At 70.8% G+C, this 55,914-nt stretch carries 52 protein-coding genes, 2 tRNA genes, 1 rRNA gene and 1 other RNA gene (1 of these 56 only partly in view); 19 read left to right on the top strand and 37 right to left on the bottom strand.

Annotation, left to right across the window (positions count from 1 at the left end):
- Together AB0C38_RS38005 and AB0C38_RS38000 are read right to left on the bottom strand one after the other, a co-directional pair.
- Nucleotides 1-158 carry the 5' portion of a hypothetical protein gene (locus tag AB0C38_RS38005; RefSeq protein ID WP_360682619.1) on the bottom strand. Its footprint begins 64 nt before the window's first position, so the window shows 158 of its 222 coding nt (coding positions 1-158); the start codon lies at nt 156-158; the stop codon falls past the left edge of the window.
- 8 nt (nt 159-166) lie between these two features.
- Entirely contained in the window at nt 167-1,294 is a 1,128-nt protein-coding gene (locus AB0C38_RS38000; RefSeq protein ID WP_360682618.1) for an inorganic phosphate transporter, read from the bottom strand.
- A 201-nt stretch (nt 1,295-1,495) separates the two neighbouring features.
- Between AB0C38_RS38000 and AB0C38_RS37995 the strand changes: the two genes are divergently transcribed.
- Entirely contained in the window at nt 1,496-2,914 is a 1,419-nt protein-coding gene (locus tag AB0C38_RS37995) for an acyltransferase (RefSeq protein WP_360682617.1), read from the top strand.
- A gap of 81 nt (nt 2,915-2,995) precedes the next feature.
- Nucleotides 2,996-3,862, top strand: coding sequence for a lipase (locus AB0C38_RS37990; RefSeq protein ID WP_360682616.1), 867 nt, complete (start codon nt 2,996-2,998; stop codon nt 3,860-3,862).
- On the opposite strand, the gene AB0C38_RS37985 is transcribed toward AB0C38_RS37990, so the two are convergent.
- The 6 genes from AB0C38_RS37985 to hutH form a co-directional block, all read right to left on the bottom strand.
- Nucleotides 3,846-5,003, bottom strand: a complete 1,158-nt coding sequence (locus AB0C38_RS37985) for an NAD(P)/FAD-dependent oxidoreductase (protein WP_360682615.1) — start codon at nt 5,001-5,003, stop codon at nt 3,846-3,848. The genes AB0C38_RS37990 and AB0C38_RS37985 overlap by 17 nt on opposite strands.
- 107 nt (nt 5,004-5,110) lie before the next feature.
- Nucleotides 5,111-6,256 carry an imidazolonepropionase gene (gene hutI, locus AB0C38_RS37980; RefSeq protein ID WP_360682614.1) on the bottom strand — a complete coding sequence of 382 codons (1,146 nt, stop codon included), beginning with the start codon at nt 6,254-6,256 and terminating at the stop codon, nt 5,111-5,113.
- Complete coding sequence (locus AB0C38_RS37975) at nt 6,244-7,527, bottom strand: formimidoylglutamate deiminase (protein WP_360682613.1); 1,284 nt, start codon at nt 7,525-7,527, stop codon at nt 6,244-6,246. Before AB0C38_RS37975 ends, hutI begins: the two co-directional genes overlap by 13 nt.
- Complete coding sequence (locus AB0C38_RS37970) at nt 7,524-8,720, bottom strand: allantoate amidohydrolase (protein ID WP_360682612.1); 1,197 nt, start codon at nt 8,718-8,720, stop codon at nt 7,524-7,526. The genes AB0C38_RS37975 and AB0C38_RS37970 overlap by 4 nt, the downstream gene beginning before the upstream one ends.
- Nucleotides 8,717-10,369, bottom strand: a complete 1,653-nt coding sequence (hutU, locus tag AB0C38_RS37965) for a urocanate hydratase (RefSeq protein ID WP_360682611.1) — start codon at nt 10,367-10,369, stop codon at nt 8,717-8,719. Before hutU ends, AB0C38_RS37970 begins: the two co-directional genes overlap by 4 nt.
- 2 nt (nt 10,370-10,371) lie before the next feature.
- Nucleotides 10,372-11,898 carry a histidine ammonia-lyase gene (gene hutH, locus AB0C38_RS37960; RefSeq protein ID WP_360682610.1) on the bottom strand — a complete coding sequence of 509 codons (1,527 nt, stop codon included), beginning with the start codon at nt 11,896-11,898 and terminating at the stop codon, nt 10,372-10,374.
- Nucleotides 11,899-12,090: 192 nt separating this feature from the next.
- Between hutH and AB0C38_RS37955 the strand changes: the two genes are divergently transcribed.
- The 3 genes from AB0C38_RS37955 (at nt 12,091) to AB0C38_RS37945 (ending at nt 15,569) form a co-directional block, all read left to right on the top strand.
- A complete protein-coding gene (locus tag AB0C38_RS37955; RefSeq protein ID WP_360682609.1) occupies nt 12,091-12,873 on the top strand; it encodes an IclR family transcriptional regulator in 783 nt (260 codons plus the stop codon).
- 100 nt (nt 12,874-12,973) lie between these two features.
- Nucleotides 12,974-14,191, top strand: a complete 1,218-nt coding sequence (locus tag AB0C38_RS37950) for an MFS transporter (protein WP_360682608.1) — start codon at nt 12,974-12,976, stop codon at nt 14,189-14,191.
- Between the two features lie 79 nt (nt 14,192-14,270).
- A complete protein-coding gene (locus AB0C38_RS37945; RefSeq protein WP_360682607.1) occupies nt 14,271-15,569 on the top strand; it encodes a GGDEF domain-containing protein in 1,299 nt (432 codons plus the stop codon).
- On the opposite strand, the gene AB0C38_RS37940 is transcribed toward AB0C38_RS37945, so the two are convergent.
- Both AB0C38_RS37940 and ssrA read right to left on the bottom strand, forming a co-directional pair.
- Nucleotides 15,570-15,779, bottom strand: a complete 210-nt coding sequence (locus AB0C38_RS37940) for a hypothetical protein (protein WP_360682606.1) — start codon at nt 15,777-15,779, stop codon at nt 15,570-15,572.
- A gap of 1,074 nt (nt 15,780-16,853) precedes the next feature.
- Nucleotides 16,854-17,223: a transfer-messenger RNA gene (gene ssrA / locus AB0C38_RS37935) on the bottom strand.
- 159 nt (nt 17,224-17,382) lie between these two features.
- Between ssrA and AB0C38_RS37930 the strand changes: the two genes are divergently transcribed.
- The 3 genes from AB0C38_RS37930 to AB0C38_RS37920 are packed head-to-tail and all read left to right on the top strand — an operon-like array spanning nt 17,383 to nt 19,865.
- The gene (locus tag AB0C38_RS37930) at nt 17,383-18,057 is read left to right on the top strand and encodes a sensor domain-containing protein (RefSeq protein WP_360682605.1); all 675 of its coding nucleotides are present in this window, start codon (nt 17,383-17,385) and stop codon (nt 18,055-18,057) included.
- A complete protein-coding gene (locus tag AB0C38_RS37925; RefSeq protein ID WP_360682604.1) occupies nt 18,054-19,184 on the top strand; it encodes a sensor histidine kinase in 1,131 nt (376 codons plus the stop codon). The genes AB0C38_RS37930 and AB0C38_RS37925 overlap by 4 nt, the downstream gene beginning before the upstream one ends.
- A gap of 39 nt (nt 19,185-19,223) precedes the next feature.
- A complete protein-coding gene (locus AB0C38_RS37920; RefSeq protein ID WP_360682603.1) occupies nt 19,224-19,865 on the top strand; it encodes a response regulator transcription factor in 642 nt (213 codons plus the stop codon).
- On the opposite strand, the gene AB0C38_RS37915 is transcribed toward AB0C38_RS37920, so the two are convergent.
- Nucleotides 19,850-20,281: a heme-binding protein gene (locus tag AB0C38_RS37915; RefSeq protein WP_360682602.1), complete on the bottom strand. Its 432-nt coding sequence runs from the start codon at nt 20,279-20,281 to the stop codon at nt 19,850-19,852. The two genes, AB0C38_RS37920 and AB0C38_RS37915, sit on opposite strands and share 16 nt — an antisense overlap.
- Before the next feature lie 129 nt (nt 20,282-20,410).
- Here AB0C38_RS37915 and AB0C38_RS37910 point away from each other — a divergent pair, with 129 nt between their 5' ends.
- Nucleotides 20,411-20,635, top strand: a complete 225-nt coding sequence (locus AB0C38_RS37910; protein ID WP_360682601.1) for a hypothetical protein — start codon at nt 20,411-20,413, stop codon at nt 20,633-20,635.
- 93 nt (nt 20,636-20,728) lie between these two features.
- Nucleotides 20,729-22,042: an acyltransferase gene (locus tag AB0C38_RS37905; protein WP_360682600.1), complete on the top strand. Its 1,314-nt coding sequence runs from the start codon at nt 20,729-20,731 to the stop codon at nt 22,040-22,042.
- 75 nt (nt 22,043-22,117) lie between these two features.
- Here AB0C38_RS37905 and AB0C38_RS37900 read toward each other — a convergent pair whose 3' ends face one another.
- The 8 genes from AB0C38_RS37900 to AB0C38_RS37865 form a co-directional block, all read right to left on the bottom strand.
- Nucleotides 22,118-23,014 carry an amidohydrolase family protein gene (locus AB0C38_RS37900; protein WP_360682599.1) on the bottom strand — a complete coding sequence of 299 codons (897 nt, stop codon included), beginning with the start codon at nt 23,012-23,014 and terminating at the stop codon, nt 22,118-22,120.
- On the bottom strand, nt 23,011-23,493 hold the full coding sequence (gene smpB / locus AB0C38_RS37895; RefSeq protein WP_013223156.1) for an SsrA-binding protein SmpB: 483 nt from the start codon (nt 23,491-23,493) through the stop codon (nt 23,011-23,013). Before smpB ends, AB0C38_RS37900 begins: the two co-directional genes overlap by 4 nt.
- Nucleotides 23,494-23,539: 46 nt before the next feature.
- Nucleotides 23,540-24,433 (bottom strand): permease-like cell division protein FtsX, encoded by an 894-nt coding sequence (gene ftsX / locus AB0C38_RS37890; protein WP_360682598.1) that lies wholly within the window; start codon nt 24,431-24,433, stop codon nt 23,540-23,542.
- Nucleotides 24,434-24,482: 49 nt separating this feature from the next.
- Nucleotides 24,483-25,172 carry a cell division ATP-binding protein FtsE gene (ftsE, locus tag AB0C38_RS37885; protein ID WP_360682597.1) on the bottom strand — a complete coding sequence of 230 codons (690 nt, stop codon included), beginning with the start codon at nt 25,170-25,172 and terminating at the stop codon, nt 24,483-24,485.
- Between the two features lie 181 nt (nt 25,173-25,353).
- Nucleotides 25,354-26,457: a peptide chain release factor 2 gene (gene prfB / locus AB0C38_RS37880; protein ID WP_360682596.1), complete on the bottom strand. Its 1,104-nt coding sequence runs from the start codon at nt 26,455-26,457 to the stop codon at nt 25,354-25,356.
- A 63-nt stretch (nt 26,458-26,520) separates the two neighbouring features.
- Nucleotides 26,521-27,021, bottom strand: a complete 501-nt coding sequence (locus AB0C38_RS37875; protein ID WP_360682595.1) for a helix-turn-helix transcriptional regulator — start codon at nt 27,019-27,021, stop codon at nt 26,521-26,523.
- Nucleotides 27,022-27,400: 379 nt separating this feature from the next.
- A tRNA-Met gene (locus AB0C38_RS37870) sits at nt 27,401-27,477 on the bottom strand.
- A gap of 77 nt (nt 27,478-27,554) precedes the next feature.
- Nucleotides 27,555-28,139, bottom strand: coding sequence for a TetR/AcrR family transcriptional regulator C-terminal domain-containing protein (locus AB0C38_RS37865; protein WP_360682594.1), 585 nt, complete (start codon nt 28,137-28,139; stop codon nt 27,555-27,557).
- A 94-nt stretch (nt 28,140-28,233) separates the two neighbouring features.
- Here AB0C38_RS37865 and AB0C38_RS37860 point away from each other — a divergent pair, with 94 nt between their 5' ends.
- On the top strand, nt 28,234-29,652 hold the full coding sequence (locus tag AB0C38_RS37860; RefSeq protein ID WP_360682593.1) for an FAD-dependent monooxygenase: 1,419 nt from the start codon (nt 28,234-28,236) through the stop codon (nt 29,650-29,652).
- A gap of 128 nt (nt 29,653-29,780) precedes the next feature.
- Here the strand turns inward: AB0C38_RS37860 and AB0C38_RS37855 are convergent.
- Both AB0C38_RS37855 and AB0C38_RS37850 read right to left on the bottom strand, forming a co-directional pair.
- A tRNA-Met gene (locus AB0C38_RS37855) sits at nt 29,781-29,854 on the bottom strand.
- Between the two features lie 67 nt (nt 29,855-29,921).
- Nucleotides 29,922-32,945, bottom strand: a complete 3,024-nt coding sequence (locus AB0C38_RS37850; protein WP_360682592.1) for a UPF0182 family protein — start codon at nt 32,943-32,945, stop codon at nt 29,922-29,924.
- 132 nt (nt 32,946-33,077) lie between these two features.
- On the opposite strand from AB0C38_RS37850, the gene AB0C38_RS37845 reads away from it, so the two are divergent.
- Nucleotides 33,078-33,620: a PPA1309 family protein gene (locus tag AB0C38_RS37845; protein WP_360682591.1), complete on the top strand. Its 543-nt coding sequence runs from the start codon at nt 33,078-33,080 to the stop codon at nt 33,618-33,620.
- Here AB0C38_RS37845 and AB0C38_RS37840 read toward each other — a convergent pair.
- Nucleotides 33,617-34,723, bottom strand: a complete 1,107-nt coding sequence (locus AB0C38_RS37840) for a S16 family serine protease (protein ID WP_360682590.1) — start codon at nt 34,721-34,723, stop codon at nt 33,617-33,619. The genes AB0C38_RS37845 and AB0C38_RS37840 overlap by 4 nt on opposite strands.
- 91 nt (nt 34,724-34,814) lie before the next feature.
- Between AB0C38_RS37840 and AB0C38_RS37835 the strand changes: the two genes are divergently transcribed.
- On the top strand, nt 34,815-36,206 hold the full coding sequence (locus tag AB0C38_RS37835) for a zinc-dependent metalloprotease (RefSeq protein ID WP_360682589.1): 1,392 nt from the start codon (nt 34,815-34,817) through the stop codon (nt 36,204-36,206).
- Between the two features lie 253 nt (nt 36,207-36,459).
- On the opposite strand, the gene AB0C38_RS37830 is transcribed toward AB0C38_RS37835, so the two are convergent.
- On the bottom strand, nt 36,460-36,969 hold the full coding sequence (locus tag AB0C38_RS37830; RefSeq protein ID WP_360682588.1) for a M48 family metallopeptidase: 510 nt from the start codon (nt 36,967-36,969) through the stop codon (nt 36,460-36,462).
- Between the two features lie 230 nt (nt 36,970-37,199).
- On the opposite strand from AB0C38_RS37830, the gene AB0C38_RS37825 reads away from it, so the two are divergent.
- The 3 genes from AB0C38_RS37825 (at nt 37,200) to AB0C38_RS37815 (ending at nt 40,694) form a co-directional block, all read left to right on the top strand.
- Entirely contained in the window at nt 37,200-38,246 is a 1,047-nt protein-coding gene (locus AB0C38_RS37825; RefSeq protein ID WP_360682587.1) for a ThiF family adenylyltransferase, read from the top strand.
- A 60-nt stretch (nt 38,247-38,306) separates the two neighbouring features.
- A complete protein-coding gene (locus AB0C38_RS37820; RefSeq protein ID WP_360682586.1) occupies nt 38,307-39,647 on the top strand; it encodes an AarF/ABC1/UbiB kinase family protein in 1,341 nt (446 codons plus the stop codon).
- A 162-nt stretch (nt 39,648-39,809) separates the two neighbouring features.
- Entirely contained in the window at nt 39,810-40,694 is an 885-nt protein-coding gene (locus tag AB0C38_RS37815) for a hypothetical protein (protein ID WP_360682677.1), read from the top strand.
- Between the two features lie 90 nt (nt 40,695-40,784).
- On the opposite strand, the gene AB0C38_RS37810 is transcribed toward AB0C38_RS37815, so the two are convergent.
- From AB0C38_RS37810 to AB0C38_RS37785, 6 genes are all read right to left on the bottom strand, one after another.
- A complete protein-coding gene (locus AB0C38_RS37810; protein WP_360682585.1) occupies nt 40,785-40,970 on the bottom strand; it encodes a hypothetical protein in 186 nt (61 codons plus the stop codon).
- The gene (locus AB0C38_RS37805) at nt 40,967-41,839 is read right to left on the bottom strand and encodes a methyltransferase domain-containing protein (RefSeq protein ID WP_360682584.1); all 873 of its coding nucleotides are present in this window, start codon (nt 41,837-41,839) and stop codon (nt 40,967-40,969) included. Before AB0C38_RS37805 ends, AB0C38_RS37810 begins: the two co-directional genes overlap by 4 nt.
- A 303-nt stretch (nt 41,840-42,142) precedes the next feature.
- Entirely contained in the window at nt 42,143-42,400 is a 258-nt protein-coding gene (locus AB0C38_RS37800) for a hypothetical protein (protein ID WP_360682583.1), read from the bottom strand.
- The gene (locus AB0C38_RS37795; protein ID WP_360682582.1) at nt 42,397-42,753 is read right to left on the bottom strand and encodes a WhiB family transcriptional regulator; all 357 of its coding nucleotides are present in this window, start codon (nt 42,751-42,753) and stop codon (nt 42,397-42,399) included. The genes AB0C38_RS37800 and AB0C38_RS37795 overlap by 4 nt, the downstream gene beginning before the upstream one ends.
- Nucleotides 42,754-42,903: 150 nt before the next feature.
- On the bottom strand, nt 42,904-43,161 hold the full coding sequence (locus AB0C38_RS37790) for a hypothetical protein (protein WP_360682581.1): 258 nt from the start codon (nt 43,159-43,161) through the stop codon (nt 42,904-42,906).
- A gap of 364 nt (nt 43,162-43,525) precedes the next feature.
- Nucleotides 43,526-45,607: an ATP-dependent DNA helicase UvrD2 gene (locus AB0C38_RS37785; RefSeq protein ID WP_360682580.1), complete on the bottom strand. Its 2,082-nt coding sequence runs from the start codon at nt 45,605-45,607 to the stop codon at nt 43,526-43,528.
- A 65-nt stretch (nt 45,608-45,672) separates the two neighbouring features.
- Here AB0C38_RS37785 and AB0C38_RS37780 point away from each other — a divergent pair, with 65 nt between their 5' ends.
- Nucleotides 45,673-46,401 (top strand): DUF4191 domain-containing protein, encoded by a 729-nt coding sequence (locus tag AB0C38_RS37780; RefSeq protein WP_360682579.1) that lies wholly within the window; start codon nt 45,673-45,675, stop codon nt 46,399-46,401.
- 49 nt (nt 46,402-46,450) lie between these two features.
- Here AB0C38_RS37780 and AB0C38_RS37775 read toward each other — a convergent pair whose 3' ends face one another.
- Nucleotides 46,451-46,840: an RDD family protein gene (locus tag AB0C38_RS37775; protein ID WP_360682676.1), complete on the bottom strand. Its 390-nt coding sequence runs from the start codon at nt 46,838-46,840 to the stop codon at nt 46,451-46,453.
- Between the two features lie 270 nt (nt 46,841-47,110).
- On the opposite strand from AB0C38_RS37775, the gene glnA reads away from it, so the two are divergent.
- Nucleotides 47,111-48,535: a type I glutamate--ammonia ligase gene (glnA, locus tag AB0C38_RS37770; RefSeq protein ID WP_360682578.1), complete on the top strand. Its 1,425-nt coding sequence runs from the start codon at nt 47,111-47,113 to the stop codon at nt 48,533-48,535.
- Nucleotides 48,536-48,604: 69 nt separating this feature from the next.
- On the opposite strand, the gene AB0C38_RS37765 is transcribed toward glnA, so the two are convergent.
- From AB0C38_RS37765 to AB0C38_RS37740, 6 genes are all read right to left on the bottom strand, one after another.
- Nucleotides 48,605-49,093, bottom strand: coding sequence for a GNAT family N-acetyltransferase (locus tag AB0C38_RS37765; RefSeq protein WP_360682577.1), 489 nt, complete (start codon nt 49,091-49,093; stop codon nt 48,605-48,607).
- Nucleotides 49,094-49,096: 3 nt separating this feature from the next.
- On the bottom strand, nt 49,097-49,525 hold the full coding sequence (locus AB0C38_RS37760) for an acyl-CoA thioesterase (protein ID WP_360682576.1): 429 nt from the start codon (nt 49,523-49,525) through the stop codon (nt 49,097-49,099).
- Between the two features lie 14 nt (nt 49,526-49,539).
- On the bottom strand, nt 49,540-52,515 hold the full coding sequence (locus AB0C38_RS37755; protein WP_360682575.1) for a bifunctional [glutamine synthetase] adenylyltransferase/[glutamine synthetase]-adenylyl-L-tyrosine phosphorylase: 2,976 nt from the start codon (nt 52,513-52,515) through the stop codon (nt 49,540-49,542).
- A gap of 29 nt (nt 52,516-52,544) precedes the next feature.
- Nucleotides 52,545-53,678 (bottom strand): inorganic phosphate transporter, encoded by a 1,134-nt coding sequence (locus AB0C38_RS37750; RefSeq protein ID WP_360682574.1) that lies wholly within the window; start codon nt 53,676-53,678, stop codon nt 52,545-52,547.
- Between the two features lie 94 nt (nt 53,679-53,772).
- Complete coding sequence (locus AB0C38_RS37745) at nt 53,773-54,522, bottom strand: type 1 glutamine amidotransferase (protein ID WP_360682573.1); 750 nt, start codon at nt 54,520-54,522, stop codon at nt 53,773-53,775.
- Between the two features lie 19 nt (nt 54,523-54,541).
- Nucleotides 54,542-54,973 (bottom strand): rhodanese-like domain-containing protein, encoded by a 432-nt coding sequence (locus AB0C38_RS37740; RefSeq protein ID WP_360682572.1) that lies wholly within the window; start codon nt 54,971-54,973, stop codon nt 54,542-54,544.
- Nucleotides 54,974-55,084: 111 nt separating this feature from the next.
- Between AB0C38_RS37740 and AB0C38_RS37735 the strand changes: the two genes are divergently transcribed.
- The gene (locus tag AB0C38_RS37735) at nt 55,085-55,537 is read left to right on the top strand and encodes an Lrp/AsnC family transcriptional regulator (protein WP_360682571.1); all 453 of its coding nucleotides are present in this window, start codon (nt 55,085-55,087) and stop codon (nt 55,535-55,537) included.
- Between the two features lie 283 nt (nt 55,538-55,820).
- Here AB0C38_RS37735 and rrf read toward each other — a convergent pair.
- Nucleotides 55,821-55,914, bottom strand: a 5S ribosomal RNA gene (gene rrf, locus AB0C38_RS37730); the annotation flags it as partial.

The raw sequence follows: 55,914 nt of genomic DNA, 5'->3' as shown, positions 1-55,914 counted from the left end.
GCGCCGGCCAGCGGTCCGGTGCCTGAAGCGCCCGACTCGCGGGCCGAGTCGCGCTGGGAGAGCCCGACCACTCCGAAGGAGAACAGGCTGGTCAGCACGACGACCGAGCCGAGGGCGATGACGAAGACGATGCCGAGGGCACCCCAGTCGATGTTCACGGCGCTCCTCAGACGTTGGCGGGCTGCTGCACAGCCGGCTCGGGCTCGGTGACGGAGTCGGCGTTGATCGGGTTCCGGCGCGACGCGAGGTAGATGCCCACCGCGATGACGACCCCGGCGAGGCCGATCAGCACGGTGCCCCAGGTGCCGAGCGTCGACACCTCGGCGGCGACCGCGCCGACGATCGCGGCGGCGGGCAGCGTCAGCGCCCAGGCGACGACCATCTTGCCCGCGACGCCCCAGCGGACCTCGGCGAGCTTGCGGCCCAGGCCGGAACCGATGATGCCGCCCGAGCAGACGTGCGTGGTCGACAGCGCGAACCCGAGGTGCGCCGAGGTGAGGATGACCGCCGCGGCGCTCGTCTCGGCCGCGAAGCCCTGCGGCGTCTGGATTTCGGTGAGCTTCTTGCCCATCGTCTGGATGATCCGCCAGCCGCCGAGGTAGGTGCCGAGCGCGATCGCGGTGCCGGCGGTCAGGATCACCCAGAGCGGCGGGCCCGAGTTCGGCGCGAGCGAGCCGGACGCGATCAGCGTCAGCGTGATGACCCCCATGGTCTTCTGCGCGTCGTTCGTGCCGTGCGCGAGCGACACCAGCGAGGCCGAGGCGATCTGGCCGGCCTTGAAGGTGCGGCCCACCGTGTCCTGCTTCGCGCGGGCGGTGATCCGGTAGACGAGGAAGGTACCCAGCGTCGCGACGATCCCGGCGACGATCGGCGAGGCGAGCGCCGGGATGAGGACCTTCTCGACGACCTTGCCGAAGTGGACGGCGTCCGAGCCCGAGGCGATCCAGGTGGCGCCGATCAGCCCGCCGAACAGCGCGTGCGAGGAGCTCGACGGCAGCCCGATCAGCCAGGTCACCAGGTTCCACACGATCGCCCCGACCAGGCCGGCGAAGATGATCACCGGCGTCACCTTGGTGTCGTCGACGATGCCGCCGGAGATCGTCTTCGCGACCTCCACCGAGAGGAACGCGCCGACGAGGTTCAGCACGGCGGACACGGCGACCGCGACCCGCGGTTTCAGGGCGCCGGTGGCGATCGAGGTGGCCATCGCGTTGGCCGTGTCGTGGAAGCCGTTGGTGAAGTCGAAGGCCAGGGCCGCGACGATCACCACCAGCACGATGAGCGAGAAGTCCATGGCGGCCCTCTTCCGATGCCGGAGGCGGTTCCTTAGCAACGCTACTGATCAACAAGACGCGCTCCGATCCCTGTCGTGTGACGGCTCCCTGAACTCTGGATGAACCAGGGTGGGGACAGCCCCACCACGGACCGGGTGGTCCAGCCCAGTGCCTTCGCCCGCTTCGCCTGCGACGGTCGATGCCGGACGAAAGGGGCAGCGATGAACAAGCTCGGGTGGGCGGTCGTCGCGACGGTGGCGTCGGCGGCGTTGTTCTTCTTCGGCACGGGCCTGGACCCGGTGCCCGAACTCGCTTGGCTCGCACCGCTGCCGATCCTGCTGCTGGCGCCCCGCGTCCCCGGCGCGGCCGCGCTCGGCTGCGCGTTCGTCGCCTACCTCGCGGGCAGCACCGGCACCTGGAGCTACTTCTGGCACTCGCTGGCGGTCCCGCGCCCCGCGGCGATCGGGATCCTCGGCGGCAGCGCGCTGCTGTTCGCGTTGTCCACCGGGCTGTTCCGGCTGCTGGTCCGGCGCGACCACGGTTTTCTGGCCGCGCTCGCCGCTCCCGCGTTGTGGACCGCCGCGCTCTACGGCGTTTCCCTGCTCAACCCGACCGGGCTCATGGGCACCCTGATGACGACCCAGGCCGACCGGCCGTCCGTGCTGCGGCTCGCCGCGGTCGCCGGCGGCTGGGGCGTGGAGTTCCTGGTGTTGTTCGTGCCGACCGCCGTCGCCGCGGCGTTCGCCCCGGGGGTCCGCGGCGTCCCGCGACTGACCGGGCTGGTCGTCGTCGCCGCCGCAGTGGGCGGCCTCGCGTTCTGGAGCGTTCCGCCGGCCACCGGGCCGTCGACGCGGATCGCCCTGGTCGCGCCGGGGCAGAGCCAGTGGGCGGTCGACGTCGCGACCCCGGACGGCCAGGCGCTCGTCCGGTCCTATGTGGACCAGATCGGCCGGCTGCCGGACGGCGTCCAGGCCGTCGTACTCCCCGAAGCCGCCTTCGCGGTGGACCAGGCCAGCCGTCCCCGGCTCGTCGAGGCCTTCGCGGAGGTGGCTCGTACGCGGAACCTCGACGTCGTCACCGGTGTCCTCGACACGACTCCGGAAGGCCGGTTCAACGCCGCTCTCGCCATTCCGCCGTCCGGCGCGCCGGTCGAATTCCACAAGTGGCACAACGGGGATTCGAAGAACATCGCGTCCGGCACCGAGCTCGCCCACCTCGCCGGGATCGGGCTCATGGTGTGCATGGACGTCAACTTCGCCGACCCGAGCGGGGAGTACGGCGAAGCCGGCACGGGCCTGATGCTCATCCCGGCGTCCGACGAGGACGTCGACGGCTGGGTGCACAGCCGCACGGCGCTGATCCGCGGCGTCGAGAACGGCTTCTCGGTGGCGTGGAGCGCGACCCGCGGCACCCCGATGCTCGCGGACGCCCGAGGCCACGTGCTGGCCGACGCCCACACCGGCGGCCGCCCGTTCACGGTGGTGGTCGCCGACGTCCCGATCGGGCCGGGCAAGACCCTTTACGCGCGCTTCGGCGACTGGTTCGCGTGGCTCTGCGGCCTGGTGGTGGTGGCTGGGATCGTCGCGGGTGCTCGCAAGCCGTCGTTGTCACCCATCACAATGAACAGCGGTCAACTCTGAGCGTTTTCCCAGGTCGCCTCCGGCCTTCTGTGACCCATCATGATCTGCGTCACGTACTGACGGGTAACTGGAGGCAACGGAATGCGGGTCACCAACGGCGGTGTCAAGCGGATCCTGACCGTGCTCGCCGCGGCGCTCACCTTCGGCGCGGTCGCGCCGGCGGTCGCGCAAGCGGCGCCGAGCAGCGGCTGGAACGACTGGGGCTGCCGTCCGACGGCCGCGCACCCGGAACCCGTCGTGCTCGTGCACGGCCTCGGTGCGAACGACACCGTCAACTGGTTCTTCCACGCGCCGAAGATCGCCGCCCAGGGCTACTGCGTCTTCTCGCTGACCTACGGCACCGGCCTCCTCGGCCCGGGCGTCGGCGGGCTCGCGTCGATGCGCGACAGCGCCGCGCAGCTCGGCCGGTTCGTCGACCGGGTGCGGTCCACGACCGGCGCGGCGAAGGCCGACATCGTCGGCCACTCCGAGGGCAGCACGATGCCCGCGTACTACCTGAAGTACGGCGGCGGCGCGGCGAAGGTCGCCCACTTCGTCGGCTTCGGCGCCAACTACCGCGGCACCACGCTCGGCGGCCTCGACAAGCTGGCGAAGGCGCTGCTGACGTCGGTGCCCGGGCTGGGCCTGGTCCTGAAGACGGCGTGCGGCTCCTGTAAGGAGTACCTGGCGCCGTCGGCGTTCCTGGACGACCTCGCCCGCGGCGGCGTGCACGTCGCCGGCCCGGCGTACACGAGCATCGTGAGCAAGTACGACGAGGTCGTCACGCCCTACACGAGCGGCATCCTGAACGAGCCGGGCGCGACGGACATCGTGCTGCAGGACTTCTGCGCGTCGGACGCTTCGGGCCACCTGAGCCAGGCGATCGACCCGAACGTCACCGGCCTGATCCTGCACGCGCTGGATTCGTCCTACACGCCGAAGTGCACGCCGTTCACGCTCCCGCTGTGAGCGGGTTCTGCCCGAGGTACCGGCGCCCGTTCTCGGCGGACTCCCGCACGGCGGCGAACCCGTACTCCACCATCGCGGACTCGTAAGCCGCCACGGCTTCGAGCAGCGGAGCCCCGGCCAGCGCGGACGCCAGCGCCGCACCGTCGCGCAACGCGGTGTTGGCGCCGGCGCCGCCGGCCGGGCTCATCGCGTGGATCGCGTCGCCGACGAGCGTCACCCGCGACGGTTCCCACGGCGCGATCGGCAAGCTCGTGCGGATCGGCTGCGGGAACGTCGCCGCGACGTCCCAGTGCTCGACGAACGCGCGGACCCGCGGGTGCCAGCCATCGACTAGGCCCAGGGCCAGTTTCTGCAGGTCACCCGGGGACAACGCGGCCAGTTCGTCGTCGGTCCGGCCGAGGACCTCACGTCGCGCGCCGACCGCGCAGGTCATGTAGGGGTCGTGGTCGCGCAGTTCGATGCCCGGCACCAGCCGGGCCACCGCGCTCGCGACCGGTTCCGGGTAGTCGACCGGTGCGAACCCGGCCATCGTCCGCTCCGGAGAGACGGCCATCGAGAAGATCGCGAACATCTCCGGGTCGAACAGCCGCCGGGTGTCCGGGGTGAGCGGGATCCGGCCGTAGAGGTGCACGAGCCCGGCGTCGACGACCTCGGCGTGCGGCAGGTACTGCCGCCGCACCGGGGAGTTGACGCCGTCCGCGCCGACCAGCAGGCTGCCGCGCGCGGAAGTCCCGTCGGCGAAATGCGCCGTCACGCCGTCATCATCGGTTTCGTGGTGCGTGAATCGCTTGCCGTAGCGAACTTCCTGGCCGTACAGCAGGATCTGCCGCAGGGTGAAGCGGTTGATGTTGAGGTGGGTGCCCTCGTCTTCCAAGCGCGTAAGCAGCCGCAGCCGCTCGTCGTAGACGTTGGTGTGCGGCAGCGCCCGGCCCGCGGTGGCACGGAAGAGTTCGTGCAGTTCGGGCCGCAGGACCTCGCGCAACGCCGTGTCGCCGGCGCCGTCGATGTGCAGGCGGTAACCCTGCTTCCGGAACTCCGGCGCGGGGTCGCGTTCATAGACCCGGCAAGGGATTCCGGCTTGCCGCAGGCCTTGGGCGAGACACAGGCCACCCAGACCGGCGCCCACGATGATCACAGACACAGCTGTCCCTTCGTCACGGATGAGGAAGGGACGCACAGGTGAGCTGTTCGGCGCTGCCCGGACTAACCCATACCGGACTGTGTCTTCGCGCGTCCTCGTGTCCGACGTTAGCGCACGCGATCCCCGGCGCGCCACACCATTTTCGTGAGTGGTACCCCCGGGCGGTACGCCAGGTGCGTCACCGACGGTGCGTCGAGCACGTGGACGTCCGCCCGGGCGCCGGGGCGCAGCACACCCACGTCGTCGCGGCGCAACGCCTTCGCGCCGCCCGCCGTGGCCGACCAGACCGCTTCCTCGATCGTCATGCGCATCTGCAGCACCGCCGTCGCGACGCAGAACGCCATCGACGTCGTGTACGAGCTGCCCGGGTTGGCGTTGCTGGCCAGCGCGACCGTCGCGCCCGCGTCGAGCAGCCGCCGCGCCGGGGCGAGGGACTGGCGGGTCGACAAATCGCACGCAGGCAGCAAAGTCGCGACCGTGTCCGAAGCGGCCAACGCCTCGACGTCGGCGTCCGAAAGGTACGTGCAGTGGTCGACGCTCGCCGCGCCGAGTTCCACCGCCAGCCGCACGCCCGGGCCTTCGCCGAGCTGGTTGCCGTGCACGCGCAGGCCGAGCCCACGCTCGGCGGCGGCCTTCAGGACCCGCGACGACTGCGCCTCGTCGAACGCGCCGGTCTCGCAGAAGACGTCCGCCCAGCGCACGCTTCCCGCGACGGCGTCGAGCATTTCTCCGCACACCAGGTCCACATAGGACTCGGCGTCGGCGCCCGGCGGCACCAGGTGTGCACCGAGGAACGTGACCTCGTCGGCCACCTCCCCGGCGATCCTGGCACTTCGCGCTTCGTCGGCGACCGTGAGCCCGTAGCCCGTCTTGGTCTCCAGACACGTCGTCCCCTGCCGAGCCGCTTCATCGACGTGGCGACGCAGGTTCGCCGCCAGCTGCTCGTCGGACGCCTCCCGCGTCGCGCCGACCGTGATCGCGATTCCGCCTGCCGTGTAAGGCTTCCCAGCCATCCGGGCCTCGAACTCGGCGGTGCGGTCGCCGGCGAAGACGAGGTGCGTGTGACTGTCGACCCAGCCGGGCAGCACCGCGCGGCCTTCGACGTCGACCCGCTCGTCGGCGTCCGGCGCGCTCGCCGCCGGACCCACCCACGCCACCTCGGTGCCGTCGAGCACCAGGGCCGCGTCGGCCAGGCGGCCCAGCTCGGGATCGTTCGTCGTCAGCTCGCCGATCCCCGTGATCAGGACTGCCACAATGCCTCGATCTCCTTCGCCAGCAAGGTTTCCGGACGTTCGATGAGCTGGTGGGCACCGTCGCGCACGACCTCGCGGCCCGCGACGACGACGTGCCGGACATCGGCACTGGACGCTGCGAACAGGACCCCGGACGGCTCGATCCCGGCCGTCCGCACCGAGTCCAGGCCGACCGTGACGAAGTCCGCGCCCCGGCCCACGGAGAGCGAGCCGACCTCGGGCCAGCCGACGGCGGCGTGGTCGGTCCCCGCGGCCAGGAGCTCCTCGGCGGTGAACCGGCCGCGTTCCTCGCTGGCCAGGCGGTCGTCCAGCTCCAGCGCGCGCGTCTCCTCGAAGGCGTCGATGACGGCGTTGGAGTCACTGCCGATGCTCAACCGGCAACCCGCGTCCCGCAGCGCGCGAGCCGGGCCGATGCCGTCGCCGAGGTCGCGTTCGGTGGTCGGGCAGAAGCACGCCCGCGCGACGCTCAGCCGCTCGATGTCCGACGCGGTCAGATGGGTGGCGTGCACGGCGACCAGCCGGTCGGTCAGCACCCCGCGTTCGTGCAGCAGCTCGGTGGGCGTGCGGCCGTAGGCGGCCAGGCACTGTTCGTTCTCGGCCCGCTGCTCGGACAGGTGCACGTGCACCACCCGCGCACTGTCCACAAGCGACAGCTGGTCCGCCGGGACCGCGCGCACGGAGTGGATCGCGGCGCCGACCCGGAACAGGCCGGCTTCCTTCACCTCCGCCACCCGCGCCGCCCAAGCCGAAGCCGAGCCGTCGGAAAACCGGCGCTGGACCTCGTCCGGCTCGACGCCGATGCCGCCCGCCAGATAGCAGGTGTCCAGGAGGGTCAGGCGGATCCCGGCGTCCGCCGCGGCCTGGCGCAGGGCCTCCCCCATCGCGTTCGGGTCGGTGTACGGCTTCCCGCCGGGCGCGTGGTGCAGGTAATGGAACTCCCCGACGCTCGTGTACCCGCCCAGGACCATCTCGGCGTAAACCCCGCGCGCCAGCCGGTAGTACGACTCGGGATCGAGCCGCGACGCGAGGGCGTACATCCGCTCGCGCCACGTCCAGAACGTGCCGCGCTCGTGGTGCGTCCGCCCGCGCAGCGCCCGGTGGAACGCGTGCGAGTGGCCGTTCGCGAACCCGGGCACCGTCAGTCCACTCAGGACGCTTCCGGTCCGCGGCGAGTCCGGCACGACAGCGGTGATCTGCCCGTCCGACACGTCGATCCGCACTCCGCGGGCGATGCCGCCGGGCAGCCACGCCTGCTCGCACCAGTAAGTCATCGCGCCAGCTGCTCCAGCGCCGCCGCCAACGCGACCACGCCGGCCTCGACGTCCGCGGCCTCGGCGAACTCCTCCGGCGAGTGGCTGATCCCGGTCGGGTTGCGCACGTAGAGCATCGCCGCCGGGACGAACCCGGCGAGGATCGCCGCGTCGTGGCCGGCGCCGGTCGGCAGCTCCGGCGGGGCGCCGAGCCAGCCGCCCAAGTCCCGGCGCAACGCGTCGTCGAACATGACGTCGCCGGAGTACGACTCGCGCGTCACCGTCACCTCGCAGCCCTCCTCCTTCGCCGCGTCCGACGCGGCCCGGCTGATCTCGGCGACCAGACCCGGCGTGGCCTGACCGGGCACCCGTGCGTCGAGCCAGAGGTCCACTGTGGACGCGATGACGTTGGTCCCGCCCGGGGTCGGCACGAGCCGGCCGACGGTCGCCCGCGCGTCCGGCACACCCGAAGCCAGCCGCCGGACAGCGGTGACGGTCGCGGCGGCCGGCAGCATCGGGTCCGCGCGGTCGGCCAGCAGCGTCGCGCCGGCGTGGTTCCCCTGTCCCGAGAAGGAGAAACGCCACCGCCCGTGCGCGATCACCGTGCTGCCGACGGCCACCGGTGAGCCGAGGTCGATCAGCCCGCGACCTTGCTCGACGTGCAGCTCGAGGAACCGGCCGATCCGGTCGAGCCGCTCGGTGTCCGGCCCGATCCGCGCCGGGTCGAAGCCGGCCTTCGCGGCCGCCTCGGCGAACGTCACGCCGTCGGCGTCCCGCAGGCCGCGCGCCTTGTCCGCGTCGATGGTGCCGGTGAGCAGCCGCGAGCCGAGGCACGGGACGCCGAACCGGCCGCCCTCCTCCTCGGCGAAGACCACCACGGCCAGCGGCTTGCGCGGCCGGAAGCCCTTGGCTCGCAAGGTTTCCACAGCAGCCAATGCGCTGGCGACGCCGAGCGGGCCGTCGAACGCGCCGCCACCCGGCACCGAGTCGAGGTGGCTGCCGGTGACGACGGCGTTGCGTCCCGGCGGCCCCCACCAGGCCCAGATGTTGCCGTTGCGGTCGGTCTCGACGTCCAGCTCGAGCCCCAGCGCGCGCTCGATGAACCACGCGCGCAGGTCCTGCTCCGGCGCGTCGAACGCGTGGCGGGAGTAGCCGCCACGCTTCGGGTCGCGCCCGACGTCGTCGATCTCGGCCAGAAAACCAGAAGCGGTCATGCATCCTCCCGCATCGGCACGCGCACGCCCCGCTGGTCGGCGACGTCGGCCGCGCGATCGTAACCCGCATCGACGTGCCGGATGACGCCCATTCCCGGGTCGTTGGTGAGGACGCGCTCCAGCTTCTGCGCGGCCAGCGGCGTCCCGTCGGCGACGCTGACCTGCCCGGCGTGGATCGAGCGGCCCATGCCGACGCCGCCGCCGTGGTGGATCGACACCCAGCTCGCGCCGGACGACGTGTTGACCAGCGCGTTCAGCAACGGCCAGTCGGCGATCGCGTCCGAGCCGTCGGCCATGCCCTCGGTCTCGCGGTACGGCGAGGCGACGCTGCCGGAGTCGAGGTGGTCGCGACCGATGACGACCGGGGCCTTGAGCTCGCCGCTGGCGACCATCTCGTTGAACCGCAGGCCGGCCAGGTGGCGTTCGCCGTAGCCGAGCCAGCAGATGCGCGCCGGAAGTCCCTGGAACGCCACGCGCTCGCCGGCCAGCTTGATCCAGCGCGCGAGGGATTCGTTCTCCGGGAACAGTTCCAGCATCGCGCGGTCGGTCGCGGCGATGTCCTCGGGGTCGCCCGACAGCGCGGCCCAGCGGAACGGGCCGTTGCCCTCGCAGAACAGCGGACGGATGTAGGCGGGCACGAACCCGGGGAAGTCGAACGCGCGCTCGCAGCCGCCGAGCTTCGCCTCGCCGCGCAGGGAGTTGCCGTAGTCGAAGACCTCGGCGCCCTTGTCGAGGAAGCCGAGCATGGCGTCGACGTGGTCGGCCATCGACTCGCGCGAACGGTCGGTGAACTCGTCGGGCTTCTTGGCCGCGTAGTCGTGCCAGTCGTCGACGCTGATGCCCTTCGGCAGGTACGAAAGCGGGTCGTGCGCGGACGTCTGGTCGGTGACGATGTCGACCTCGACGTCGCGGCGCAGCAGCTCCGGCAGCACCTCGGCGGCGTTGCCGACGACACCGACCGACAGCGGTCGCTTCTCCCGCTTCGCCTTGGTGACGCGGGCGATCGCGTCGTCGAGGTCGTCGGCCACCTCGTCGAGGTAACGCGTCTCGACGCGGCGGTGCGCGCGCTGCGGGTCGCACTCGATGACCAGCGCGACGCCGTCGTTCATGGTCACCGCGAGCGGCTGCGCGCCACCCATGCCGCCGAGGCCGGCGGTCACGGTGAGCGTCCCGCGAAGGGATCCGCCGAACTTCTTCTTCGCGACCGCGGCGAACGTCTCGTACGTGCCCTGGAGGATGCCCTGGGTGCCGATGTAGATCCACGAGCCGGCCGTCATCTGGCCGTACATCGTGAGGCCCTGCTGTTCCAGACGCCGGAACTCCGGCCAGGTGGCCCAGTCGCCGACCAGGTTCGAGTTGGCGATGAGCACGCGCGGCGCCCACTCGTGCGTGCGGAACACGCCGACCGGCTTGCCGGACTGGACGAGCAGCGTCTCGTCGATGTCCAAAGTGGTCAGTTCACGGGTGATCGCGTCGAAGCTGGCCCAGTTTCGGGCGGCCTTGCCGGTGCCGCCGTAGACGACCAGGTCCTCGGGCCGCTCGGCGACGTCGGGGTCGAGGTTGTTGTGGAACATCCGGAGCGCGGCTTCGGTCTGCCACGACTTCGCGGTCAGCTGGGTGCCGCGGGCGGCACGGACTACGCGGGACATTCTCAGACCTCCAGACGGGCGGCGTCGAGGACGGCGCCGGAGCGGACGAGTTCTTCGGCGGCCGCGATCTCGGGCGCCAGGTGCCGGTCGGGGCCGGGGCCCGCGACCTTCGTGCGGAGCAGGTCGCGGACGGCGCCGGTGACCGGCGACGGCTCCAGCGGCGCGCGGAAGTCCAGCGCCCGGGCCGCCGTCAGCAGCTCGATGGCGAGCACGGTCGTCAAGCCGTCGACGGCCTTGCGCAGCTTCCGCGCGGCCGACCAGCCCATCGAGACGTGGTCCTCCTGCATCGCACTGCTCGGGATGGAGTCGACCGACGCGGGGACGGCGAGCCGCTTGAGCTCGCTGACGATCGCGGCCTGCGTGTACTGCGCGATCATGTGGCCGGAGTCGACGCCGGGGTCGTGGGCGAGGAACGGCGGCAGGCCGTGCGAGCGCGCCTTGTCGAGCATCCGGTCGGTGCGGCGCTCGGCGATGCTGGCGACGTCGGCGACCGGGATGGCCAGGAAGTCGAGCACGTACGCGACGGGCGCGCCGTGGAAGTTGCCGTTGGACTCGACGCGGCCGTCGGCGAGGACGACGGGATTGTCCACAGCGGACATCAGTTCGCGGCCGCCGACGAGCTCGGCGTGCGTCAGGCTGTCACGCGCGGCGCCGTGGACCTGCGGGGTGCAGCGCAGCGAGTAGGCGTCCTGGACGCGGTTGCAGTCCGGGCCGCGGTGGCTCTCGACGATCTTCGAGCCCTGCAGCGCTTTCCACATCCTCGCCGCGGAAGTCGCCTGACCGGGGTGCGGGCGCAGGGCCTGGAGGTCCGCGGCGAACGCGCGATCGGTGCCCAGCAGCGCCTCGACGCTCATCGCGGCGGTGAGGTCGGCGATGTCGAAGAGCCGGTGCAGGTCGGCGGCGGCGAGCAGGAGCATGCCGAGCATGCCGTCGGTGCCGTTGGTGAGGGCGAGGCCCTCCTTCTCGGCGAGGACGACCGGCTCGATGCCGGCGTGCTTCAGCGCTTCTTCTGCTGGTTTGGTGACGCCGTTGTGGACGACTTCGCCTTCGCCCATCATGGCGAGCGCGACGGCGGCCAGAGGCGCGAGGTCGCCGGAGCAGCCGAGCGAGCCGTACTCGTGGACGATCGGGGTGATACCCGCGTTGAGCAGGGCCGCAAGCGTTTGCGCGGTGCCCGGGCGGACACCGGTGTAGCCGCTGGCGAGCGTCCGGAGCCGCAGCAGCATGAGCCCGCGGACGACCTCCGTCTCGACGGCCGGCCCGGCCCCGGCGGCGTGCGAGCGGATCAGGCTGCGCTGCAGCGCGGTCCGGCTCTCGACGGGGATGTGACGGGTGGCGAGCGCGCCGAAGCCGGTCGAGACGCCGTAGGTGGGCGTGACCGCGTGGGCGAGGTTCTCGATGTGCTGGCGGGTGGCGGCGAGGTTCTTCTCGGCCGCGTCCGTGAGCCCGACCGGCGCGTGGCCGCGGACGACGTCGACGACCTGGGCGGCGGTCAGGGGTTCCGGGCCCAGGAGCACTTTTTCCGGCATGGGCCCATTGGACAGGGTCTTTCCCGCTGGTGGGACGTCCCACAGAGTGGTTCCGTCTGGAATCCCAGACACGCGGGTTAGCCTGGCCCCGAGCGCCCCAATGTGGCCTTCGGTGCGTCAGACGCACCCAAGGCGGCCTTCGGTGCGTTGAACGCAACCAAGGCCGCCTTGGGGCGCTTGAGGAGGTGAGCGGTGGGTGACAGCAGCGAGGTTCCGGCGCTGCGCCGCGGGCTGGCGGTGCTGCGCCTGCTGGCGACGCGCCCGGGCCCGGTGACCGCGTCGGCGATCGCGCGGGAGGCCGGGCTCCCCCGCTCGACGACCTATCACCTGCTCAGCGAGCTCGAGGCGGCCGGGTTCGTCGTGCACCTGCCCGCGGAACGCCGGTACGGCCTGGGCATCGCGGCCTTCGAGCTGGGTTCGGCGTACCTGCGCCACGACCCCCTCGAGCGCCTGGCCGGGCCGTTGCTGCGCAAGCTCGTCGACCGCGCCGGCCACACCGCGCACCTGGGCGTGCTGCACGGCAACGAGTCGCTGTACCTGATCAAGGAACGCCCGGCCCGGCCGGAGACGCTGGTGACCGAGGTCGGCGTCCGGCTGCCGGCCCAGCTGACGGCGTCCGGCCGGGCGATCCTGCGGCACCTGCCGGCACCGCACGTCCGGGCGCTGTTCCCGTCGGCGTCGGCGTTCGTGCTCCGCACCGGCCGCGGTCCGCGCGCCCTCGCCGAGCTGCGCCGGACGTTGACGGCGGAGCGCCGGCTCGGCTGGTCGGTCGAGGACGGCCACGTGACCGAGGGGTTCGCGTCGGTGGCGGCCCCGGTCTTCGACCACGGCGCCCGCCCGCTGGCCGCGATCAGCGTGACCTTGCGCCACCACTGCACGGCCGACCCGTGCGCGGAGACCTGGCCGGAGCTGGCGGCCGAGGTAGCGGCCACGGCGGCCGAGCTGACCACCCGGATCGGCGGCCACCCGGGCTGACCCGCTGGTGCGATCGGGGCAACTGTCACCGAACGGCTCGATTCCACTCCGCTGGGTTATTACCGTGGCGGCTGAAGAGCGGTCTTGAGGGGCGCCGGCGATGGATGACGCACGGTCGACGAAGGTGGGGTTCGGCGCGGTCCTGGCCGTCGCCGAGTTCCGCGCGATGTGGGTCGCCGAGCTGCTGTCCATCTGCGGCGACCAGCTCGCCCGGGTCGCGCTCGCGGTGCTCGTCTACCAGCGCACCAACTCGGCCGCCCTGACCGGCCTCACCTACGCCCTGACGTACGTCCCCTCGCTGCTCGGCGGGATCCTCCTGGCCGGCGCGGGCGACCGGTGGCCGCGCCGCGACGTGATGGTCGTGGCCGACGTGGCCCGCGCCGCGCTGGTCGGCGTCATCGCGATCCCCGGCGTCCCGCTGTGGGTGCTGTGCGTGCTGGTCGCGGTGATGACGGCGCTGGGCGGGCCGTTCAAGGCGGCGCAGCAGGCGCTGCTGCCCTCGGTGCTCGAAGGCGAGCGGTACCTGGTCGGGATGGCCCTGCGGAACGTGACGATCCAGGCCGCGCAGCTGGCCGGGTTCGCCGGCGGCGGGCTGCTGATCGCCGCGCTCGCGCCGTCCGCGGCCCTGGCTCTGGACGCGGTGACCTTCGTGCTCTCGGCGATCTTCCTGGTCACGGGCGTCCGACGACGTGCGGCGGTCGCGCAGGCGGTCCGGCCGGCCTGGCTGTCGACGACTTCCGCGGGGATCCGGCTGATCTGGCGCGACCCGGCGTTGCGGACGCTGGTGGCGCTGAACTGGCTGGCCGGGTTCTACGTCGTACCGGAGGCGCTCGCTGCGCCGTACGCGGCCGGGATCGGCGCGGGCGCGGCGCTGGTGGGGCTGCTCATGGCCGCGGACCCGGCGGGCAGCGTGCTCGGCGGCGTCGTGTTCGGCAAGTGGGTCCCGGAGCGCGTGCAGGTCCGCGTGCTCGGATGGCTGGGGATCGCGGCCGGGCTGCCGCTGGTGGTGTTCGTCTGCCGGCCGGGGCTGGTGCTGTCGGTGGTGTTGCTGGCGGTGTCCGGGCTGCTGGCCACGGGCTACAACATCCAGGGCACGGTGTCGTTCATGCGGCGGGTGCCGGACGAGCACCGCGCGCAGTGCGCCGGCGTGAACTCGGCGGGGCTGATCACCGTGCAGGGCGTCGGCGCGGCCGCGGCGGGCGCGCTGGCCGACGTGCTGAGCCCGGCGCACACCATCGCCGTGGCCGGGGCGGCGGGTGCCGCGGTGGCCGTGCCGATCGCGAGGGCGTGGCGCCGGGTCGGGCTGGAGGAACCATGACCTCAGTTGTCGCGTCCGCACATGGCGCGCCTCCCTTCGGCTCCTCGGGCCGGACCGGCTCCGTCACCGGCCGGACACCATGAGTATGCAGACCGGTGCCGGGACCCCGCGCGGCGTACCGCGTTTTCGTGACGTGCTCGTGGCACCACGGCGCTGGGCGCTGTGGCGCCAGGGTCCGCGGGTGATCGTCTACTGCCTGCTGAGCGAGGTGGTGGCGGTGGTCCTGACGCTGCGCCCGTTCCCGGTCGCCGTCGACCGCCGGACGCTGCTGATCCTCGTGGTGCTGCTGGTCCTGGGCGTGGTCCAGTCGGAGACGGGCCGCCGGGTGGAGCGCATCCGCCGCCGGGTGTCGGGGACCCCGCACATCAACATGACGTCGGTGTGGACGTTCGCCGGCGTCCTGCTGCTGCCGCCGCCGCTGCTGGCGGTGCTGGTCGGCGGCCTGTACGCGCACCTGGCGGCCCGCAGCTGGTACCGCCTGCAGCGGGTGCCGGTGTCGAGGACGATCAGCAACGCGGCCATCATCCTGCTGTCGTGCTACGCGGCCCAGGCGGTGCTGCGGGTTTCGGGTTCGGAAGACGTCCGCGCGGCTTTCTCCGCCGGCTGGGCCGGAACGTTCGCGATCGCGGCCGCGGGAGCGACGTTCTTCGTGGTCAACGCCCTGCTGGTGCTCCCGGCCCGCCGCGAGATCGGCCGGACGCCGGAGGCGCTGTTCGGCACGTGGTCGGACAACGGCCTGGAGGTGGCGACGCTCTGCCTGGGCGCGCTGAACGCCGTGGCCCTGGCGATGTTGCCGGGCCTGGTGGTGCTGGTGCTCCCGCCGTTGCTGCTGTTGCACCGGACGGTGCTGGTGAAGCAGCTGGAGGTGGCGGCCCACCGCGACGAGAAGACGGGCCTCTACAACACGAGCGGCTGGCACGCGCTGGCGGAGCGAACCCTGGCGGCGGCCGCGCGTCAGGACTCGACGTTCGGCTTGCTGATGCTGGACCTGGACCACTTCAAGCAGGTCAACGACACGTACGGCCACCTCGCGGGTGACGCGGTGTTGCGAGCGGTGGCGGAGGCGATCATCGCGGCGGTCCGCGGCCGCGGAGACGCGGTAGGGCGCTTCGGCGGCGAAGAGTTCATGGTCCTGCTGCCGGGCATCGCCCACTCGGACATCGGAGCGGTGGCGGAGCGCATCCGCCGGGCGATCACCGCCCTGCAGGTCCCGGTGGGGCAGCTGTCGATCACGGGTCTGTCGACCTCGATCGGCATGGCTGTCTACCCGACCGCCGGGACCTCACTGCAGCGCCTGCTGGACGCGGCGGATACGGCGCTGTACCACGCAAAGGCCACGGGTCGGAACAAGGTGGTCCACGTAGCGGACCTGGTGTGATCAGATGGCCCTCTGCCGCCGCGCGACATCAAGCCCGAGCATGGCGAGCAGCTCGGCACATTCCCCGACGTTCGAGGAGTGCCCGGCCACGGTGATGACGGCCCGATCGTTCTGTTCGGCAAGCCGAACGGCCTCCTCGGCCCGGATAACCCCCATCCGGCTGTCTTCATCGTTGGCGGTCGAGCTGCCGTTGGAACGGGCCCAGGTCATCTGGCCACCTACTTCCGACCCCGCGGGTGCAGAGCCATGGTCGGGTGTCCAGCATGACACTCACAAAAATTTCACCCACAAGTGGGCCCCATCACAAGCCCCTAAACACCCGGAGTGGGGTTGTCGGAGAGGCCACCCGCCCGAGTGGGCGAAGGGGAAGGAGTAGCAGGTCGACGCACAGTTGACCCGGGGTTAGACGGGGTTCGGGGGCGAGCGGGGGCAGGGAGGTATCCAGTGCTGGGGCCGGGGGCATGCGGGGGTGGCGCGACGAGGGTGGGCGGCCGGGTCGCGTGCTCAGACGGTCGGCTCGCGTACCCAGAGGGTCGGCTCGCGTACCCAGACAGCCGGCTCGCGTACCCAGACAGCCGGCTCGCGTACCCAGACAGCCGGCTCGCGTACCCAAACGGTCGGGTCGAGTACCCGGCCAGTCGGCTCGCGTGCCCAGACAGTCGACTCGCGGGCCAAACGATCGGCTCGCGGGCCCAAACGGCCAGTTCGCGTGCCCGGACAGTCGGGTCGCGTGCCCGGACAGTCGGGTCGCCTGCCTGGCGGGTTTCGTAGCCTTCCGGCACCCCGAAGCCCTGATTGTGACTACGGCCGGCAGTACCGCGTCAAGGCGGGAAAGCGTGCCTTGACCCGGCACCGCCGGCCGTGTTCTGGCTTCGGATCGGGGTGCGGGGGGGCTGGGTCCTCGTCAGTGCGAGTACGCACGTCCGCTCGCCTGCGGAGGGCGCGCCAAGCGCAGCGGCGCGGACTGCGCAGCGGCGCGGCAGCGGCGCGGACTGTGGCGAGGCGCCAGCCGGAGCCGGGAACGGGGGCAAGGGGCGAAGCCCCAAGGCGGGGTCCCGGGGCGAAGCCCCGGAGAGAGAGGGCGAAGCCCGAAAAGCGGGGTCCCGGGGCGAAGCCCCGGAGAGAGAGGGCGAAGCCCGAAAAGCGGGGTCCCGGGGCGAAGCCCCCGGGGAGGGGGTCCAGGGGGCGAAGCCCGCCTGGCGGGGGTCTGGGGGTTCGACCCCCAGAGAACACGAGCGAAACCGAAGAGAAGGCCCAGCCCCGAAGGGGCGTAGGCCTTCTCGAAGGTGGAGGTGCCGGGAATTGAACCCGGGTCCTCTGGCGTATCAACAGGGCTTCTCCGTGCGCAGTCCGCTACGTCTCTACTTGGCCCCCTCAGTCACGCGAACGAGCTGAGGTGACGAGCCCAGCCACTGTTTGCTTCACGACTGTTCCCCGTGGCCGGGATAGTCGCTGAGCCTCCTAGCTGATGCCGGTACCCGGGCCGGAGGCGAACCCGGGCCGACAGAGACGCACTCGCTCAGGCGGCGAGGGCGTACTCGCGCTGACTGGAGTCGGCGCTTAATTGGTTGCGATGACGCTTATACGGTGGTCTCTCGCCTGCACCGGCACGCTTCCCCTGGATCAACGTCCAAAGTCGAAACCGTTCACCCCCTTGGTGGGAACATAACCTGTACATCATAACGCGTCCCGCTATCTCTTTACTCCAGGTGGGTAGGGCCAGCCCTACCGCGGGGATGCCCGCGCGCACCATGTCGGTCTAGCTCTTGAACCGCGAGGCTGGGAGCCATCGTGGGATGAAGGGAGCCCGGTCATGGGCGACGACAGGCGGGATCCGCCGTTCGGTGGTTCGTTGGTGTTTTTGCTGATGAACCTGCCGATGGGAGTTTTGGCGTTCACGCTGCTGACGTCGTTCGCGGCGGCCGGGGTGGGGACCGCGGTGGTGTGGGTGGGTGTGGGGCTGCTCGCGCTTCTGGTGCTGGCGGTGCGGGGGGCTGCCCGGATGGAGCGTGCGCGGGTCTATGCGCTGCTGGATCGGTACATCGATCTTCCGTACCTGCCCTTGCCGGCCGGGAAGCAGAGCTTGCGGTGGAAGGGGCGGCTGAAGGACCCGTCGACTTGGCGGGACCTGACCTACTTCTTCCTGCTGTTCCCGCTGGGCATTGTCGAGTTCGTGCTGGTGACGACGTTCTGGTCGACGAGCTTGGCGCTGGCCGGGCTGCCGGTCTACTTCCGGTGGCTGCCGGACGGCGCGTACTACTTCCCGTCGTACGACGTGCGGTGGCTGGCCGTGGATTCGACGGTGGAAGCGCTACCGTGGGCAGCACTGGGGGTGCTGTTCATCGCGTTGTCGGTGGCGCTGACCAAGGCGCTGGCGGGGATGCACGCCCGGCTGGCGAACGCGCTGCTGGGGACGACCGTCGCCCAGCGCCGTCGGATGGAGCGCTGGTGGGAAGACGCGGAAGAGAAGAACCTGGTGGCGGGATGACCGAGGCGCAGCGGCTGGAGCACCCGCGGCCGAACCCGGCTCGCACGATCGTGTACATGATCACGAGCTTCTTCTTCCGGATCCTGCAGTTCGTGCTGATCGTGACGGGGATCGCGGTGGGGGTCGGCACGGCGGTGGTGTGGGTCGGGTTCCCGATCCTGCTGGCGACGACGAGTTTCATCCGCTGGTCGGCGGACCGCGAGCGGGCCTGGATGGGAACCATGCTGCGGGTGCCGCTGCCGCCGGTGGAGCGGCGCTCGCAGGAGGGCCTGCCGCTGCTGCGGCGCTGGCTGGTGCGGCTGAGCGACCCGACGACGTGGCGTGACCTGGCGTACCTGATGGCGGCGTTCCCACTGGCTTGTGCGGAGCTCGGGATCGCGATCGCGTCGATCGTGCTGCTGCCGATGGCGATCTGGGTGACGCCGTGGCTGGGCTGGTTGCACGGCGAGCTGGGCATCGCGCTGCTGGGGCCGAACCGCGCGGAGCGGCTGGAGCAGAAGGCCGAGCACCTGCAGGCATCGCGGGCGCGGGGGGTCGACGCGGCCGAGGCGGAGCGGCGGCGCATCGAGCGTGACCTGCACGACGGCGCGCAGCAGCGGCTGGTCGCGGTGGCGATGAGCCTCGGGCGGGCGAAGTCGAAGTTCGACCAGGACCCGGAGATGGTGCGGGAGCTGATCGACGAGGCGCACTCGGACGCGAAGCTCGCCGTGTCGGAGCTGCGTGACCTGGCGCGCGGCATCTACCCGGCCGTGCTCGGTGATCGCGGGCTGGACGCGGCGCTGTCGGCGCAGGCGGCGAAGTCGCCGATCCCGGTGGACGTGACGGTGACCGTGGACCCGCGGCCGCCGGCCGCGGTGGAGACGACGGCCTACTTCATCGTCGGCGAGACGCTGACGAACATCGCGAAGCACTCCGGAGCGTCCGAAGCGGAAGTGAAGGTGTGGCGGACCGACGACCACGTGGTCGTCGAGATCACCGACAACGGCCACGGCGGCGCCGAGGTGCGTCCCGGCGGCGGGCTGGCCGGGCTGGCCGACCGCGCCGCGACGATCGACGGCGTGATCACGGTCGTCAGCCCGGTCGGCGGGCCGACGGTAATCCGGGCTGACCTCCCCTGCCAGTGGTGAATAGGCTGGACCCCGTTCATCCACGAGCTTGGGGGCCGGATGCGGGTAGTGATCGCGGAAGACGCCGTGCTGTTGCGGGCCGGGGTCACCCGCCTGCTCGCCGACGAGGGCATCGAGACGGTCGCGGCCGTAGACAACGGGGACGACCTGCTCGGCGCGGTCCAGGAACATCGTCCTGACCTGGCGATCGTCGACGTCCGGATGCCGCCGACGTTCACCGACGAGGGCCTGCGCGCAGCGCTCGCGGCCCGCAAGGAGATCCCGGGGCTGCCGGTGCTGGTGCTCTCGCAGTACGTCGAGGAGTCGTACGCGGTGGAGCTGCTGTCCGGCGGCGCCGGCGGGGTCGGCTACCTGCTGAAGGAGCGGGTGGCGGACGTCGCGGACTTCCTGGACGCGGTCCGCCGCGTGGCGAACGGCGGCACGGCGATCGACCCGGACGTGATCGCCCAGCTGATGGCCCGCGGCCGCCGCAACCCGCTGGACGCGTTGACCGCCCGCGAGTCCGAGGTGCTGGGGCTGATGGCCCAGGGCCTGTCGAACACGGCGATCGCGAACTCGCTCGTCGTTTCGCACGGCGCGGTGGAGAAGCACATCGGCAACATCTTCTCGAAGCTCGGCCTGGAAGCGAGCGCGGAGGAACACCGCCGGGTCCGCGCGGTGCTGACCTACCTGGGCCGCTGAGCCCGCCACCGCTCCACGGCGGCCTGCACCGCCTGCTCGTCTTCGCGCGCGTGCGCGCCGGAAGCGCCGGCGGCACCGAGGATCACCTCGCCGTCCGTGACGAGGACACCGCCGGCGAACGGGACGTAGTCCCCGCCGTAGAGGTGCTGGATGCCGTCGACGATCGGTCCCGGCAGCTCAAGCCCGCCCGACGGCCGCAGGGTGAGCAGCGCGGTGCGGGCCTTGGCCACGGCGATCCGGCTGGTCATGGGCATCCCGCCGTCGGCTCGGCGCAGCGTGATCACTTCGCCGGCGACGTCGAGCACCGCGACGGCCAGCGGCGGGAACCCGCGCTCGGCTCCGGCCGCCAGCGCGGCCGCCACCAGCTCATCGGCATCCGCCAAGGTGAGGCCCGGAAGGTGGGGAGACTCGATCATGAAAGCGAGCTTACCGACGGACGGTGACCGAAAGATCCGTAAAGTGGACATAGGGTCACCCGTTCCGCGGGCGGCACCCTCCACACCGCTCACCTACCATGAGCGGACCTGCCGGAGAGGAGCACGCAGATGTCCGACGATTCAAGCTGCGTCCGCTTCTTCGGCGGCCCGCTCGACGGCCGCGTCCAGGAGCTCGGGGACGCCGAGCCCGTACCCGGCACCGTCATCCGGCACATCCACCTGCACGGCGGCCCGAAGATCGAAACCCGCTACGAGCTCGGCCTCACCGAGCACGGCTGGGAGTACCGGGTCACCGCGACGCAGCACGAACCCGAACCCGACGGCCTGAGGTAGGGAGAACCCCCGTATCCACCGGGGGTGAACAGGACCCCGAAGACGCCGGTCAGCACCGCTGTTCCCGCAGGTCGAAGCGGCCAGGCTTAGCGCATGCAGACAAGCCGGGACCGCTTCCTCGACGTCGTCCGTGCGGGGGCCATTCTCGCCGTGATCGCCCAGCACTGGGTCATGCCGGTGCTGTCGTATTCCGACGGTCACCTCGCCACGGGCAACGCGCTCGCGACGCCGGGGTGGTGGGTCGTCACCTGGTTGTCGCAGGTCATGCCCCTGGTGTTCTTCGCCGGCGGCGCGGCCAACCTGATCTCGTTCCGCCGGGCGGAGTCCCCGCGGACGTGGCTCGCGGCGCGCCTGAAGCGGCTGATGCTGCCGGTCCTGCCGCTGCTGGCCGTCTGGCTCGTCATGCCGGACTTCCTCCGCGGCCTCGGCATCCCGCCCCAGCCGTTGCAGGTCGCCAGCGCGATCGCCGCGCAGCTGCTGTGGTTCCTCGCGGTCTACGTCCTGGTCGTGCTCCTCACGCCGCTGATGGTCGCCGCGCACCAGCGCTGGGGCTTGAAGGTGCCGCTGGTCATGGGGGCCGCCGGCGTGCTCGTCGACGTCGCGCGCTTCAACGACCTCGGGTACATCGGCTACGCCAACGCGATCTTCGTCTGGGTCGCCGTCCACCAGCTCGGCTTCCACTACGTCGAAGGCCGCCTCGGCACGCTCACCCGCCGCGCCGCCCTCGGCTTGTCGGCCGCCGGTTTCGGGATCACTGCGCTGCTGGTCGCGTTCGGCCCGTACCCGGCGAGCATGATCGGCATGCCGGGCGCGCCGGTGTCGAACATGAGCCCGCCGACCGTGCTGCTGGCCTTCCTCGCCGTCGGCCAGATCGGCCTGCTGCTCGCCTTCCGCCCGCAGCTCAACGCCCTCGCCGAACGTCCCGGCATCGGGCACGCGCTCAGCTGGCTCGGCGCCCGGTTCATGAGCGTCTACCTGTGGCACATGCCGGCGCTGATCGTCGTCGCGGGCGTGACCGTCTACGGCCTCGACTACGAGACGCCGGCCCCGGGCACGGTGTTCTGGCTCGTCATGGCGCCCGCGTGGTTCGCGGTGTGCGGGCTGGTGCTGCTGGGCCTGCTGCGGCTGTTCGCGCACTTCGAGATGCAACGCGACACCGCCGAGATCACCGCGAAGACACCGCAGCTGGTCGTCGCCGGGCTGATGATCTCCGGTGGCCTGCTCGGCCTGGCCGCCCACGGGTTCGCGCCGCTGTCGGACGGCATCGCGCACGGCCCGGTGCCGTGGGTGGTCCTCGCGTCGGCCGGGTTCCTCCTGGCGGGCAAGCGGATCCCGGTCGCCGAGCTCGGCACCCGGCTGCTGGGCCGCGCGGTGGACGTCTCGGAACAGGCCGCGCTGCGTCGTTGAAAAGCTGCGTCGTTGAAAAGCTGCGTCGTTGAAAAGCTGCGTCGTTGAAAAGCTGCGTCGCTGAAAGCTGAAAGCTCAGGCGCCGAGCAGCCGCAGCGGGGTGTCGTGCAGGACGGCCCGCAGGAACGGCTCCCCCAGGCGATCGTCGGCCGCCCAGCCGGCGATCGCCTGCAGCTGCGTCGCGTAGGAGTACGGGATGTTCGGGAAGTCGGTACCCAGCACGACGCGGTCGGCGACGTCCGCCAGCCGCGCGGTCCAGTCCGGGGGCAGCGGCGACATCCGCTCGGCGAACGGCACCCCGACCATCGTGGTGTCCAGGTGCACGCGCGGGTACTTCGCCAGCAGGTCGAACGCCGTCCCGAACTCGGGCATCGCCGCGTGCGCGAGCACCGCCGTCAGCTTCGGGTGCCGCGCCAGGACCTCTTCGAAGACCGACAACCCGGTGAAGTCGCCCCGCAACGGACCGTGTCCACAGTGGACGACGACCGGGACGCCGGCGTCGGCCAGCGAGCCCCACACCGGCTCGAGCAGCTCGTCACGCGGGTCGTACGCGCCCACCTGTACGTGCGCCTTGAACACCCTTGCGCCGGCGCGCAGCGCACCGTCCACAGCGGACCCGGCGCCGGGCTCGGGGTAGAACGTCCCGGTCGGCACCGCTTCCGAAACTTTCGAAGCGAACTCGAGCGCCCACTCCGTCAGCCACTGCGCCATCCCCGGCTTGTGCGGGTAGACGAGCGGCGCGAAGCGCCGGACCCCCAGCGAGCGCAGGGTTTCCAGGCGCTCCTGCTCGGACGTGCGGTAGTGCACCGGCCACTCGGTGCCGTAGTGCGCCGTGGCCCGGTCGAAGTACGCCCAGACCTTGTCCATCACCGGTTTCGGCAGGAAGTGGACGTGCAGGTCGACCAGGCCCGGCAGGCCCAGCGACGCCGTCCAGCGTGCGACGTCGCCGTCGTCGGCCGGGCCGGCCGTCACTCCGTGAACCGGCCCTTCAACGCGCGGCCCATGGCCTTCCTGATGTCCCGGTCCGCGTCGCGCTTGGCGAGCGTCTGCCGCTTGTCGTAGGCCTTCTTGCCCTGGGCCAGCGCGATCTCGACCTTGACCTTGCCGTCCTTGAAGTACATCGACAGCGGGACCAAGGAGAGCCCGCTCTCCTTGGTCTTGCCGATGAGCTTCTCGATCTCGCGCCGGTGCAGCAGCAGCTTCCGGGTGCGGCGGGGCATGTGGTTGGTCCACGTACCCTGCGTGTACTCCGGGATGTGCACGTTGCGCAGCCAGACCTCACCGTCGTCGACGGTCGCGAACGCGTCCGCCAGGGACGCCTTGCCCTCGCGCAGGCTCTTCACCTCGGTACCGACGAGCACGAGACCGCACTCGTAGGTGTCGAGGATGGAGTAATCGTGCCGCGCCTTGCGGTTCGACACGATCACCTTCTGGCCACGTTCCTTGGGCATACGACCACTCTACGTGATTCTCGGGGCCGCGAGCAGCCGGTTAAACCTAGTGCCGGACGTACAGCCGCAGCGTGACGTAACCGGTGAGGGCGGAGATCACCACGGACACCCCGAGCAGGATCGGCGCGACCGGGAACAGCAGTTCCAGCATGGTGATCTTCGGGAACACGTCGCCGGTGAACACCGAGTCGAGGAAGCTCGCCTTGGTCAGCACCAGCATGATGATCCCGAGGACCGCACCGACCACGCCGGCGACCACCGCCTCCAGGAGGAACGGCAGCTGCGTGTACCAGCGCGTCGCGCCGACGAGCCGCATGATGCCGACCTCGGTGCGTCGGGTGAAGGCGGACACCTGGATCGTGTTCGCGATCAGCAGCAGCGCGGCGATGGCCATGATGAGCGCGGCACCGAAGGCCATGTTGCGGACACCGTTGAAGGCGTTGAAGACGCGGTCGAGGAACTTCTTCTGGTCGTCGACCTTCCGCACGCCCGGCTTCGAGCTGTACTCCTGCACGATCGACTCGCTGCGGTCCGGGTCCTTCAGCTTCACGTGCAGCGACGCGGGCAGCGACTCCGGTCCGGTCAGCTGGATGAGCTCCGGCTGGCTTTCGAAGATCTTCTTGAACCGATCGAAGGCCTGGTCGCGGTTCTCGAACACGACCGACTCGACACCGTCGTTGCTCTGCAAGGACGAGCGCAGCGACTGGCAGAGCGACTGGGTGCAGCTCTTGTCCGTCGCACTGATGTCGTCGGTGAGGTAGACCGAAACCTCGACGTCGGCGAGGAAGTTGGACTTCATCTTGTCGATCGTTCGCACGGCCAGTAGGCCGCCGCCGAGCATGGCGAGCGACACGGCCGTGGTCAGCATCATCGCGATGGTCATCGTGATGTTGCGGCGCAGGCCGGTGATGACCTCGCTGAAGACGAAACTGGCGCGCATGTCGGGGTCTGGTCCTTGGGGTCGGGGTGGCTGGGCGGGGTGGGGGCGGTCAGCGACCGATGCCGTAGACGCCGCGGGCGTCGTCGCGGACCACCCGGCCGAGCTGCAGCTCGACGACGCGGCGCCGCATGGAGTCCACGATGCCGTGATCGTGGGTCGCCATCAGGACGGTCGTGCCGGTGCGGTTGATCCGCTCCAGCAGCAGCATGATGTCCTGGCTGGTGTCGGGGTCCAGGTTCCCGGTCGGTTCGTCGGCGAGCAGCACCAGCGGCCGGTTCACGAACGCGCGCGCGATCGCGACACGCTGCTGCTCACCACCGGAGAGCTCGTTGGGCAGCCGGTCCGCCTTGCCGTCGAGGCCGACGAGCTCGAGCACCTCGGGCACGACCTTCTTGATGGTCGGGGCGGGCTTGCCGATGACCTCGAGGGCGAACGCGACGTTCTCGGCGACGGTCTTGTTCGCCAGCAGGCGGAAGTCCTGGAACACACAGCCGATGGTCTGCCGCAGCCGGGGGACGCGGCGGCGGGCCAGCTTGACGACGTCGAAGTTCGACACCATCACGCGGCCCTTGCTCGGCGTCTCTTCGCGCAGCAGCAGCCGGAGGAAGGTCGACTTGCCCGACCCCGAGGGACCGATGAGGAAGACGAACTCACCCTTTTCGATGTTGACGGACACCCGCTCGAGCGCGGGCCGCGTCGAGGTCTTGTAGACCTTGGAAACCTCTTCGAGCCGGATCACGATTCGGCATACTACCCACCGGTCTCGTGAAGCCCCGGTTGCCCGGTCCACCCGAGTGGAGCAAGGGGCGTTTGCGCACTGTGCGTAGTGGGGTCGTACCCCACGCCCCGCGCCGGCGGCTCCTCCACCCGGACCCCCGGAAAGCGGCTGTGAGCGGTCGCGCGGACACCCCCTGCGCCGATCAGGCGGTGGCCGTCTGCTTCCGCCAGCGGATGCCGGCGTCGAGGAAGCCGTCGATCTCGCCGTCGAGCACCGCCGACGGGTTGCCGACCTCGAAGTCGGTCCGCAGGTCCTTGACCATCTGGTACGGGTGCAGCACGTAGGAGCGCATCTGGTTGCCCCAGCTGGAGCCGCCGTCCTTGAGCGCGTCCATCTCGGCGCGCTCTTCTTCCTTCTTGCGCAGCATCAGCCGGGCCTGGAGGACCTTGAGCGCGGCGGCCTTGTTCTGCAGCTGCGACTTCTCGTTCTGGCAGGAGACGACGATGCCGGTCGGCAGGTGGGTGATGCGCACCGCCGAGTCGGTCGTGTTGACGCTCTGTCCACCGGGGCCGGACGAGCGGTAGACGTCGACGCGGATGTCCTTCTCCGCGATGTCGACGTGGTCGACCTCTTCGACCTCGGGCAGCACCTCGACGTGCGCGAACGACGTCTGGCGGCGGCTCTGGTTGTCGAACGGCGAGATCCGGACGAGCCGGTGGGTGCCCTGCTCGACCGAGAGGCTGCCGTAGACGTAGGGGGCGGTCACCTTGAACGTCGCCGACTTGATGCCCGCCTCTTCGGCGTACGAGATGTCGTAGACGTCGGTCGGGTAGCCGTGGCGCTCCGCCCAGCGCAGGTACATGCGGAGCAGCATCTCGGCGAAGTCGGCCGCGTCGACGCCACCGGCCTCGGAACGGATCGTGACGACGGCGTTGCGGTCGTCGTACTCGCCGGAGAGCAGGGTGCGGACCTCGAGGCCGTCGATGGCCTTCCCGAGGTCGCCGAGCTCGGTCTCGGCCTCGGCCATGCTGCCGGAGTCGCCCTCGGCCTCGGAGAGCTCGTAGAGCACGGCCAGGTCGTCGGCCCGCTGGCGCAGCTCGCTGACCCGCCGCAGCTCACCCTGCCGGTGGGACAGCTGGCTCGTCACCTTCTGTGCCGCCTCCGGGTCGTCCCAGAGGTTGGGGCTCGATGCCTGCTGTTCCAGGTCGGCGACCTGGGCGCGCAGCGCGTCGAGGTCCATCACCGACTCGATCTGGGTCAGCTTGCCGGTCAGGTCCCTCAGTGCCGCGTCGAACTCATCACTCACGTTTGTCAAGGTTACGGCAAAACCCACGACCGGTTGCGAGGACCGGTCGTGGGCGCGCGAACCTCAGGCCGCGGGGATGGCGTCGAGCAGCTTCAGCGCGGCCTTGGCCTGAGCCTGGGCGAACTCGCCGACCGCCTTTTCGTACGGGCCGTCGGCCGCCTTGGTGGCCGCCTTCGCCTCGTCGAGCTGCAGGCTGTAGCTCGTCCGGGCCGACTCGAGCAGCACCTGGCGCTGCTTCGCGGTCAGCGACGCCGCGTGCACGAGCCGCAGGATGAGCGGACTGCGCAAGTGGTCGGGACCGGCCTCGGACGTCAGCCAGGCCTTGAAGGCCTTCTTGCCGGCGGCGGTGATCAGATACTGCTGGCTGGAGCGCGGGCCCTGCTTGCCGAGCCGGACGAGACCTTCTTTGGACAGCGCCGGGAGCTCCCGGTACACCTGGCTGCGGGTGACGCTGAAGAAGGCGCCGAATCGCTCACCCGCTCCCGCGACGAGCTGCCCGCCGGTGGCGGGACCGTCGTGGAGCAGACCGAGCAGGGCGGCGGCTGTTGCATTCAATTCGGACACGTTCCCTAGATTCCCACTTATCGGCCGCTGTGTCCACAGTGGTCAGCAGATCTGTCCATTGTGGCTAGTGAGATCCCCTCGTTCGGCCCAATGCGACCAGGTCCACTGTGGACCCCGGACACGCTGTGCAACCACTTGGGGCGGCGCTTTGGTCCAACCAGCCGCACGCGAGCCGCCCCGACGCCGCCAGGCAGGTGAGTTCGGCAGACGGTTCTCCCCGCTTGGCGGACTCCGGACACGGACCGCTACCGCGGGGCGACGGGGTTCACATCACGGGATCCGCAGTGATTCGACAGTTTCGCGGAAAAGTCGGCAGCGAAACTCGTGCGAACATGACAAAAGAGGCACGTTCCCGAATTTCCGAGAACGTGCCTCTTGGTGGTAGCGGGGACAGGATTTGAACCTGCGACCTCTGGGTTATGAGCCCAGCGAGCTACCGAGCTGCTCCACCCCGCGCCGTTGTGGTACTTGAATAGATTACACGGGGTGGTCACCTGGTTTTCACCGGGGGTCCAAAACCAGCTGACCAGGCATTACTCCGCTTCGAGCCACTGACGTGCTCCACTGAGGACCATCTGCAGGCCGTCCTCGAACCGGGCGTCGGCGTCGCCCAGCACGGCCTGGCCGGCCGACTGGGCGTACCGCTCGTCGAACTCGCCCGGCATCGGGCGGACAGCCTGCTCCTCGATCACGAAGCCGACGACGAAGCAGTAGATGGTGAAAATCCCGCGGCTCGCCCGCGCCTCGTCCAGCCCGGCCTCGATGCTCCGGCGCAGCGGGTGCTCGCCGACCAGGCTCATGTCACCGAGGTAGGTCCCGGCGAAGACCTTCCCGCCGTCGCGATAGGACAGCATCATCCGCCGCAGCGCCCGCGCGGAGTGCGCGGCGGCCTCCCACTCCCCCAGCGAATCCGGCGGACGCCGGTCCTCGACCGAATCGGCGTACATCTGCGTCGCCATCTCGTCGAGCAGCTCCTGCTTGTTCTTCAGGTGCCAATACAGCGCCGGCGCCTTGACCCCGAGGTCGGCGGCGATCAGCCGCAGCGTGAGCCCGTTGAGGCCGGCCTCGTTGAGCAGCTTCAACCCCGAGCGCGCGATGTCCTGCCTGGTCAGGGTCATGTTTTCGGTTCTCCTCGCGGTACCGGCTTGACAATTTAACGATGTTAAGGGCATCCTCGAGTCAGGTCAATTTAACGTTGTTAAGGAGCTGGGGATGAACGAGCTGAACGCCGAGGTGGTCGTCGCGGGGGCGGGGCCGACCGGGCTGATGCTGGCGAACGAGCTGGCGCTGGCCGGGGTGGACGTCGTGGTGCTGGAGCGCCTGCCGGTCCGGACCGGGTTGTCGAAGGCCCTGAACCTGCAGCCGCGCACGGCGGAGATCCTGGATCTGCGCGGACTGCTGGGCCGGGCGGAGGAGCGGTCGTTCGCGACTGTCGCGGACGGACACTTCGCGGTGATCCCGGTGAGCTACACCGGCTGGGACACGCGGCACCCCTACCAGGTGGGCATCCCGCAGGCGCAGGTCGAGGCGGCGCTGGAGGAGCGACTGGCCGAACAGGGCGTGAAGGTGCTCCGCGGCCACGAGCTGACCGGCTTCGAGCAGGACGCCACCGGCGTGACGGTCACGGCGGGCGACCTCCGGGTGCGGGCGGCGTACCTGGTGGGCTGCGACGGCGGCCGCAGCGCGGTGCGCAAGGCCCTGAACCTGCCGTTCGAAGGGATCGACGGCCGCGGCCACGGCGTCTCGGCGGACGTCCTGTTCCGGACGACACCGCCGGGCGCGCCGACGGAGTGGCGGTCGATGGGGAACATGGTGACGTCGCTCAGCCCGGGCAAGTTCGTCGGCCTGATCCCGCTGGGCGAGCCGAACCTGTACCGCCTCAGCTACGGCGACCGGCTGCACCGCCCGGAGGACCTCCGCGGCGAGGTGCCAGAGGACGAGGTCCGCGCGGCGGTCCGCGAGCGCTTCGGCCCGGAAGCGGAGATCGAAGAGATCCGCTGGGTGTCGCGGTTCTCGGACGACAGCCGTCTGGTGGCGAAGTACCGGGTGGGCCGGGTGCTCCTGGCGGGCGACGCGGCGCACGTCCACTTCCCCGCCGGCGGCCAGGGTTTGAACCTGGGTGTCCAGGACGCGATGAACCTGGGTTGGAAGCTGGCGGCGGACCTACGCGGCCGGGCCCCGGCAGGTCTCCTGGACACGTACGAAGCGGAGCGCCGCACGGTGGCGAACGGGGTCCTGCAGAACGTGGCGGCCCAGAACGCCCTGATCCCCCTGACCCCGGACCAACTGGCCCTGCGAGCCCTCTTCCGCGACCTGACAGGCCTCCCGGAGGTCCAGCACAAGCTGTCGGGAATGGTGTCCGGCTTGGACATCCGCTACGGGACCGAAGAGGCCCACCCGGCCGCGGGCGCCCGTCTCCCGGACTTCGAGCGGGCGGAAGGATTCGCGAGCGACTTGTTCCACAGTGGAAAGTTCGTCCTGCTGACGAAAACCCCGGCAACGGCACCCCACCCGGAGGTACTCGTAGCGGAGGTACCGGAACTCCCCTGGCCCGACCTCACACAGGTCCTGATCCGCCCGGACGGTTACGTAGCAACAACAAACGGATCAACAGAAGGCTGGCTGACATAAGACCGCAGCACACGCAGGGGGTCCAGGGCGGCGAAGCCCCCTGGCGGGGGTCTGGGGGTTCGACCCCCAGGGGAAATGCGAAGGAGGGGCGGCGGACGCTTTCCGTCCGCACACCCCTCCTACATCCGTAGCGGGGACAGGATTTGAACCTGCGACCTCTGGGTTATGAGCCCAGCGAGCTACCGAGCTGCTCCACCCCGCGTCGTGATACCTACCTTACGCCCTGGGTTGCAGGGGGTGCAAAGCAGGTACCCCGTAGGTAACTGACGTCACCCTCCCGGCTGCGTGCTGGGCGGAGGAGTGCTGGTCCCGGGCGCCGCCGTCTTGGCCGCTTCGTACTCCTTCGCCGCGGCATCCAGCGCCGCCAAAGCCGCACCCTGGTCGGTGAAGTTGCCCGACTGCTGGGCGGACCGGAGCTTGGCCAGCGCGGACTGGATGTCCGTCACGGCCTTGTCCAACGCCGCGTTGCCGCCGCTGGTGTTCGGCGGAGTGGTCGTCGGCGACGTCGGGGTGGTCGGTGTCGTCGGCGTCGTGGGCTGGCCCGCCTGGGGTGGCGTGGTCGTCGCCTCGCCCGTACCGGCGCCGAAGATCTGGTCGAGGGCTTCCTGGAGCGTCGCCCCGTACCCGACCTTGGGTCCGTAGGAGACGAGGACGCGGGCCAGCTGTGGATAGCTGTTCTGGTTGCGCTGCCGGATGTACACGGGCTCGACGTAGAGGAAGCCCTGGGCGACCGGCAGCGTGATCAGGTTGCCGTAGATCGGGATGACGTTGGGGTTGTTGAAGAGCGTCCGGTCCTGCGCGACCCGTGGATCGCTCTGGAACCGGTTCTGCACCTGCACCGGGCCGTCGACCTGCGTTGCCCCCGTCGCCGCGCTGGGTAGCTGGAGGACGCGGATCTTCCCGTAGTCCACCGGATCCGAAGACACCGTCATCCAGGACGCGAGGTACTGCCGCTGCAGACCGGTGAGCGAGCTGGTCAGCTGGAACGTCGGTTTGCTCTGGCCCGGGGTGTCCGCGAGAACGTAGTAGCCGGGCTGGTTGGCCGCGCCGGCCGCGGCCGGGTTGGAGCCGCCTTCGGCCGTCGGGTCCTGCGGGACGCTCCAGAAGGCCTGCTGCGAGTAGAACTCCTGCGGGTTGCTGACGTGGTAGCGCGACAGCAGCTCACGCTGGATCTTGAAGAGGTCCTCGGGGTAGCGGAAGTGGGCCCGCAGGTCCGGGGAGATCTCGGAGCTCGGCTTCACCAGCCCGGGGAAGACCTTCTCCCACGCGTTGAGGACCGGTTCCTTGTCGTCGATCGAGTACAGGTTCACCGTGCCGTTGAAGGCGTCGACGGTGGCCTTGACCGAGTTGCGGATGTAGTTGATGGAGCTGTTGGCCTGGCGGGCGACGCCGTTGAGCGAGTCGTTGGTGGCCGCGCCGAGCTGCGTCTGCTGCGAGTACGGGAAGTTGTTGATCGTCGTGTAGCCGTCGATGATCCACTGGATCTTGCCGTCGACGACCGCGGGGTACGGGTCGCCGTCGAGGGTCAGCCACGGCGCGACCTTGCTGACGCGGTCGCGCGGGTCGCGGTTGTACATGATCTTGGAGTTGTCCGCGATGGCGTCGGAGAACAGGATGTTCCGTTCGCCGTACTCGGCCGCGAAGGCGAGGCGGTTGAACCAGTTGTCGATCGAGACGCCGCCGGTGCCCTTGTAGGTGTAGCGGTCGGTGGCGGTGTCGTACTCGCCGGGCGCGTTGCCGGAGGTGCCGCCGACGATGGCGTAGTCGGAGTCCGCGGCGGACAGCTCGCCGTAGTAGATGCGAGGTTCCTTGACCTCGATGCCCGGCTGGCCGGGCGCGGGCGAACCGGCGCCGCCCGGGTTCTGCGTGTCGCTGGTGGTGGCGATCGGGTAGCCGCCGTCGGAGTTGGCGTCCTTGACCGCGCGGTCGATCGTGTTGGCGGGCGCGGCCACGAAGCCGTTGCCGTGGGTGTAGACGAGGTGCTTGTTGATCCAGCTGGTCTGGTTGCCGGTGAGACCCTCGGTCTTGATCTCCTTGGCCGCGACGATGTAGTCCTGCGTCACGCCGTTGACCATGTAGCGGTCGATGTCCAGCTTGGCCGGGAAGCCGTAGAAGTTCTCACGGCCGACGCGCTGGGTGAAGGTGTCGGAGAGGATGTTCGGGTCGAGCAGCCGGATGTTCGACATGGTCCCGGTGTCGACCTTGAGCTGCTCGGGCGTCGCCGTCGAACTGCCCGTGTACGGCTGGTACTGGACGTCGGTGAGCCCGAACGCCTTGCGGGTGGCGTCCATGTTGCGCTGGATGGAGGCCGCTTCCTTCTCGTTGGCGTTGGGCTTCACCGAGAACTGGTCGAGGATGGCGGGCCACGCGACGCCGACCAGGATGCTCGACAGGATCAGCAGCACGAGCGCGATCGCCGGCAGCTGCAGGTTGCGCAGGAAGGCACCGGCGAAGAACGCGACCGCGCAGATCACCGAGATGCACAACAGGATCAGCTTGGCGGGCAGGACCGCGTTCAGGTCGGTGTAGGTCGCGCCGACGAACAGCGGCATGCCCCGGTCGGACAGCAGCAGGTTGTACCGGTCGAGGAAGTACTCGGCCGCCTTCAACAGCACGAAGAGGCCGACGGTGATGGCGAGCTGCGCGCGGGTCGGGCCGGCGAGCTGGCCGCCCTTGCCGGCCAGCCGGATGCCGCCGAAGACGTAGTGCGAGATCAGCGCGCCGAAGAAGGAGATGACGACGGTGATGAACAGCCAGCCGAGGAGCCAGTTGAAGAACGGCAGGTCGAAGGCGTAGAAGCCGACGTCGTTGCCGAACTCCGGATCGGTCTGGCCGAACGAGGTGCCGTTGAGGAACAGCTGCACGACCTGCCAGTCGCCCTGGGCGGACAGCCCGGCGATGAGGCCGGTGAGCACCGGGATGCCGATGCCGAAGAGGCGGATGCGGGCGACGATCGCGGACCGGTAGCGGGCCAGCGGGTCGTCGGCGCCGGAGATCGGCACGAACACCGGGCGGGTCCGGTAGGCGATCATCAGGCTGACCGCGAGCGCTCCGCCGACGAGCACCCCGACCGCGAAGAACAGGATGACCCGGGTGACCACCTGCGTGGTGAACACCGACCGCGCGCCGACCTCTCCGAACCACAACCAGTCGACGTACGTGTCGAGCAGGCGGGCTCCGAGCAGGAGTGCCAGCACGATCACCGCGGCGATGATGAGGAGGATCCGGCTCCGCCGGGACAGCTTCGGCAAGCTCACCGGGGGCCGAGTCGCCACGGTGCACGCTCCTGTCATTCGTCAGCACTTGAACAGGGGCGCACGCGCCCCCTGATTCCCTAACTCTACGGATGCCGGGAGAAGTTCCCGGGACCCGCCCGAATCGGACTCGCGGCGTGGTCTCGAGGACCGGCCTGAGACGATGTGCGCATGGAACAGCAGCAGGCCGGAGTGGCCGCCCTCGCGCGCGAGATAGAGGAGTTCATGGCCGCGGGTGGCTGGGACCAGCCGCCGCAGCTGTTCGCGCTGGTGCCGACGGCGGCGCTGCTGGACGAGCAACCGGAGCTGGCCGGTCAGCTGGACCGGGCCAACCCGCTCACGCCGGTGGCGCAGGAAGCGCTGCCCGAGGGCGACCTCGCCGAGGCGCTGGCCCGGATCGCGTGGCCCGATCTGGTGATCGGGTGCGCGCTGGCCCAGGAGATCATCGTGCTGCCGCCGGGCTCGGAGTCGGAGCTGCCGGACGTCGCCGAGGCCGACGCGGAGAGCCTGCGCCGCGCGGCCGCCGACCACCCGCAGCGGACGGAAGCCCGGCTGGTGGCCGCGGTCCTGCGCGAGGGCGCCGGCTCGTGCGTCATGCGGCTGCGCGGGATCGGGACGGCCGAGGGCACCGACGAGTCGGTCGACGAGATCGTCGAGAGCCCCGACCTCGCCCCGAACCTCCTCGAGGCCCTCAAGGCGACGCTCCTGCCTTAGCAGGACGTCGTCGGGCGGCCCGCCTTCAGGTTGGCCAGCTGCGCGAGCGCGTCGTCCAGTGTGGACACCTTGATGAGGTTGAGCCCGCTGGGCGCGGTGGTCTTGGCCTCGGCGCAGTTGTGCTCGGGCACCAGGAAGTCGGTGGCGCCGGCCTCGCGCGCGCCGACGACCTTGAACGAGATCCCGCCGATCGGGTCGACCTCGCCGGTCTCGGTGATCTCGCCGGTGCCGGCGATGTGCCGCCCGCCCGCGATGTCGTCACCCTTGAGCCGGTCGATGATGGCGAGGGTGAACATCAGCCCGGCCGACGGCCCGCCGACGTCCTGCAGGGAGATGTTGACGTTGAAGGGCGCCTCGGCGCGGTCGGTCGCGGTGAGGCCGATGAAGCCCTCCTTGCGGTCCGGGCGCGAAGCGAGTGTGAGCGGCACGGTGCGCTCCGGCTGGCCGTCCGACTGGAAGGTGATCTGGACGGTCTGGCCGGGCAGGGTGCCGGCCAGCGCGGCCCGGACGTCCGCGGCTTCGACGATCTTCTTGCCGTTCACCGTGATCAGCTTGTCGCCGGGGGCGAGCACGTGGTCGGCCGGGCTGCCGGAGACGATCTGCTTCGCCAGCACCTTGATCGGGTAGCCGAGCTTGCGCAGGGCGGCGACCTGGGCGTTCGTCTGCGAGTCCTGCAGCTGCTGGATGTTCTCCTGCTTGACCTGTTCGTTCGTCTCGCCCGGCTTGAAGTACTCCTCGCGCGGCGCGAGCGCGTAGCGGCCGCTGGCCCAGAATCCGAGCCCCTGGAAGAGCGTGACGCCGTCGTGGAGCGAGACGGTCGTCATCCGCAGCTCGCCGCTCGTCGGGTGGGTCTCGTGACCGGTGACCTGGATGACCGGGTTGCCCGCGGCGTCGCGACCCAGCGTGTCGTAGGTCGGGCCGGGGCTGATCGCCACGAACGGCACCGGCACGACCAGACCGAGCACCACGAAGATCAGGAACAGCGAGCCGCTGACCACGAGCGTCCAGCCGCGGCGGGTCATCCGCCGGACGTCGCCGGCGGCCTCGGCGCCGGGGTCCGGGCTGCTCTTCGCGGGCGCGGTCTGCTCGGAGGACTTGGTCACGACCGACAGCGTACGGTGACCGTGTTCGCTTCTCGGTGAAGGCCACGCACAGGACGCGCTGGAGGCTTCCCGACCCGCGTACGGTGGACCCATGAGCAAACCCCCGTTCGGCTTCGGACCTTCCGATCCCGACAAACGAGGTGAGAACGACCCCTCGGAAGGCGGGCAGCAGTCCGGCGCCGAGGCTTTCAACCAGCTCGGGCAGATGCTGAGCCAACTGGGCCAGATGCTCAGCCAGGCCGGTACTTCCAGCGGGCCGGTGAACTACGACCTCGCCAAGCAGATCGCCCTCCAGAGCCTCGGCAGCGCCGGCAACACCGGTGAAAGCCGCCTCGGCTTCTCCGGCGGAGACGACTCGAACGCCGCCGTCCGCGACGCCGCCCACCTCGCCGAGCTCTGGCTCGACGCGGCCACCCAGTTCCCGGCCGGCGCGACGTCGGCGGTCGCCTGGTCGCCGCGCACCTGGGTGGAGAAGACACTGCCGACGTGGCAGCGGCTGTGCGACCCGGTCGCCCGCCAGGTGTCGGGCGCCTGGATGGAAGCGCTGCCCGCGGAAGCCAAGGAAGCCGCCGGCCCGCTGCTGCAGATGATGGGGCAGATGGGCGGGATGGCCTTCGGGTCCCAGCTCGGCCAGGCCCTCGCGCAGTTGGCGTCGGAGATGCTGACGGCGTCCGAGATCGGCCTGCCGCTGGCCCCGGCCGGGACGTCCGCGCTGCTGCCGGCGAACATCGAGAAGTTCGCCGAGGGCCTGGAGCTGCCGAACAGCGAGATCCTGGTCTTCCTGGCCGCGCGCGAGGCCGCGCACCAGCGGCTGTTCACGCACGTGCCGTGGCTGCGCCAGCGCCTGCTGGCGACGGTCGAGGAGTTCGCGCACGGGATCTCGGTGGACACGTCCGCGCTCGAGTCCCTGGCCGGCCGGATCGACCCGGCCAACCCGGCGAGCATCGAAGAGGCCATGTCGTCGGGGCTGCTGGAGCCCCAGACGACGGACGAGCAGAAGGCGGCGCTGAGGCGCCTCGAGACGCTGCTCGCCCTGGTCGAGGGCTGGGTGGACGTCGTGGTCGCGGAAGCGGTCGGCGACCGGTTGCCGGGAGCGGGCGCGCTGCGCGAGACCCTGCGCCGCCGCCGCGCGACGGGCGGCCCGGCGGAGCAGACGTTCGCCACGCTCGTCGGCCTGGAGCTGCGCCCCCGCCGCATGAGGGACGCGTCGAACCTCTGGAAGCTGGTGGGCGACCGCCACGGCCTGGAGAAGCGCGACGGCCTGTGGTCGCACCCGGACCTGATGCCGACGGCGGAGGACCTGGACGAGCCGATCGACTTCGCGGACCGCGTCGGCGAGGCGGGCTCGCTGGACGACCTGGACCCGATGGCCGAGCTGGAGCGCACGGAACGTTCGGAGCGCGAAGAGCGGGACAAGGCGAAGCCTTCGGAGCCCGCTGAGTCCGCCGGTGACGACACCGAGGACGGCGACAGCAAGAACTGAGTCCGACCCGAGCCGGGCGTCTCGCGATCCGCGAGGCGCCCGGTTCCGTATGCGGCCAGTCGACCGTGTCGACCCTCCAGACACGCAAGCCGACCCTCCAGACACGCGAGCCGACCCTCCAGGCACGCAAGCCGACCCTCCAGGCACGCGAGCCGACCGTCCAGGCACGCGATTTGGCCGCTCAGCCGCCCCCGCGCTCCGACGGAACCGGGGTGACCCGCGCCAGCGGATCACCCCGGTCACCATCACCAGCTCAGTCCTCGATGTCGATGCCCCACCCGGCGGCGGCCGCCAACCCCTCCAGGTAGCCCATCGCGCGTTCTGTCTTCGGATACCGCCGCACGAGTGCCCAGAACTCAGCGTCGTGCCCGGGCTCGCGCAGATGCGCCAGCTCGTGCAGCAACACGTAGTCCAGCACCCACGGCGGGACCTTCCGCAGCCGGTCGCTGACCCGGATGGTCGCGTCGACCGGCGTGCAGGACGCCCACCGCGTGCGCATCGGCGGCACCCAGCGGACGCTCGCCGGCACCGCGGTGCCGCCCAGGTACTTGCCCGACAGCAGCGCGCAGCGCGCCAGCAGGGCTTCGTCCGACGTCTTCGGGGACGCCGGCCGGCGTGGTTCCGAGCGCTGGAGCTTGCGCTCCATCTCGGCGACCCAGTGTTTCTCCTCCGCCCTGGTCATCCGCGCCGGGATGAGCACGACGAGCGTGTCGTCTTTCCAGTACGCGGTGACCGTCCGGTGCCGGCGCTGGCTGCGCCGCACTTCGACCTTGTATGCAGGTGTGTCCGACGGGGGGTTCGTCTCCCCCGGGCCTCTCAGTGAGGGCATGCGTGCTTCGACCACCCGACCACGGTAAGGCCCGGCACCGACAACTCCGAGCGCATTGAGGTCACAGAGCCGAGTTGTCCACAGCCCATTCCCCTTGTGGACAACTCGGCCGATCCGGCGCTTTCCCGGGCTCGATCGACGCCGCCGGGTGCCATCCTGCGGACATGATCCTCTCCACCGCGGACATGCCACCGGTGCTCCTGCCGGCCCATCCCGCCCTGCTCCCGGGCATCACGGTGCTCGAACGCGGCTCGCGTGAGATCCAGCTCGGGCTCGACCCGCGCCACGGCGTGATCGTCGAAGGCCTGCCCCCCGATCTCGTCGAGCGGCTGCGCGCACTCGACGGCAGCAAGCCCGTCGAACGGCTCTTGCTCGCCGAGAGCGAACACCGCGACCAGCTGCGGACGCTGCTGCGGCAGCTGACCGCGCTCGGCCTGATCACCGACGCGGGGCGCCCGGACGGCCCGGGTCTCCGCCACGAAACCGGCCTCTGGTCCCTGCGGGCCCGCCACCACCAGACCGCGCTGAGCGACCGGCGGCGCGCCACCGCGGTCACGGTGCACGGTGACGGCCGGGTGGCGGTCGCCGTCGCCGTGCTGCTGGCCAACGCCGGGATCGGGCACGTCGAGCTGCAGCTGCCCGGCACGGTGACCGAGCACGACCTGGGCACCGGCTTCACCGAAGCCGACCTGGGCCGGCCCCGGCGCCAAGCCCTCGGCGACCTGCTCCGCCGCGTCGACCCCGAAGTCCGCGTCACCCGCCTGCACGACCGGTACCCGGAGCTGGCGCTGCTCACCGACGCCGTCGTCCCGGCGCCGGAGGTCGTCGCCGAGCTGATGGAGGACGGCGTCCCGCACATGGCCGTCCGCGTCCGCGACGGGACGGGCATCGTCGGGCCGCTGGTCGTCCCGGGCCGCAGTTCGTGCCTGCGCTGCGCCGACCTGCACCGGACCGACCTCGACCCGTGCTGGCCCCGCGTCGCCGGGCAGCTGACCGGCCGGCACCAGCGGCCCGACCTCGGCGCGGTCCACGCCTGCGCGTCGCTGGCCGTCGCGCAGGCCATGCGGCTGCTCTCCCCCGCCGAACCGGCGCCGCCGGCGTGGAACGCGACCCTCGAGATCGACGCCTTCGACGGCCGCATCCGCCACCGCGGCTGGCCCCCGCACCCGCGGTGCGGCTGCGGCGCTCCGGCGGTGCGACAGGAGACGTAGGCCACTAAGACGTCACGAGCAGGCTGCGCGCCGCCGAGGTCGCAAGGCAGAATCGCGGAGGTGACCGACTTCCGCGACCCAGGCGATCGTGATCCCGCGATGCCGCGCAAGGGTGCCGCCCGTACCGCCAAGCTCGCCAGTCTGCCGCTCGGGATCGCCGGGCGGGCCGTCGGCGGGTGGGGCAAGCGGCTGGCCGGCCAGAGCGCGGAGCAGGTCAACGCGACGCTCTCGGCGAAGGCCGCCGAGCAGCTGTTCGAGGTGCTCGGCACGCTCAAGGGCGGGGCGATGAAGTTCGGCCAGGCGCTGAGCGTGTTCGAGGCGGCGGTGCCGGACGACATGGCGAAGCCGTACCGCGAGGCGCTGACGAAGCTGCAGGCCGCGGCGCCGCCGATGGCGTCCCGCCAGACCCACCGGGTGCTCGCCGAGCAGCTGGGCCGGACCTGGACCAGCCGGTTCGCCTCGTTCGACGACCAGCCGGCGGCGGCCGCGAGCATCGGCCAGGTGCACCGCGCGATCTGGCACGACGGCCGCGAGGTCGCGGTCAAGGTGCAGTACCCGGGCGCCGACGAGGCGTTGCGCAGCGACCTGCGGCAGCTGCAGCGGTTCAGCCGGCTGTTCCAGGCGTTCGTGCCCGGCACCGAGGTCAAGCCGCTGCTGGCCGAACTCGCCGAGCGCATGAACGAGGAGCTCGACTACCAGGCCGAGGCCCAGCACCAGCGCGCCTTCGCGAAGGCGTTCGAGGGCGATCCCGGCATCCTGGTGCCGCGCGTGGTGGCCAGCGCGCCGAAGGTCGTCGTGACGGAGTGGGTGACCGGCACCCCGTTGTCGAAGGTCATCGCGGACGGCGACCGCGAGACGCGGAACCTGGCCGGGCGGCTGCTGGCGGAGTTCCACTACTCGTCCCCCGAGCGCGTCCACCTGCTGCATTCGGACCCGCACCCGGGCAACTTCATGATCACCGAGGACGACCGGCTGTGCGTCATCGACTTCGGCGGCGTGGCCCGGCTGCCCGACGGCATCCCCCGCCACCTGGGCGAGATGACGCGGCTGGCCCTCGACGGCGAGTCCGCCGGGCTGATGCGCCTGCTGCGGGAGAACCGGTTCATCCGGCCGGACAGCGACCTGGCCGCGGACGAGGTGCTCGCGTACCTGGCGCCGTTCACCGAGCCGCTGGCGGAGCCGGTGTTCCACTTCACGCGCAAGTGGATGCAGCGGCAGGCGTGGCGGGTCGGCGACAGCCGCGGCAACGACTTCCGGGTCGGGCGGTCGCTCAACCTGCCGCCCGAGTACCTGATGATCCACCGGGTGACGGCCGGGTCGACGGGCATCCTCTGCCAGCTCGACGCGGAGATCCCGGCACGCGGCATCGTGGAGCGCTGGCAGCCCGGGTTCGCCGCCTGAGTTGTCCACAGGCCGGCCCGCGAAGGGGCGGATACCGGCGAGTTGTCCACAGCTGGGGAGAACGGGGTTCCACCCGGTTGGCCGAGCCGCCATGCTCGGTTCATGACCGCTACTCAATGCACCGATCCGCTGGCCCTCAGTAACCCCGGCTCGTGCGAGGTGATGAACCTCGAACAGCTACGCAGGGCCGGGGTATCCGACCGAAGAACCCGGCGGCTCTGCGGCCCCGGTGGGCCGTGGCGCCGCCTGCACCCCGGTGTCGTCCTGCTGCGCAACAACGCGCCGACGCGGCAGCAGCTGCTGCACGCGGCACTGGTGCGCTACGGGCCACGGGTGGTGATCACGGGCGCCGACGCGTTGCAGGCCCACGGCGTGAAGTGCCCGGCGGACGAGGAGATCCAGCTGCTGGTGCCCGACCATTGCCGGGTGGCGGCGTGCGACGGCGTCAGCGCGGCGCGCACGGCCCGGATGCCGGCGCCGGTGCTGGTCGACGGGCTGCCGTTCGCACCGCCGTCCCGGGCGGCGCTCGACCTGGCGAGGTCCGAGCCCGACCCGGCGCGGATCCGCCGGTTGCTGACGCTCCCGCTCTACTGGGGCCTGTGCGACCGGCAGGAGCTGCTGACGGAGCTGGCCGAGGGGCCCCAGCGCGGCACGGCGGCGGTCCGGAAGGTGCTCCGCGAGCTGGACGAGGGCCCGATCGAGGCCCACGGCCTGGCAGCGCAGGCCTTGGACACGGCGCGCGTCCCACCGCCGATCTGGGACGTGACGATCTGCGACCGCCGGGGCCGCCGCATCGGCGAGGCGGACGCGTGGTGGGACGAGATCGGCCTGGCCTGGCAGCACCGCTGTGGCCCGGGCACGGGCGGCTTCTCCCACCTGGCCCTGGCGGCGACGGGAATCGTCCTGGTCCGCTGCACGGTCCGCCAGCTGCGCCAGGTCCCCCGCGAGGTGGCGCGAGAACTGGCGCAGGCCTTCGGCGAGGCCTCCCGCACGCCTAGGCCGAAGGTCCGCGCGGTCCCGATGACCCCCATCGGCGACGCGGCATGACCGGCCAAGTCCCCTGTGCCAGCCGCACGCACCCACCAAGCCGGCCGCGCCATCCCGCGCGGCAGCACAACACTCAGGGGCGCGGATCGATCACCAGTACTCGTCGGGCAGCTTGCCCTCGATGTCCCGCACGTGCTGCCGCGCGCAGTCCGGGCACAGCCACCTCAGGCCGCCCCGCTCGCGGCTGGACGCCCAGGCGAGCGCCGTAGCCGGGTCCTCGCCGGCGCCGCGCGTGCGCCCGCACCGCGTGCACGCGACCGGATCCGGCGCGCTCACCGTAACCGTCCACAGTGGATCGCCTTGGCGCCGAACAGGAACAGGTCGTCCCGGTGGCCGAGGAAGTCCGGACCGGCCGGATCGGTCAGCGCGGCGACGGCGTCGCGATCATCGGCAGCGAGCCGGTCCCCGGCCGACTCGGCAAACCACCCGACGCGATGCACGACGTACTCCCGCAACAGGTCCGAGCCCGGCATGGGGTGATCGATGAGCGCACCGAACGACTCGACGTCCTCGAGCCCGGCCTCGCGAAGGGCGCGCGGCCAGCCGTAGGGCATGGCGACGCTGCCCGGAAGCCCGGCCCGCATCCCGGCGAACCACTCGGCCCGCGCGGCGAGCAGCCGTTGCTCCAGCCCGGGCCGCCCGACCCCGAGATCCCAAGGAAGGCACCGCATTTCGAGCCCGCCCTCGCCGATGGCGAGCACGCCGCCGGGCCGCAGCAGCCGGGCCAGTGCGCACAAGGCGGCCTGCTGGTCACCGACGTGGTGCACGACGCCCGACGCCCACACGAGGTCGACGGCGGGCACCCGCTCGGCCAGCCGCGGATCGGCGAGGTCCCCGTGCACGGCGACGACCTCGACCTCCCCGCCGGCGGCCTCGGTCACGGCCCGCCGAGCCTCGGCCAGCAGTGCCGGCGTGGCATCGAGGAGCACAACGGTGCCGCCGTCCCCTCGAGCGAGCTCACGCGCGAAGAGCACGCTCATCCCACCTGCCCCGCACCCGACGTCGAGCAGGACCGGCCGCTCGGGCGCGCGCTCGAGCAACCGCCGCGCGACGGGCGCGAGCGCACCGGCGTCGAGCGAGTCGGCCATGCGCAGCTGAGCGAGGCGGTCCGCCCAGTCGATGTCGTCGTGGGTGTGTACGGACATCAGCCCATTCAACACCAGCAGGCGCGCGCGAACGACACCCGAAGGAGGTCAGAGAACGCATACCCGCAGGTCCGCACGCCGGCGTCTTCACACTCGGCCGGCCGGCCAGCGGGCGCAGCAGCCATGCAGCCGCTCGGCCGGCCGGCGGGCACCCGCAGCCAGGCACCGCCGCACGGCAAGCGCGCCCAGCGCCGCGAGTACCGACACCCGAGCTGGCGCGCCGCCGAGCAACCTCGGCGCCCGGCTCGCAACCCTCCGGGCAGCGCGAAGCCCCCGCCGCCCGGAGGCGGCAGGGGCCTGCGCTCAGTTCTGGTCCAGTTCGTACCGCTCCGCTCGGCGGGTCGCCCATCGGGCCACTCGCGTCCAGCGGCGTACGGCACGCGCGCTACCTCGGGCCCGCTGGGCGCGGACCCCTTCCTCCAGATCCCGTATTCGGGCCCTGGACAGTTCTTCGTAAAGCAACATCTCGCTGATCTCCTCGATCTCGGTCTTCGTCAACTGCAGTTGCGGACGGCACATCCGCGCTTCGTAGTCCTTTGCGGTGACCGGTTCGACGCTCATGCGGCGGCGCTCCGGTGGTCGCCGCCGGCCTTGGCCGCGGCGGGCTCGACGGCAGCGTTCTTGCGCGGGCGGCCACGGGGCCGCTTGCGCGCGATCACGGCACCGCGCTCGAAGATCTCGCCGCCCCAGACGCCCCACGGCTCACGCCGGGCCAGCGCACCGGCCAGGCAGGCCTCGCGCACCGGGCAGTCGGCGCACTGCGCCTTCGCGCGCTCGAGCTCGGCCGGGGACTCCGCGAACCACAGGTCCGCGTCGCCCGAACGGCAGGGCAGCGCCACGTCCGGAACGGCGATGGGGTCGAGCAGGTCGGCGAATATTGCCTCACCCGAGGTGTAGGCGATGGCCGAAGACATGGAAGTTCCTCCTTGTGTCGTACGGGTTTTCGGTTGGGAGATGGAGCTGGGCAACGCTGTTCCTCTTGGGTTGTGCAGCCAAAAACACGAAGGCCGCGGATCCGGGTTTTCCGGTTCCGCGGCCTTCGTGAGCCTCTAGTCCTGACTAGGTCAGGAACTTCGCTCCCGTATCGACGACGGAACACGGAACTGCTTGATGGTCGGCAGATCAGCCTGCGGGTACGCGGCGAGAACGCCCTGCGTCCCGAAGACGACATCACCGGTGGTCCAACGCCGCTCGACGCGACGCATGCCACGGACCTCGTGCGCGCTCACGGGCAGACCGGTGCCCGGGCGCTGAACAGCCACAACTTCCGTGGCGCAGGACAGACGGGTGCCCGGGTTCGTGAGCGTCATGGTGTTGATCATTTCACCGGCACCTCCTTCTGTACTCTGCACACACGGCCGCCGAGCGGCGTTGTCACGTGGATCCCCAGCCGAGCCCTTCGGGCTCGGTACTGGCAGGTTATTGCCCCCCACCACACCGGGGCAACTCAATTAACCGGAAAATCCTCGAAGATACGAAGATCGCCCCTGAGCAGCGGGTTCGCCGCGTCGATCATGGCTCGGACGCGGTCAACACCGCATCGCCGCGACACCGCCGCACGAGTGACACGGGCGCGTCCGCATCGGTCCAGACGGCATCGACAGCCCGCCTTCACGAGCCGCGCCGACCCGACAGCACGAGGGACGCCGGCCCGGCCGGAACCGCATCGGCGCCCCGAACCCGTCGCTACCCCGCCGACGCGCGGACGACGCCGAGGATCTCCGCGCCGAACCGCTCGAGCTTGGTCGCACCGATCCCGGAGATCGACACCAGCGCCGATTCGTCCACCGGGCGCTGCTCGGCGATGGCCATCAGCGTCGCGTCGGTGAACACGACGAACGTCGGCACCTTCAGCTCGCGGGCCCGGTCGCCGCGCCAGGACTTCAGGCGCTCCAGCAGTGCCTCGTCCACCGTCGACGGGCATTTCCCGCAGCGGCCCAGCTTGACCTCGATGGTCTCCAGCAGCGGCCCGCCGCAGACGCGGCAGCGCGTCTTGATCGGCGTCGCCGGCTTCTGCTGGGACCGGGCCGCCCGGGCCGCCGGGTGGTCCTCCGGGATCAGGCCGTACAGGAAGCGGCTGCGACGGCGGTTGCGCCGCGCGCCCGGCGTGCGGGCCAGCGCCCACGACAGCCACAGGTGCTCGCGGGCCCGCGTCACGCCGACGTAGAACAGCCGCCGCTCCTCCTCGATCGCCGCTTCGTCGTCGCCGGCGTGGAGGATCGGCATCGTGCCCTCGGCGAGGCCGACGAGGAACACCGCGTCCCACTCCAGGCCCTTCGCCGCGTGCAGCGACGCCAGCGTCACGCCCTCGACCGTCGGCGGGTGCTGCGCCGCCGCGCGCTGGTCCAGCTCGGTGTTGAAGCGCGGCAGGTCCGCGTCCTCGACCGTCGAGGCCAGCTCTTCGGCCAGCTCGACGATCGCCAGGAGCGCGTCCCAGCGCTCCTTGGCCGCGCCACCCGCCGGCGGCGACTCGGTGAGCCCGACGCGGGCGAGCACCGAACGCACCGTCGTGACCAGGTCGGAGCTGACGTCACCGCTCGCGGCCCGCAGCGCGGACATCGCCTGCCGGACCTCGGTCCGGTTGAAGAACCGCTCGCCGCCGCGGACCAGGTACGGAATGCCAGCCTCGGTCAGCGCCTTCTCGTACGCCTCCGACTGCGCGTTGACCCGGTAAAGCACCGCGATCTCGCTCGCCGCGACGCCGCCGTCCAGCAGCTCACGCACCCGCCGGGCGACGGCCTCGGCCTCGACCACTTCGTCGTCGAACTCGGCGAAGCGCGGCTCCGGGCCCGGCTGCCGCTGACCGATCAGCTTCAGCCGCGAACCCGCCGGCCGCCCGCGCGCGGCGCCGATGACCCGGTTCGCCAGCGAGACGACCTCGGGCGTCGACCGGTAGTCGCGCTCGAGCCGGACGACGGTCGCGTCCGGGTAGCGTCGCGTGAACTCCAGCAGCGGCCGCGGCGACGCGCCGCCGAAGGAGTAGATGGTCTGGTTGGCGTCGCCGACGACGGTCAGGTCGTCGCGGCCGCCGAGCCACGCGTCGAGCAGGCGCTGCTGCAGCGGCGTGACGTCCTGGTACTCGTCGACGACGAAACAGCGGTAGCGGTCGCGGAACTCCTCGGCGACGACGCCGTGCTCCTCGAGCACCGCGGTCGTGTGCAGGAGGAGGTCGTCGAAGTCGAGCACCTGCGCGGCGTTCTTCAGCTCTTCGTACGTGCGGTAGACCTCGGCGATCTGCGCGGCCGGCGCCGGGATGTCGCGCTGGATTCGCGCGGTGACGGCCGGGTAGTCGTCCGGGCTGATCAGCGACGCCTTCGCCCACTCGATCTCGCTCGACAGGTCGCGCAGGACCTCGGTCTCGGTACCGAGCTTGGCCCGGGTCGCGGCCTGGCCGACGTAGCGGAACTTGTTCTCCAGCAGGTCCCACGGCCGGTCGCCGATCACCCGCGGCCAGAAGTAGCGCAGCTGACGGCGGGCGGCGGCGTGGAAGGTCAGGGCCTGCGCGGCTTCGACGCCGAGGCCGCGCAGCCGCGTCCGCATCTCCCCCGCGGCGCGCGTCGTGAACGTGACGGCGAGCACCTGACCAGCGGAAACGTGTCCTGATCGGACGAGGTGGGCGATCCGGTGGGTGATCGTGCGGGTCTTGCCCGTGCCGGCCCCGGCGAGCACGCAGACCGGCCCCCGGGGGGCACTGGCGGCGGCGCGCTGCTCGGGGTCGAGACCATCGAGCAAACGGTTCAGGCTCTTGGGTGAAAGTACGCCGGTCACGTCCGGCATCCTCGCAGAGGGGGACGGGGAATCGGGGCAGGGGCACGCGGCCGTATCCTGGACGGATGGCGGGAAAGCAGGACAAGGAAGCGGCCAAGCTGGCCAAGAAGGAGAAGCGCGCGGCGAGCAAGGCCCGCCGTGGCCAGCTCTTCGAGGCCTTCAAGATGCAGCGCAAGGAAGACCCGTGGCTCATCCCGTGGATGGTCGGGTCGATCGTCGTGGTCGCCGGCGTCCTGTTCGGGGTCGGGTTCTTCTTCGACGCGCAGTGGGTCCTGCTGCCGCTGGGCCTGATCCTCGGCGGCCTGGTCGCCATGATCATCTTCGGGCGGCGCGTCCAGAAGACGGTCTACTCGAAGGCCGACGGCCAGCCCGGCGCCGCGGCGTGGGCGCTGGAGAACCTCCGCGGCAAGTGGAAGGTGACGCCGACCGTCGCGGCGACGACGCAGCTCGACGCCGTGCACCGCGTGCTGGGCGGCCCGGGTGTGGTGCTCGTCGCCGAGGGCGCGCAGCACCGCGTCAAGACGCTGCTCGCCCAGGAGAAGAAGCGCGTCTCCCGCCTGGTCGGTGACACGCCGATCTACGACGTGACGATCGGCCACGAAGAGGGCCAGATCCCGCTGAAGAAGCTCCAAGGCTTCCTGATGAAGCTGCCGCGCAACCTCAAGCCGGCCCAGGTCGACGCGCTGGAGGCGAAGCTGGCCGCGCTCGGCAACCGCGGCGCGGCGATGCCGAAGGGCCCGATGCCGGCCGGCGCGAAGATGCGCAACGTCCAGCGCACGATCCGCCGTCGCTGACCCGCACCGAAGACGAAGGCCCCGTCCACCCGGACGGGGCCTTTCTCGTTCAGCGCATCCGGATGACGACGGTGCCGGTCAGGCGGTCGAGCCAGCTGCGGCCGTCGGCGTTGCGGACGGCCGCCGGGATGATCACGAACGTCAGCACCGCCCGGACCAGCGCGCGCGGCGGGCCGACCAGCGCGGCGCCGTCGAGCCGGGCGACCCGGACGCCGGCGACGCCCATCCCGGGTGTGAACCCGAAGAAGCCGGCGGACACGACGGAGATGGCCGCCCACACGCCGCCGGACCAGAGGTTGAAGTTCTGCATCGCGACCGGGTCCTGCAGGCTGGGGTGCAGGAAGATGGCCGTGACCAGGGCCGCGATCACGAGGTCGACGACCAGCCCGAGCAGTCGCGCACCCCCGCTCGCCGCCGAGCCCACGCCCGATTCGGGCAAACCGAACTTCTCGCCCGGCCACCGCGACTCGTGCTGATCAGCGTCCTGCCGGCCCTCGCCGGTGCCGGGCAGCCATTCACCGGTCCATCTCGCCACCCATCCAGGGTATGCCGGTGGCGCGGACCACATCCGCCCTGGTCGGATAGCCGGTATCCACCCACCCGTTAACACCCGCGAAACATACGGGTGACGGTCGGGCAACACCGCCCTCTTAGCGTGAGCCGAAGAGAGCACTGCCGCACGAGCTCGAACGAGAAGGAGTCACCGAGGGTGCCCACTACTCCAGACGACATCCAGCGCCTCATCGCCGACGAGGACGTCGAAGTCATCGACGTCCAGTTCTGCGACCTGCCCGGCGTGATGCAGCACTTCACGGTCCCCGCGAAGGCCTTCACTGACGAGGCCTACGAAGAGGGTCTCGCGTTCGACGGCTCCTCGGTACGCGGCTTCCAGTCCATTCACGAGTCCGACATGCTGCTCCTGCCGGACGCGGCGACCGCCCGGATCGACCCGTTCCGCAAGGCGAAGACGCTCGCGCTCAACTTCTTCGTGCACGACCCGTTCACCCGTGAGGCGTACAGCCGCGACCCGCGCAACATCGCGCGCAAGGCCGAGCAGTACATCTCCGAGTACGGCGTCGCCGACAACGTGTACTTCGGCCCCGAAGCCGAGTTCTACATCTTCGACTCGGTCCGCTTCGACTCCGCCGAGCACGCCTCGTTCCACGAGATCGACTCCGTCGAGGGCTGGTGGAACACCGGCACCGACGAGGTCGGCGGCAACCAGGGCTACAAGACGAAGTTCAAGGGCGGCTACTTCCCCGTCCCGCCGGTCGACCACTTCGCCGACCTGCGCGACGACATCGTCCGCAACCTGACGAACTCCGGTTTCGAGATCGAGCGCGCGCACCACGAGGTGGGCACCGCCGGTCAGACCGAGATCAACTACAAGTTCAACTCGCTGCTGCACGCCGCGGACGACTTGCAGCTGTTCAAGTACATCGTGAAGAACACGGTGTTCGCCGCGGGCAAGACCGCGACGTTCATGCCGAAGCCGCTCGCCGGCGACAACGGCTCGGGCATGCACTGCCACCAGTCGCTGTGGAAGGACGGCCAGCCGCTGTTCCACGACGAGTCGGGCTACGCCGGCCTGTCGGACACCGCGCGCCACTACATCGGCGGCCTGCTCAAGCACGCGCCGAGCCTGCTGGCCTTCACGAACCCGACGGTGAACTCCTACCACCGCCTGGTGCCGGGCTTCGAGGCGCCGGTTTCGCTGGTCTACTCGCAGCGCAACCGCTCGGCCTGCGTCCGCATCCCGATCACGGGCAACAACCCGAAGGCGAAGCGCGCCGAGTTCCGCTGCCCGGACTCGTCGGGCAACCCGTACCTGGCGTTCTCGGCGATGATGATGGCCGGGCTCGACGGCATCAAGAACAAGATCGAGCCGGCGGACCCGATCGACAAGGACCTCTACGAGCTCCCGCCCGAGGAGGCCAAGAACGTCAAGCTGGTCCCGGGCGACCTGGGCACGGTCCTGGACACGCTGGAAGCCGACCACGACTACCTGCTCGAGGGTGGCGTGTTCACGCCGGACGTGATCGAGACGTGGATCTCGTACAAGCGCGAGAACGAGATCGACCCGCTGCGCCTGCGCCCGCACCCGTACGAGTTCGCTCTGTACTACGACGTGTGATGCGGTAGTACGGCCCCGGACACGCCGGCGGTGAGGTGCGAAGAGCCCTCGCCGCCGGCGTTTCTTTGTTCAGGCCAGGTCCAGCCACATGATGCGGAGCCCGACGTCGCCGTGGACCGGGTGGCGGAACGCCCCCGGAGCCACACCCAGCGTCGTGAAGCCGAGGCTCTCGTACAGGCGGATCGCGCTCTTGTTGGTGTCCACCACCGCGTTGAACTGGATCGCCACGAACCCCGCCTCGCGGGCCCACGTGATCATGTCCGTCGTCAGCGCCCGGCCCACTCCCGTGCCGCGGGCCGGGGCCGCGACCATCAGGCTTCCCGAGGCCACGTGGCTCCCCGGTCCGGGGCGGTTGGCGTACATGTTCGCCGTCCCCAGTACGCGGTCACCGTCGGCCGCGACGACCGTTCGGGCCGGCGCGGGCCGCAGCCAGCCGGCGCGAGCCTCCTCCTCCGTCATCGCCGGGTCGTACGGGAACGTCTGCTGCTCCGTGACGACGTCGTGGATGATCGGCCAGATTCCCGGCCAGTCGGCGGGACCGGCCAGGCGGATCTCCACCGCTCAGCCTTCCGAAGTCGACATCAGGCGAAGGTCCGCGCCCGCGGCTTCGAGCCGGCCCCGCGGGTCGGCCACCAGCTTGCGGCGCTCCAGGTCCATCAACCCCAGCGTGCAGGTGATCTCCGCGGCCAGCGTCCCGTCCACCTTGACGATGTTCGAGTCCATCGAGAACGTCTTGCCGCTGCCGAACTTGACGTCGCACGTCACGTCGACCTCATCACCCGCGCGCAGCTCGCGGCGGAACACGATGTGGGACTCCAGGAGCACCGCGGCGAAGCCCTCCAGGCTGCGAAGCGCGCCCGCCTGTTCGAGCAGCTCCAGTCTCGAAACCTCGCCGTACGAGTGGTAGACGGCGTGGTTGAGGTGCCCCAGGGTGTCCAGCTCGTAGTGCCGGACCTTGATCCGGGTCCGGAACGGCTCGCGTTCAGTCACCGGCCCACTCTAGGTCAGGCCTCGTAGAACAGGTGCTCCACCACGGTGTGCGCCCGCCGGGTGATGCGCCGGTACGTGTCCAGGAACTCGCCGGGGTCGTCCGCCGCCGACTGGCCCAGTACCCGAGCCACCGCCGTCAGGTCGCGGCCGGACCCCGGGACCTCGTCGACCGCCTTGCCGCGCACCAGCATCCCCGCGTTGCGCACCCGGGTCGCCAGCAGCCACGCCTCACGCAGCGAGTCCGCTTCGGACTGCTCAGCCAAACCCGCCGCCGGCAGGCAGGCCAGCGCGTCCAGGGTCGACGTCGTCCGCAGCCCCGGGACCGAACAAGCGTGCTGGAGCTGCAGCAGCTGGACCGTCCACTCGACGTCGGCGAGGCCGCCGCGGCCGAGTTTCGTGTGGCGCGTCGGGTCGGCTCCGCGGGGCATCCGCTCGGTCTCCACGCGCGCCTTGATGCGGCGGATTTCGCGCGCCTTCGTCCCGTCCAGGCCACCTTCGGGGTAGCGGATCGGGTCGATCATCGCGATGAAGCGCTCGCCGAGGTCGGCGTCGCCCGCGACGAACCGGGCGCGCAGCAGCGCCTGCGCCTCCCACACCTCGCCCCACCGCGCGTAGTACGTGCGGTACGACTCCAGCGTCCGCACCAGCGGCCCGCTCCGCCCCTCCGGCCGCAGGTCGGCGTCGACCTCCAGCGCCGGGTCCGAGCTGGGCGCGCCCAGCATCTTCCGGACGGTCTCCGCGACCGACGAAGCGAACTTCACGGCGTCGGCGTCCGAAACCCCTTCGGACGCTTCGCACACGAAGAGGACGTCGGCATCCGAGCCGTAGCCCAGTTCGGCGCCGCCGAGCCGGCCCATCCCGATCACGGCGATGCGTGCCGGCGTGCGACCCAGCTCCGCCTGGCGCTGGCGGAACGCCGCGGCCAGCGCGCCCTGCAGCACCGCGACCCAGACGCTGGACAGCGCTTCGCACACCGCGGGCACGTCGAGCAGGCCGAGCAGGTCCGCGCACGCGATCCGCAGCAGCTCGTGCCGCCGCAGCGAACGCGCGGCGGCGACGGCGGCGTTCAACCCGGGCTGACGCCGGACGGCGGCCCGCAGCGACGTCGCCACCTCGGCGGGCGTGCGGCCCAGCAGCCGGGCCGGGTCGCCGAGCAGCCGCAGCACCTCCGGCGCGCGGACGAGCAGGTCGGGCACCAGCCGGGACGTGCCGAGCAAGGCGGCCAGGTTCTCCACGACCGTGCCCTCGTCGCGCAGGACCCGCAGGTACCACGGCGTGTCTTCGAGCGCCTCGGACACCTTCCGGTACGACAGCAGTCCGCCGTCGGGGTCGGGGGTGTCGGCCAGGAGGTCGAGCAGCACCGGCAACAGCGCCTGCTGGATCGCGGCGCGGCGCGAGACACCGGAGGTGAGCGCCTTGATGTGCTGGAGCGCGCCGTCGGGAGCGGTGTAGCCGAGCGCCGCCAGCCGGCTGGCGGCCTGCTTGGTGGTCAGGCGCAGCGCCTCGGTCGGCACGTTCGCGACGGACTGCAGCAGCGGCCGGTAGAAGATCTTTTCGTGCAGGCGCCGGATGCCCTTGCCGTGCTTGCGGAACTCGGCCAGCAGCGCCTCGCCCTGGCTCTTGCCGCCGGTCGCCTTGATCCCGCTGGCCCGCGCCAGGATCCGCAGCTCGTCGGTGTCCGACGTCGCGGGGAACAGATGCGTCCGGCGCAGCCGCCGCAGCTGCAGCCGGTGCTCGATCATCCGCAGGAACTCGTACGACGCGCCCAGCTCGGCCGCGTCCTGACGGCCGACGTAGCCGCCTTCGCCGAGCGCGGCCAGCGCGTCCATCGTGGACGGCGAACGCAGGTCGGCGTCGACGCGGCCGTGCACGAGCTGCAACAGTTGCACGGCGAACTCGACGTCCCGCAGCCCGCCGCGGCCCAGCTTGAGCTCGCGTTCGGCGTGTTCGGACGGCACGTGCCCCTCGACGCGGCGGCGCATCTGCTGCACCTCGCCGACGAAGTTGTCCCGGTCGGCCGCCGACCACACCAGCGGCGCGACCATCTCGGCGTACTGCTGCCCCAGCTCGGCGTCGCCCGCCACCGGGCGTGCCTTGAGCAGCGCCTGGAACTCCCAGGTCTTGGCCCACTTCTGGTAGTAACCCTGGTGACTCTCGAGGGTGCGGACCAGCGCGCCGGCCTTGCCTTCGGGGCGCAGCGCGGCATCGACCTCGAAGCACGCCTTACCGACGACCCGCATCGTCGTGCTGGCCAGCCGCGTGGCGACGCCGAGGTCGTCCGCGCCGACGAAGATGACGTCGACGTCGCTGACGTAGTTGAGCTCCCGGCCGCCGCACTTGCCCATGGCGACGATCGACAGGCTGCCCTCGGCCGACGCGCCGACCTCGGCTTCGGCGACGGTGAGCCCGGCGGCGAGCGCGGCCTCGGCCAGCTCGGTCAGCTGCGCCGCGACCTCGGCGTAGTGCGGCTGTTCGAGCCCGGCCTCGACGAGGTGACCCAGGTCCGCGGCGGCGATGCCGAGCAGCTGGCCGCGGTAGGCGATCTTGAGGGCCTGCTCGGCTTCGAGCCCGGTGACCACTGAGCCGTCGTCACGCACGAGCGACGTGCGCAGGTTTTCGCGGTAGCACTCGGAGTCGGTGCACTTGTCGGCGGTGAGCGACTGCCACTGCTCCGGGTTCGCGGCGAGGAAGTCGGCGAGCGCGCTCGACGTCCCGAGCACGCTGAGGAAGCGGCCGCGGAAGGTCCGGTTGGTGCGCAGCTGTTCTTCGAGCCGGGTCCACTCGCTGTCGTCGGCTTCGCGGATCCAGTCGATCCCGCGCAGCGCGAGATCCGGGTCGGCGGTGCGGGACAACGCCGAAAGGACGTCGGTGGCGGTCTCGACCGGGCCGGCGTCATCCCACCAGCCGGCCGCGCGCAACTGACCCTCGGCACGAGAGTCGGTGAAGCCGTACCTCGCCGCCGAAGCGGTCGATCGCGCGCGGTCTGCCATCACGAACCACCGTATCCGGAGAACTCGGCTCAGGCGGCGAGCCGGCCGGGTTCGGTCCCGGCGGGCGTCGGCTCGGGAACCTGGAAGCTGTGCGCGGTGACGGGGTGGCGCCGGGAAAGCAGCCAGATCCCGACCCCCACGCCGATCCCGACGACGCCGACAGCGATGGTGCCCGCGGCGCCGAGCGAGGCGATCTTGCCGGACACCGCACCGACGATCGCGGCGGCGGGCAGCGTGAACAGCCACGCGATGACCATCCGGCCCGCCATCCGCCAGCGCACCGGCGCCTCCCGCCGGCCGACGCCGGAGCCGACGATCCCGCCGGAGCACACGTGCGTCGTCGACAGCGGGAAGCCCAGCCGCGACGAGATCAGGATGACCAGCGCGGAGCTCGTCTGGGCGGCGAAGCCCTGCGGGCCCTCGATGTCGGTGAGGCCCTTGCCGAGGGTGTGGGTGATGCGCCAGCCGCCGAGGTACGTGCCGAGCGCGAGGGCGCAGGCGGCGCTGATGATCACCCAGACGGGTGGCGAAGCGCCCGCCGGCAGGCTGCCGGCGGTGACGAGCGTGAGCGTGATGACGCCCATGGTCTTCTGCGCGTCGTTGGTGCCGTGGGCCAGGGAGACGAGCGACGCCGAGACGACCTGGCCGACCTTGAACCCGCGCGTGGCCGGCCGGCCGCGGACGAGGAAGCGGTAGACGAAGTACGTCCCGATCATCGCGACGACGCCGGCGATCACCGGGCTCGCGGCGGCCGGGACCAGAACCTTCTCGACGATCTTTCCGAAGTGGACCGAGTCGGTGCCCGCCGAAACCCAGGTGGCGCCGATCAGGCCGCCGAACAGGGCGTGCGACGAGCTCGACGGCAGGCCGACGAACCACGTCACGAGGTTCCAGACGATCGCGCCGATCAGCCCGCCGAAGACGATCGACGGGCCGATCTTCGTGTCGTCCACCAGACCGCTGGAGATCGTCTTGGCGACCTCCACCGACAGGAACGCGCCGACCAGGTTCAGCACCGCGGAGATCGCGACGGCGACGCGGGGCTTGAGAGCACCGGTCGCAATCGACGTCGCCATCGAGTTCGCGGTGTCGTGGAACCCGTTCGTGAAATCGAAAACCAAGGCCGTGACTACCACGATCACGACCAGCAACGAGGGCTCCACCCCGACCTCCGAACCCTTGTGGGACTCCTTCCGCAAGGTACCTGACGGGTGACGCCCGGCGTTAACAGGATGTTGCTGATTGTGATCCCAGGCGTTAAGCCAGCGGCAATGAGCGTTGACTGTCGGCGGCGGACTCGAGCTCTCCGGCGGCCAACCGGACGAACCGCTGCGCGAACGGGCGCCAGGTTTCCTCGATGTCGGTGTGCACGGTGATCAGCGCGTCGTGCTCGAGTGAGCCCGGACGGGCGAATTCCGCCATCTCGGGCTCGTCGGCCGCCCAGCTCTCGACGACGGCGGGCGTCGTCTCGATGTGGAACTGGACACCGTAGACACAACGGTTGAACCGGAACGCCTGGTTTTGGTAGAGCGGCGCGGAAGCGAGCAAGTCGGCGCCGGGCGGGAGCCGGGTGATCGCGTCGTTGTGGAACTGCAGGACGTCCTGCATGAGCGGCAGGTCGGCGAAGAGCGGGTCGGTCCACGCCGCGTCCTTCTTGGCGACGAGGTGCGGACCGACCTCGGGCCCATCCCGCCCGACCTCGACGCGGCCGCCGGTCGCGACGGCCAGCAGCTGGGCGCCGAGGCAGATCCCCAGGGTCGGGATCTTCTTCATCGCCGCTTTCGCCAGCAGGCGCCGCACATCGGCGAGCCACGGGTGCTTCGCGTCGTCCTCCGCGGCCATGCCGCCGCCGAGGCAGACGACGCCCCGGTAGGCGTCGAGGTCGTCGGGCAGGTCGTCCTTCGGCGGCAGCCGGACGTCGAGCTCCGCGCCGGCGCCGGTGAGCCAGTCGCCGAGGGGACCGAGCGGGTCCGACGCGTCCGGCTGGATGATGAGCAGTCGTGTCACGCTTTTCAGGGTAGGTGGCTCAGCAGGCGCAGCGGATCCCGGCTGTTTCTCGGGCTCCTTCGACCGGGTTGCCGGCCGCGATCCAGGCGCTGATGCCGCCGGAGAGCCGTTTCACCTTGAACCCGAGCTCGGCGAGCTTGAGGGCGCCTTTGGTGGCGGCGTTGCAGTTGATGCTCTCGCAGTAGCAGACGTAGACGAGGTCCCGGTCGAGGTGCTGGGTGGTCTCCGCCGTCATGTCCGTGTAGGGGAGGTTGATCGCGCCGGGGATGCGAGCTGCCTTGAAGGCTTCTTCCGCGCGCGTCTCGACGACGACGTAGCCGTCGACGCGGCCGGCGTCGAGGTCCTGGACGAGATCGTCGGGATCGACCTCGAAGGCGAGTTCGGCGCCGAAGTACCGGGTGGCCGCGTCCGGCGCCGGGGCGGGGACGGTAAGCGTGCGTGCGGTGGTCATGTCTTGAATCCTGCTGGTCGCGGGCGTCCGGACACAGGGCAGAATCGGGGTGGAGCCCCGGGTCTGCCGGGGATTTCCCTGTTTTGCCCCTGCTCACCTGGGAGAGTCGCGGTGGACCCCCTCGACGACGTCGACTGGCACCTGCTGGAGCTCCTCCAGGCGGACGGCCGGCTCAGTTTTTCGGAGCTGGGCCGCCGGGTGTCGCTGTCGGGCTCGGCGGTGACGGAGCGCGTGCGCCGTCTCGAGGAGCGCGGGGTGATCACGGGCTACGCGGCGAGCATCGACACGTCGAAGCTGGGGTTGCCGATCGAAGCGTTGGTGCGGGCCCGGGTGCGGAGTCTGGACACACCGCGGTTCCGGACCGCGGTGTTGCCGCTGCCCCAGGTCGTTTCCGCGGATCACGTCACCGGCGAGGAGTGCTGGATCCTTCGGGTGCTGTGCCGGGACACCGCGGAGCTGGAGGCGTTGGTCGAGAAGGTGCAGCGGTACGGGGAGACGACGACGTCGCTGGTGCTGTCGAGCCCGTTGCGGGGCCGGCCGGTGCCTCGGCCGCACTCGGTTTGAGGCTTCACGGCACCTCGTTGCCGGCCGGGCCGTCATCCGCGTGATCAGAGACGCGACTCGCGTGATTGAAGGCGGAACTCGCGTGATTGAGCACGCATCACACGTGATTGGGGAGCCGACTCGCGTGATTGGAGGGTCGACTCGCGTACCCACACAGTCGGCTCGCGTACCCAGGCAGTCGGGTCGCGTGCCTGAGGATCGGGTCGTGTGGATGCGGACATGAAAAAGGGCCTGAGCCGGGAGACTTGCGTCTCAACCGGGCCCAGACCCTTCCTCAAAGTAAGTTCGGCGGTGTCCTACTCTCCCACAACCCTTCGGTTGCAGTACCATCGGCGCTGTCAGGCTTAGCTTCCGGGTTCGGAATGGGACCGGGCGTT

This window comes from Amycolatopsis sp. NPDC048633 (assembly GCF_040650695.1).
Taxonomy (GTDB): Bacteria; Actinomycetota; Actinomycetes; order Mycobacteriales; family Pseudonocardiaceae; genus Amycolatopsis.
The sequence above is the reverse complement of the archived record's forward strand: the minus strand, read 5'-3'. Positions and strand labels throughout refer to the sequence as shown.

Coding starts and splice junctions, on each gene's coding strand:
- ftsX (WP_360682598.1), bottom strand. CDS start 24,433: ATGCGCGCCAGTTTCGTCTTCAGCGAGGTCATCACCGGCCTGCGCCGC.
- AB0C38_RS37845 (WP_360682591.1), top strand. CDS start 33,078: ATGGAACAGCAGCAGGCCGGAGTGGCCGCCCTCGCGCGCGAGATAGAG.
- AB0C38_RS37780 (WP_360682579.1), top strand. CDS start 45,673: ATGGCGGGAAAGCAGGACAAGGAAGCGGCCAAGCTGGCCAAGAAGGAG.
- AB0C38_RS37905 (WP_360682600.1), top strand. CDS start 20,729: ATGCAGACAAGCCGGGACCGCTTCCTCGACGTCGTCCGTGCGGGGGCC.
- AB0C38_RS37850 (WP_360682592.1), bottom strand. CDS start 32,945: ATGACAGGAGCGTGCACCGTGGCGACTCGGCCCCCGGTGAGCTTGCCG.
- AB0C38_RS37795 (WP_360682582.1), bottom strand. CDS start 42,753: ATGTCTTCGGCCATCGCCTACACCTCGGGTGAGGCAATATTCGCCGAC.
- AB0C38_RS38000 (WP_360682618.1), bottom strand. CDS start 1,294: ATGGACTTCTCGCTCATCGTGCTGGTGGTGATCGTCGCGGCCCTGGCC.
- AB0C38_RS37930 (WP_360682605.1), top strand. CDS start 17,383: ATGGGCGACGACAGGCGGGATCCGCCGTTCGGTGGTTCGTTGGTGTTT.
- hutH (WP_360682610.1), bottom strand. CDS start 11,898: ATGCCGGAAAAAGTGCTCCTGGGCCCGGAACCCCTGACCGCCGCCCAG.
- AB0C38_RS37815 (WP_360682677.1), top strand. CDS start 39,810: ATGAACCTCGAACAGCTACGCAGGGCCGGGGTATCCGACCGAAGAACC.
- AB0C38_RS37860 (WP_360682593.1), top strand. CDS start 28,234: ATGAACGAGCTGAACGCCGAGGTGGTCGTCGCGGGGGCGGGGCCGACC.
- AB0C38_RS37835 (WP_360682589.1), top strand. CDS start 34,815: ATGAGCAAACCCCCGTTCGGCTTCGGACCTTCCGATCCCGACAAACGA.
- AB0C38_RS37805 (WP_360682584.1), bottom strand. CDS start 41,839: ATGTCCGTACACACCCACGACGACATCGACTGGGCGGACCGCCTCGCT.
- AB0C38_RS37915 (WP_360682602.1), bottom strand. CDS start 20,281: ATGATCGAGTCTCCCCACCTTCCGGGCCTCACCTTGGCGGATGCCGAT.
- AB0C38_RS37800 (WP_360682583.1), bottom strand. CDS start 42,400: ATGAGCGTCGAACCGGTCACCGCAAAGGACTACGAAGCGCGGATGTGC.
- AB0C38_RS37925 (WP_360682604.1), top strand. CDS start 18,054: ATGACCGAGGCGCAGCGGCTGGAGCACCCGCGGCCGAACCCGGCTCGC.
- AB0C38_RS37940 (WP_360682606.1), bottom strand. CDS start 15,779: ATGACCTGGGCCCGTTCCAACGGCAGCTCGACCGCCAACGATGAAGAC.
- AB0C38_RS37995 (WP_360682617.1), top strand. CDS start 1,496: ATGAACAAGCTCGGGTGGGCGGTCGTCGCGACGGTGGCGTCGGCGGCG.
- AB0C38_RS37920 (WP_360682603.1), top strand. CDS start 19,224: ATGCGGGTAGTGATCGCGGAAGACGCCGTGCTGTTGCGGGCCGGGGTC.
- AB0C38_RS37975 (WP_360682613.1), bottom strand. CDS start 7,527: ATGACTTACTGGTGCGAGCAGGCGTGGCTGCCCGGCGGCATCGCCCGC.
- AB0C38_RS37990 (WP_360682616.1), top strand. CDS start 2,996: ATGCGGGTCACCAACGGCGGTGTCAAGCGGATCCTGACCGTGCTCGCC.
- AB0C38_RS37790 (WP_360682581.1), bottom strand. CDS start 43,161: ATGATCAACACCATGACGCTCACGAACCCGGGCACCCGTCTGTCCTGC.
- hutU (WP_360682611.1), bottom strand. CDS start 10,369: ATGTCCCGCGTAGTCCGTGCCGCCCGCGGCACCCAGCTGACCGCGAAG.
- AB0C38_RS37825 (WP_360682587.1), top strand. CDS start 37,200: ATGATCCTCTCCACCGCGGACATGCCACCGGTGCTCCTGCCGGCCCAT.
- AB0C38_RS37755 (WP_360682575.1), bottom strand. CDS start 52,515: ATGGCAGACCGCGCGCGATCGACCGCTTCGGCGGCGAGGTACGGCTTC.
- smpB (WP_013223156.1), bottom strand. CDS start 23,493: ATGCCCAAGGAACGTGGCCAGAAGGTGATCGTGTCGAACCGCAAGGCG.
- AB0C38_RS37950 (WP_360682608.1), top strand. CDS start 12,974: ATGGATGACGCACGGTCGACGAAGGTGGGGTTCGGCGCGGTCCTGGCC.
- AB0C38_RS37970 (WP_360682612.1), bottom strand. CDS start 8,720: ATGACCGCTTCTGGTTTTCTGGCCGAGATCGACGACGTCGGGCGCGAC.
- AB0C38_RS37865 (WP_360682594.1), bottom strand. CDS start 28,139: ATGACCCTGACCAGGCAGGACATCGCGCGCTCGGGGTTGAAGCTGCTC.
- AB0C38_RS37910 (WP_360682601.1), top strand. CDS start 20,411: ATGTCCGACGATTCAAGCTGCGTCCGCTTCTTCGGCGGCCCGCTCGAC.
- AB0C38_RS37945 (WP_360682607.1), top strand. CDS start 14,271: ATGAGTATGCAGACCGGTGCCGGGACCCCGCGCGGCGTACCGCGTTTT.
- AB0C38_RS37740 (WP_360682572.1), bottom strand. CDS start 54,973: ATGACCACCGCACGCACGCTTACCGTCCCCGCCCCGGCGCCGGACGCG.